37 protein-coding genes and 2 pseudogenes (1 of these 39 cut by a window edge) are annotated in these 47,063 nt (G+C 62.1%); 27 read left to right on the forward strand and 12 right to left on the reverse strand.

Features of this window, described 5'->3' with window-relative positions; translation table 11 throughout:
• From BFP93_RS06555 to BFP93_RS06570, 4 genes are all read right to left on the reverse strand, one after another.
• On the reverse strand, window positions 1-366 hold the beginning of the coding sequence (locus tag BFP93_RS06555) for a hypothetical protein (protein ID WP_065892494.1). Its footprint begins 525 nt before the window's first position; the window shows 366 of its 891 coding nt (coding positions 1-366); it begins with the start codon at window positions 364-366; its stop codon lies beyond the left edge, outside the window.
• A gap of 65 nt (window positions 367-431) precedes the next feature.
• A complete protein-coding gene (locus BFP93_RS06560; RefSeq protein ID WP_065892495.1) occupies window positions 432-2,090 on the reverse strand; it encodes a hydantoinase B/oxoprolinase family protein in 1,659 nt (552 codons plus the stop codon).
• A 13-nt stretch (window positions 2,091-2,103) separates the two neighbouring features.
• Entirely contained in the window at window positions 2,104-4,188 is a 2,085-nt protein-coding gene (locus BFP93_RS06565; protein ID WP_065892496.1) for a hydantoinase/oxoprolinase family protein, read from the reverse strand.
• Between the two features lie 175 nt (window positions 4,189-4,363).
• Complete coding sequence (locus tag BFP93_RS06570; protein ID WP_256095183.1) at window positions 4,364-6,919, reverse strand: LuxR C-terminal-related transcriptional regulator; 2,556 nt, start codon at window positions 6,917-6,919, stop codon at window positions 4,364-4,366.
• A 481-nt stretch (window positions 6,920-7,400) separates the two neighbouring features.
• Between BFP93_RS06570 and BFP93_RS06575 the strand changes: the two genes are divergently transcribed.
• From BFP93_RS06575 to BFP93_RS06590, 5 genes and pseudogenes are all read left to right on the forward strand, one after another.
• Entirely contained in the window at window positions 7,401-9,041 is a 1,641-nt protein-coding gene (locus BFP93_RS06575; protein WP_065892497.1) for a methyl-accepting chemotaxis protein, read from the forward strand.
• Window positions 9,042-9,287: 246 nt separating this feature from the next.
• Window positions 9,288-9,962: pseudogene (locus BFP93_RS29590) on the forward strand (PAS domain-containing protein); the annotation flags it as partial.
• A 105-nt stretch (window positions 9,963-10,067) separates the two neighbouring features.
• A pseudogene (locus BFP93_RS29595) lies at window positions 10,068-10,502 on the forward strand (methyl-accepting chemotaxis protein); the annotation flags it as partial.
• Between the two features lie 85 nt (window positions 10,503-10,587).
• Window positions 10,588-12,357, forward strand: coding sequence for a putative bifunctional diguanylate cyclase/phosphodiesterase (locus BFP93_RS06585; RefSeq protein WP_065892499.1), 1,770 nt, complete (start codon window positions 10,588-10,590; stop codon window positions 12,355-12,357).
• Window positions 12,358-12,433: 76 nt separating this feature from the next.
• Complete coding sequence (locus BFP93_RS06590) at window positions 12,434-14,839, forward strand: TonB-dependent receptor (RefSeq protein ID WP_065892500.1); 2,406 nt, start codon at window positions 12,434-12,436, stop codon at window positions 14,837-14,839.
• 118 nt (window positions 14,840-14,957) lie between these two features.
• Here the strand turns inward: BFP93_RS06590 and BFP93_RS06595 are convergent, their stop codons facing one another.
• Together BFP93_RS06595 and BFP93_RS06600 are read right to left on the reverse strand one after the other, a co-directional pair.
• Window positions 14,958-16,298, reverse strand: a complete 1,341-nt coding sequence (locus BFP93_RS06595) for an LLM class flavin-dependent oxidoreductase (protein ID WP_065892501.1) — start codon at window positions 16,296-16,298, stop codon at window positions 14,958-14,960.
• Between the two features lies 1 nt (window position 16,299).
• Window positions 16,300-18,492 (reverse strand): TonB-dependent receptor, encoded by a 2,193-nt coding sequence (locus BFP93_RS06600; protein WP_065892502.1) that lies wholly within the window; start codon window positions 18,490-18,492, stop codon window positions 16,300-16,302.
• A gap of 207 nt (window positions 18,493-18,699) precedes the next feature.
• Here BFP93_RS06600 and BFP93_RS06605 point away from each other — a divergent pair, with 207 nt between their 5' ends.
• Window positions 18,700-19,740, forward strand: coding sequence for a LacI family DNA-binding transcriptional regulator (locus BFP93_RS06605; RefSeq protein ID WP_065892503.1), 1,041 nt, complete (start codon window positions 18,700-18,702; stop codon window positions 19,738-19,740).
• Window positions 19,741-19,802: 62 nt separating this feature from the next.
• Window positions 19,803-20,417, forward strand: a complete 615-nt coding sequence (locus BFP93_RS06610; RefSeq protein ID WP_065887195.1) for a TetR/AcrR family transcriptional regulator — start codon at window positions 19,803-19,805, stop codon at window positions 20,415-20,417.
• 553 nt (window positions 20,418-20,970) lie between these two features.
• Here BFP93_RS06610 and BFP93_RS06615 read toward each other — a convergent pair.
• Entirely contained in the window at window positions 20,971-23,721 is a 2,751-nt protein-coding gene (locus BFP93_RS06615) for a beta-glucosidase (protein WP_065892504.1), read from the reverse strand.
• A 508-nt stretch (window positions 23,722-24,229) separates the two neighbouring features.
• Between BFP93_RS06615 and BFP93_RS06620 the strand changes: the two genes are divergently transcribed.
• From BFP93_RS06620 to BFP93_RS06685, 14 genes are all read left to right on the forward strand, one after another.
• Entirely contained in the window at window positions 24,230-24,445 is a 216-nt protein-coding gene (locus tag BFP93_RS06620) for a hypothetical protein (protein ID WP_065892505.1), read from the forward strand.
• Window positions 24,446-24,622: 177 nt separating this feature from the next.
• Complete coding sequence (gspE, locus tag BFP93_RS06625) at window positions 24,623-26,317, forward strand: type II secretion system ATPase GspE (protein WP_065892528.1); 1,695 nt, start codon at window positions 24,623-24,625, stop codon at window positions 26,315-26,317.
• On the forward strand, window positions 26,314-27,516 hold the full coding sequence (gspF, locus tag BFP93_RS06630) for a type II secretion system inner membrane protein GspF (RefSeq protein WP_065892506.1): 1,203 nt from the start codon (window positions 26,314-26,316) through the stop codon (window positions 27,514-27,516). The genes gspE and gspF overlap by 4 nt, the downstream gene beginning before the upstream one ends.
• A gap of 20 nt (window positions 27,517-27,536) precedes the next feature.
• The gene (gene gspG, locus BFP93_RS06635; RefSeq protein ID WP_017478966.1) at window positions 27,537-27,962 is read left to right on the forward strand and encodes a type II secretion system major pseudopilin GspG; all 426 of its coding nucleotides are present in this window, start codon (window positions 27,537-27,539) and stop codon (window positions 27,960-27,962) included.
• Between the two features lie 9 nt (window positions 27,963-27,971).
• A complete protein-coding gene (locus BFP93_RS06640; protein WP_065892508.1) occupies window positions 27,972-28,403 on the forward strand; it encodes a type II secretion system protein in 432 nt (143 codons plus the stop codon).
• Window positions 28,400-28,762 carry a type II secretion system protein gene (locus tag BFP93_RS06645; RefSeq protein WP_065892509.1) on the forward strand — a complete coding sequence of 121 codons (363 nt, stop codon included), beginning with the start codon at window positions 28,400-28,402 and terminating at the stop codon, window positions 28,760-28,762. Before BFP93_RS06640 ends, BFP93_RS06645 begins: the two co-directional genes overlap by 4 nt.
• Entirely contained in the window at window positions 28,759-29,388 is a 630-nt protein-coding gene (locus BFP93_RS06650; protein ID WP_065892510.1) for a prepilin-type N-terminal cleavage/methylation domain-containing protein, read from the forward strand. Before BFP93_RS06645 ends, BFP93_RS06650 begins: the two co-directional genes overlap by 4 nt.
• Window positions 29,385-30,110, forward strand: coding sequence for a general secretion pathway protein GspK (locus tag BFP93_RS06655; RefSeq protein ID WP_065892511.1), 726 nt, complete (start codon window positions 29,385-29,387; stop codon window positions 30,108-30,110). Before BFP93_RS06650 ends, BFP93_RS06655 begins: the two co-directional genes overlap by 4 nt.
• Entirely contained in the window at window positions 30,107-31,150 is a 1,044-nt protein-coding gene (locus BFP93_RS06660; RefSeq protein ID WP_065892512.1) for a PilN domain-containing protein, read from the forward strand. Before BFP93_RS06655 ends, BFP93_RS06660 begins: the two co-directional genes overlap by 4 nt.
• A complete protein-coding gene (gspM, locus tag BFP93_RS06665) occupies window positions 31,125-31,736 on the forward strand; it encodes a type II secretion system protein GspM (protein ID WP_065887267.1) in 612 nt (203 codons plus the stop codon). Before BFP93_RS06660 ends, gspM begins: the two co-directional genes overlap by 26 nt.
• Window positions 31,733-32,257: a general secretion pathway protein GspN gene (locus tag BFP93_RS06670; RefSeq protein ID WP_065887213.1), complete on the forward strand. Its 525-nt coding sequence runs from the start codon at window positions 31,733-31,735 to the stop codon at window positions 32,255-32,257. Before gspM ends, BFP93_RS06670 begins: the two co-directional genes overlap by 4 nt.
• Window positions 32,254-34,473, forward strand: a complete 2,220-nt coding sequence (gspD, locus tag BFP93_RS06675) for a type II secretion system secretin GspD (RefSeq protein WP_065892513.1) — start codon at window positions 32,254-32,256, stop codon at window positions 34,471-34,473. The genes BFP93_RS06670 and gspD overlap by 4 nt, the downstream gene beginning before the upstream one ends.
• Window positions 34,474-35,147: 674 nt before the next feature.
• A complete protein-coding gene (locus BFP93_RS06680) occupies window positions 35,148-35,540 on the forward strand; it encodes a DUF4398 domain-containing protein (RefSeq protein ID WP_065892514.1) in 393 nt (130 codons plus the stop codon).
• A gap of 12 nt (window positions 35,541-35,552) precedes the next feature.
• A complete protein-coding gene (locus BFP93_RS06685; protein WP_065892515.1) occupies window positions 35,553-36,326 on the forward strand; it encodes an OmpA family protein in 774 nt (257 codons plus the stop codon).
• Between the two features lie 24 nt (window positions 36,327-36,350).
• On the opposite strand, the gene BFP93_RS06690 is transcribed toward BFP93_RS06685, so the two are convergent.
• From BFP93_RS06690 to BFP93_RS06705, 4 genes are all read right to left on the reverse strand, one after another.
• A complete protein-coding gene (locus tag BFP93_RS06690; protein WP_065892516.1) occupies window positions 36,351-37,187 on the reverse strand; it encodes a 5'-nucleotidase, lipoprotein e(P4) family in 837 nt (278 codons plus the stop codon).
• A gap of 111 nt (window positions 37,188-37,298) precedes the next feature.
• Window positions 37,299-38,513, reverse strand: a complete 1,215-nt coding sequence (locus BFP93_RS06695; RefSeq protein ID WP_065892517.1) for a DUF1835 domain-containing protein — start codon at window positions 38,511-38,513, stop codon at window positions 37,299-37,301.
• 152 nt (window positions 38,514-38,665) lie between these two features.
• Window positions 38,666-38,908 carry a hypothetical protein gene (locus BFP93_RS06700; protein WP_083205616.1) on the reverse strand — a complete coding sequence of 81 codons (243 nt, stop codon included), beginning with the start codon at window positions 38,906-38,908 and terminating at the stop codon, window positions 38,666-38,668.
• A gap of 68 nt (window positions 38,909-38,976) precedes the next feature.
• Complete coding sequence (locus BFP93_RS06705; RefSeq protein WP_065892518.1) at window positions 38,977-40,053, reverse strand: aldo/keto reductase; 1,077 nt, start codon at window positions 40,051-40,053, stop codon at window positions 38,977-38,979.
• A 457-nt stretch (window positions 40,054-40,510) separates the two neighbouring features.
• Between BFP93_RS06705 and BFP93_RS06710 the strand changes: the two genes are divergently transcribed.
• The 6 genes from BFP93_RS06710 (at window position 40,511) to BFP93_RS06735 (ending at window position 46,275) form a co-directional block, all read left to right on the forward strand.
• The gene (locus BFP93_RS06710) at window positions 40,511-41,428 is read left to right on the forward strand and encodes a DMT family transporter (RefSeq protein ID WP_065892519.1); all 918 of its coding nucleotides are present in this window, start codon (window positions 40,511-40,513) and stop codon (window positions 41,426-41,428) included.
• On the forward strand, window positions 41,425-42,672 hold the full coding sequence (locus BFP93_RS06715; protein ID WP_065892520.1) for an ATP-grasp domain-containing protein: 1,248 nt from the start codon (window positions 41,425-41,427) through the stop codon (window positions 42,670-42,672). Before BFP93_RS06710 ends, BFP93_RS06715 begins: the two co-directional genes overlap by 4 nt.
• 142 nt (window positions 42,673-42,814) lie before the next feature.
• A complete protein-coding gene (locus tag BFP93_RS06720) occupies window positions 42,815-43,441 on the forward strand; it encodes a glutathione S-transferase family protein (RefSeq protein WP_065892521.1) in 627 nt (208 codons plus the stop codon).
• A gap of 17 nt (window positions 43,442-43,458) precedes the next feature.
• Complete coding sequence (locus BFP93_RS06725; protein ID WP_065892522.1) at window positions 43,459-44,379, forward strand: LysR family transcriptional regulator; 921 nt, start codon at window positions 43,459-43,461, stop codon at window positions 44,377-44,379.
• Window positions 44,379-45,263 (forward strand): LysR family transcriptional regulator, encoded by an 885-nt coding sequence (locus BFP93_RS06730; RefSeq protein WP_065892523.1) that lies wholly within the window; start codon window positions 44,379-44,381, stop codon window positions 45,261-45,263. Before BFP93_RS06725 ends, BFP93_RS06730 begins: the two co-directional genes overlap by 1 nt.
• A gap of 79 nt (window positions 45,264-45,342) precedes the next feature.
• The gene (locus BFP93_RS06735) at window positions 45,343-46,275 is read left to right on the forward strand and encodes a pyridoxamine 5'-phosphate oxidase family protein (RefSeq protein ID WP_065892524.1); all 933 of its coding nucleotides are present in this window, start codon (window positions 45,343-45,345) and stop codon (window positions 46,273-46,275) included.
• A gap of 73 nt (window positions 46,276-46,348) precedes the next feature.
• Here the strand turns inward: BFP93_RS06735 and BFP93_RS06740 are convergent, their stop codons facing one another.
• Window positions 46,349-46,624, reverse strand: a complete 276-nt coding sequence (locus BFP93_RS06740; protein WP_065892525.1) for a DUF6124 family protein — start codon at window positions 46,622-46,624, stop codon at window positions 46,349-46,351.
• Window positions 46,625-47,063: the final 439 nt, after the last annotated feature.

The raw sequence follows: 47,063 nt of genomic DNA on the forward strand, positions 1-47,063 counted from the left end.
GGGTTCAAGCACGTTGTAGTAGTAAGCGAGGCCGAGATTGGGGGAGGCAATTCCCCATGGGCTGGTGTTCTTCGCACCTTGGGTACTGGCGTAACCCGGGACGGCGCCCACCCAGAACTGCAATTGATCGCGGGTGGTGTCGGTAAAGCCGGTTTCGGAAAAGTACGCCAGCACCGTGTTGCCGCCAGCACGTACATTGCCTTCGGCGTCGCGGTTGAACACGGGAAAGGTTTCCAGGGCCCAGCGCCCGGGCAACCCGGGTTGTCCAAAGCCAATGAACTGTTCGGCGTGGGCCGAAGGGCTGTTGCCCAGCACCAGCGCCAGCGAAACCACAGCGCCGAAGCGCGTCAACGGATGTTGCAACATGACGATTCCCTCTTATTGTTGTAGGTGAGCGCATGGGAAGGCCGCCGCTTGGCGGCGGGTTGGGGTCAGGGCATGACGCCGTACACGGCGTAGGCCGTTTGTTCGTCGAGGTAGCCATTCTTCAGGTCGTTGCGCACGGCGGCGGGGTCGCGTGCGGCCGGCGGTCCGTAGCCCCCGCCGGCACCGGTGCGTACGCGTACCAGGTCGCCTGCATTGAGCGGCACTGCGCTGGCCATGGCGTAGCGTTGCGGCGGCTGGTCACCGCGCAGGACTTCGACGTAGTTGGGCGTGCCGTCCAGACCCTCTTGCAAGCCCCATGGTGGTACGACCGAGCGGGTGTAGCCGCAGGTCAGGAAGCTGCCGTCGGCCCGCACGCGGTAGTCGATGCAAATGCCGCGACCGCCCCGGAACTGCCCATGCCCGCCCGGTTCGTCGTTCAACGCCATGCGTTCCACGTACAGGCCGTAGCGGGCCTCGCACACCTCAACCGGACAGTTGTAGGTTTCGCCGTGCAGCCCGGAATAAACGGCGTTGTTGCCATCGCGTCCGGGCTCAGCGCCCCAACCACCAATCTCTGGCTCCACCAGGGTAAAAACGCGGCCGGTGTCCGGATGCCGACCGCCGATAATGGTGGCGCAGACCGAAGCGAAGTTGCCGGCGGGCAGCCGATTGGGGAACCGCTGGGCCAGACAGCGCAGGATCAGGTCATGCACGCGGATCAGGTTCTCGAAATAGAAGCCTTCAGCCGCCGGTGACTGGGCATCGAACAGCGAGCCCGGACGCGTCAGCACCGTCAGCGGACGGAAGGTGCCGCCGTTGGTGATGCCCTGCGGTGCCGTCAGCGCCTTGAAGACCATCTGCGCCGCCACCACGGCGCCGTCCCGGCTCAGGTTGGTTGGCCCTGCGCACTGGTCGGGGTTGTCGCGCAAGTCGATAGTCAAGGTGTGGTCATGAATGTGTACGGTGACCTTGAAGAGGCTGCCGTCGTCCTGCGGTTCCTCCAGAAACAGGCTGGCATTGGGCAGCTCCATCAGAGCCTTGCGCGAAACCTTTTCGCCCAAGTCCATGAAGTCCTGCATGGCCATCAGGAACAGGTCCGTGCCGTATTTGGCGGTCAGCTCACGCAGGCGCAAGGCTCCACTGCGCACCGCTGCCACGCCCGCCCACAGGTCGCCCTCCATGAAGTCCGGCATGCGCGTGTTGGCGCGCAGGATCTGCAACACGGAGCGAATCGGTTGGCCGCGGCTGATCAGCTTGACCGAGCACAGGCGCAAACCTTCCTGGAAGATATCGGTGGCCTGGGTCGACAGCGACCCAGGCACCATGCCGCCGACATCGTTCCAATGGGCAATGTTGGCGGTCCAGGCCACACGCCGCCCGTCGGCGAACACCGGCATGGCCAGCACCACATCATTGAGGTGGGTCACAGCGCCGCTGTGAGGGTCGTTGCAAATGAAGACATCGCCGTCCTGGATATCGTCGGGGCCGGTATGGTGCAGCAGGATCTGTTTGACCGCCTTGTCCAGCACGCCGACAAAGGCCGGGATCCCGGCCCCGGAACTGGCGATGTCACCGTGGGTGTCGGTGATGCCGGTGCCCATGTCCAGCACCTCGTAGATCACCGGGCTCATCGCCGCCTTGCGCATGGCGGCGAACATCTCGTCGGCAATGGCTTGCAGCGAGTTCTGGATAATGTCGCGGGTGAAGATGTCGAGTGTATGCATGGTGATATCCCCGTCAGCCGTTGAGCGTGATGTGCAGGTTGCCGAGGCGGTCCACGAGCACGTGGTTGTGCGGGTGAACCACGACGGTGGTGCCGGCGTCTTCAATCACGGCGGGGCCGTCAAAGCACATGTACGGCTCCAGCAGGGCGTAGTCATAAATGGCCGCTTCGTGAATGCCGTCCGTGGCGTAGTCGACTTGGCGTTGGCCCTTGCGGGCGGCGTCAATCGTGCGCCCGGTGACGGGGAGGGCCTGGGGGATCAACTTGTCGATTTGGGCGACAGCGACCAGATGGAAACCGACAATCTCCAGCGGCGCCTCGAGGCGATAGGTGTAGTGCTGTTCATAAAGCGTGTGGAAGCGCTGTGCGATGTGTTTCCAGTCACTGTCCAGGCGTTCATCAAGGCCCAGCGGTACTTCCACCGAATGCTCCTGGTTCTGGTAACGCAGCTTGCAATGCACCTGAAGTTCGACCCGCTCCGGGGGCACAGCCTCGGCCGTGAACTGCTCGCGGGCGCTGGCCACCAGTTCCTCCAGGAACGCTTGGGTGTGCTCCAGGGCCTGTGACTGCGTGGTGTCAACAAAGCGATTGATGAACAAGTCACGACGCAGATCCGAAAGCGTCATGCCCCATGCCGAGAACACCGAGGCCCCACGGGGGACGATGACCTTTTTAACCCCCAGTTCCTGGGCCAGGGCCACTGCATGCAGTGCACCTCCACCGCCAAAGGCCATCAAGGTCAGCTCGCGTGGGTCGTGGCCACGGCTCAATGACACCAGCTTCAAGGCGTTGACCATATTGTTGTTGGCCAGGCGTATTACGCCGCGTGCGATCTCATCGGCAGGCAGTTGCAGGCGCTCGCTCAGCGCGTTGAAACCCTGGGCGACGGCCTTGACGTCGGCGCTCACTTCGCCGCCGCAGAAGTACTGCGCATTGATGCGGCCCAGCGCCAGATTGGCGTCGGTGGTGGTGATCTCGGTGCCACCTTGGCCATAGGCGGCCGGGCCGGGCACGGCGCCGGCGGACTGTGGGCCGACATGCAGCTTGTCGAATGCGTCGACCCAGGCGATGGAACCTCCACCATTGCCGATTTCCACCAGGTCCACCACCGGCACCATGATCGGGTAGCCGGCATTGATTCGGTCGCGCTCGATCCAATAGTCCGTCTTGATCGCAACCTGACCGTTGCGGATCAGCGCGCATTTGGCCGTGGTGCCGCCGATGTCCAGCCCGAGCAGGTTGGGCTCATCGATCAACCGGCCCAATTCGGCCGCTGCCCAGAAGCCACTGGCCGGCCCGGACTCGACCATGGTGATAGGGATATCGCGGGCATGGGCCACGCTGTCCACACCGCAATTGGACTGCATGATGTACAGCGGCGCCTGATAGCCCTCGCTGCGCAGGCCAGCCTCCAGCTCATCCAGGTAGCGGGCGGCGATCGGTTGCACATAGGCCGAGAGGGCCGTCGTACTGGTGCGCTCGTATTCGCGCCACTCGCGGGTGATCTGGTGCGAGGCAACCACCGAGACCTCGGGCCACAAGCGTTTTACCTCGTTCAACACCGCCTGTTCGTGGCTGGGGTTGGCATAGGCATGCAGCAGGCAGATGGCGATCGCTTCAACGCCATCGGCACGCAAGCCCTCAATCATGGCCGGCAGTTCATCCAGCGCCAACGGCTCGCGTTCGCGCCCATCGGTGCACAGGCGTCCGGCAACTTCCAGGCGTAGGTAGCGCGGCACGAACGGGGCGGGCTTGACCCACTTCAGGTTGAAATAGTCGGGCCGGTTGGCGCGTGCGATTTCCAGGATGTCGCGAAAACCTCGTGTGGTAATCAGGGCGGTTTTGACCCCACGGCGTTCGGTCAAGGCGTTGATGACCACCGTGGTGCCATGGGCGAGAAAATCAACCTGCGACAGGGTGACCCGAGCCTTGCGGATCACATTGAGAATGCCCTGGGCAAAGTTCGGCGGGGTGGTATCGACCTTGGCGGTACGGATCGTCTGTTGACCGGTGACGGGATCGTTCTCGAAGTACACCAGATCGGTGAAGGTGCCCCCCACATCGGTCGCGACGCGCACAGTCTTGCGGTTTGATTGCACAGTGCATCTCCTGAGGTTTGTTGTTCTTGTCAGGCACAGGAGATGGCTGCCGTCGCGACCCTCCTCTGCGGATGGTCACGATGCTAGGCAGGGCCTCGGGCGGGTTGCTACGGGCGGGGCGGGTAAGGGGCGGGCAATCGCGCGTTGCCCCTACCCAGGTGGGTAGGTTTGCGGCTCAGAGCGAGGTGTCGAGATAGCCTTCGCGCAGTGCCGCGCTGATGGCGGCTGTGCGGTTGTCCACTCCCAGTTTGGCGAACAGGTGCTTGAGGTGAAATTTCACGGTGTTTTCGGAGATTTCCAATGCGAGCGCGATCGCTTTGTTGGATTGACCCTGAGACAGCAGGCTCAGCACCTGGCGTTCCTTTGCACTCAACACGCTGTGTGCGGGCATGGGATGTGCCCGCCAGCCGCGCAATCGCTTGATCACCGAGGTGAGCATCGGTGGTGGCGCCGGATAGTCCAATAACGCGGGCAGCAGGCTCGGCCCGACTTCCAGGAGCAATCCTGGCAGGCCATGCTGGATGATCGGGGCCAGGGTCTGTTCGGTGTCCTCGGCATGAAGCGTGCGCACCTTGCCGCTGGCGGCCAAGGCCATCAACCTCAAGCGCCACGCCGGCAGGAGCAACGCTTTTGTCTCCATCTGCGCGGCGACACGTTGCAGGCGGGTCAGCGCGGCAGCCGAGAGGCCGCTCTGCAACTGCAGACGGGCCAATGCCAGCGTGGCGGCTTCTTGACCACGCCAATCCTGGGCACAGTTGGCGATGCGCTCCAGGTCCATCTGTAAAAGCGCCTGGCGGGCGATAGGCAGTTGCCCTCCCTGCACCCACGCATCGATACGCCAGGCCTGCACCAACCTTGATAAACGTGGCCATTGGCGGGCATCAGCCAGTTGGTCGACATGGTTCAGTTCCAATAGAGCCGCGTGCAGGCCATGGCTACGCAACCGCGTGCGCCAGGTGAGTTCAGCCGTTACGGCGACAATATCCAGCCAACCGTCGGCATGCTCCAGCGCGGCCCAGCCGTCCTCGAGCCAAGGCCGGGTCTGCGCCCATTCACTTTGCCAATACAGATGCCTGGCCTTGAAACAGCCCACCAGCGCCCGCAATGAACTTTCCTGGCCGAATTGCCGGGTGGCAAACGTCAGGGCCTGCTCCAGCAGCACACTGGCTTCATCGATACGTCCAGCGAGTGCCAGGGCTTGCGCCTCGTGAATACGGCAATAGTTTTCGCCGCGTGGGCTGGCAATGACGCGCATTTTGACGTGTGCATCTCTGATGGTGCGCAAGCTCGATTCCAGTTCGCCGCGTGTCAGGGCGGCCAGGGCCAGCACGCACTCCAGGGTGGCTTGCGCGAGTGTCTGGTCGAGGGCGGAGGGGCCGGCATGGACGCTCAGGGTGTCGGCGTCAAGAGTGTCCAGGTGGTCGTGATAGGCCGCTGCGAGGGTCTGGATGACGTGAAAGTCGCGGGCCAGTCGCGCGTCTGCGGCGACCTTGCCGCTGGCGCGTTGCAGCAACTGCGTCGACAGCGCGTGATCGCCCAGCTTGGCGTGCAGATAGGCCTGGAGCAGCAGGAGATCGGGATGGCTGTTGCATGTGGCGGCATCGAACTGTTGCAGCAGACCTTGGGCGTAGCGGATGCCATGGTGCAATACCAGCTCCCACCCCCCGGCGCTGACCACCAGGCTCACCGCCAATGGGATGTCGTCAGCCTTGAGCGCATGGTGAACGGCCTGGCTCCAATCCTTCTGGCCCGCGAGCCAGTGTGCCGCAGCGCAATGAATAGACTGGCGCTGCCGGCTGTTGACGCGCAGTCGCAGGAAATCCCGCAAAAGGGTGTGGTAGCGAAACCATTGGCGCTCCGGATCCAGCGGAATCAGCAAGGTGTCCAGGTGGGCAAGTTGTTGCAGCCGTTCGGCACTGTCATGACGACCACCCACCGCATCTGCCAGGTCGGCATTGAAGCGTTGCAGCAGGCTCGTCTGCAGCAGCAGTGACTGGCAGTCTTCGGACAGGCTAGTGAATATGTGCGTGGTGAGGTAGTTGGCGACATCCGCCACACCGCCGGAGAAGGCGGTCAGACCATAAATCGAACCGTCGTTACTCGTGCGCCATAAGCGGGCCAGTTGCACTGCCACGGCCCACCCTTCGGTGGCCTTGTGTACCTGGCACAAGGCAGCGGCGTCCAGATCAGCGCCGAGAATGCCACGGGTTTCTTCAAGGGACAGGGTCAACGCCTGTGCACAGACTTCGTGTACCCAACCCTTGGCTTTCCAACGTGACAATGGCCAGTCCGGTTGTGCGCGGCTGGCCACCACCCAGTGCAGCCAAGGCGCCGCATGCTCCAGCAAATGGCTCAAAATGGCGCTGACCTCGGCACTGGCAGCGAGATGGTAATCATCCAGAAACAGGGTGACTACCCGGTTTTCCCGGGCAAGTGCCTGCAACAAGGCATTGAGTGTGCGTCGTGGCTGCACGTCCATCGCCTGTGAGGCCGCCAGAGAGGGCAAGTGCGCCAGTTCAACCCCAGCCTGGTCCAGGGACAGGATCAGGTAGGCCAGAAAACGGTTGGGTTCGACATCAGCCTCATCCAGCGACAGCCAGGCCGATACCGTATCGGGCGCTTGTTGCCGCACAGCTGCATGCCATTGCATCAGCAAGGTGGTTTTGCCATAGCCCGCCGGAGCCGTCAGCAACGTCAGCGGGACAGGCGCGTTCTGCTTCAGGGAAGCCAACAGCGTTTCTCGCGCAACAGATGTCGGCAACACCTGCGGCGGCGTCAGCTTGCCCACCCAGTACCCTGCGTTTGTTGAATGGGAGGAGGGAGTTTGATTCATCGTGAGCGTCACTGGTGAAGAGGTTTTGGCATTGTTGTAACAGCAAAGTCGCGGAGGCATGGGTTAACTGTGTTACAGCTTTTGCATTCAAGGGGGTATAACCGGAGTGACTCCAGACCCCGCTGCCCTCGCGGCCGACGCCTTTGATCCCAGGGGCCATACCGAAAATAAATTCATTTGTTTTCTGCAAGCTCGCTCTTTTCCAACCTGACCCATGCCCGCGTGATAGCACTGAGCTATCAATGCAGTGCGTAATACTCAATGGATTGGTTATCCGGCATCGACGTATCTTCAACCCACCCAGCGTGATTGGCTCACCGCGCCCCTCGCGTCATCCGCATCAATCCAGTCCCATGACGGGCATATTTCAGAGTAAGCCATGAAGAAAACGCTTTCGTTGGCCACACGCATAGGGCTGAGTTTCGCAGCCATCCTGGCGCTTCTGACGATGATCACCGCCATCGGCATTCAGCGTGTTGGCTTCATCGATGCCACGTTGGGCGATGTCGGTGAAAACGCGGCAAAGGTGCAGCGCTACGCCATCAACTTCCGTGGCAGCGTGCATAACCGCGCCATTGCTATCCGGGATGCGGTGCTCGTGACCAGCGACCATGATCTGGACACATACTTGTCGCAGATCAAAGCCCTGGAGCAAGCCTACGCCGACTCGGCGGCGCCGATGGATCAGTTGTTCACACGCGCAAGCGTGACGGGCGAAGAGCTTCGACTGCTGACCGCAATCAAAGAGATTGAACAACAAACCCTCACATCCACCCAGGCGGTCATTTCACTGCGCCGAGCGGGGGACATTCCCGCAGCCCAGGCGCTGCTGATGCGTCAAACGTCTTTGGATTACAGCGAGTGGTTAAAACGCGTGAATGCGCTGATTGACTATGAAGAGGCATCCATCAAGGCCAAGCTCGGCGCGGTGCAGGAAACGGCCAGCCAGTTCAGTACCCTGATGTTGATCGCGACCGGCATTGCCCTGCTGCTGAGCGTCACGTTATCGGCGGTGATTATTCGCTTCGTTAAATCGACATTGGGCGCGGAGCCCACTGAGGTGGCGTTGGCCATTGAGCGTCTGGCGGCGGGTGATCTGAACCAGACGATTTCCACTGATTACCCCAAGAGCGTGATGGGGGTGCTCAAAGACGCGCTAGTGCACTTGGCGCAGACTATTCAACAAGTGCGCGGGGCAGCCCAGGAGGTCAATCATTCCTCCATCCAATTGTCGGCCACCTCGTCGACCAACAATGACCAGATCAACCTGCAAACCCATGAAGCCGAGCAGGTGGCTACGGCCATCACGCAAATGGCCGCGACGGTCAGCGAAGTATCCGGCTATGCCGCGCAGGCGGCTGATGCTTCCCGCCTGGCCGACATCGAAGTGGAAAACGGTAATCGATTGGTTGCCAGCACTGCCGTTGCTATTGAGCAACTGGCAATAATGCTGGATCAAACCACGGGTACCGTAAATCAGGTATCCAAATACAGTGAAAATATCGGGTCAGTGATCGATGTCATCAACTCCATCGCTTCTCAAACCAATCTGCTGGCGCTGAACGCTGCTATTGAAGCAGCGAGGGCAGGAGAACATGGGCGCGGATTTGCGGTGGTCGCTGATGAAGTGCGCTCGCTGGCCAACCGTACCCAGCAGTCCACCGAGGAAATTCGGGAGATGATCAGCACGCTGCAAGTGGGGACAGAAGCCGCTTCGCAAACCATGCGCAACAGTTGCGAGCTGGCAAGCCAAACCGTCACACAAACCCGCAGCGCGCAGAGTGCGCTGGCCAGGATCAGCGAGCAGGTTGGCGCCATCAGTCATATGAACGCCCAGATTGCCAGCGCTTCCGTACAGCAGAGTGGCGTGGCCGATGATGTCGCTCAAAACATCAACCGTATTCACGGCTCCACCGTGCAATCAGCCACCGGTTCGCATCAGGTTGCAACCGCTAGCATGGAACTCTCGCAGCTGGCGGATCGCCTTACGGCGAAAGTGGCGTTCTTCACGGCCGCTTAGGGCGCCAGGTTGGCGCAGGACGGCGTCGTTGACACGTCGGGGGCGCAGGTCGGTACTTTAACCTCCCATCATTTATCTGCGTCGAACGGCCTCAATATCATGCAGGCGGTGCCGATAGACTTGTTATGACCCTATAGGCGGTTTTCCATGTTCAATACCAAACTCAAGAACCAGCTTCACGCTCAAACGGCAGAGCTGTTGGAGCTGCGCCAACTGCGCGATGGCCTGAACCGCGAAATGCTGACGATGAGTATCGACCCGGCATTCAAAATTATCGCCTGCAACGAACATTTCGCAGGCGCCTTGGGCTACGACCAGGATCGGCTCCTGGGTCGCGCCATGGCTGATGTTGTTCCGCAGTACGTATCCAAGCTCCCATGCTTCCACAACTTTCGAGCAGCGGTAGCGGCGGGTAAGTCCATCTCTGATGAATACCGATACCTGCACGCCGATGGTTCCCTGGTGTGGCTTCACGCACATTGGCAACCTGTAAAGGATGAAAATGGCAAGTTGAGCCATGTGACCTGCCATGCCACAAACATCACTTCGCGCGTGGAACAAGCGTCGGAAAACACATCCTTCATCGATGCATTACTTCGTTCGACGGCCGTGATCGAGTTCGATCTTTCCGGGCATGTACTCATGGCCAATGAGCAGTTCTTGAAAGCGATGGGCTACAACCTGAACCAGGCAAAGGGCAGTCACCACCGTATTTTCTGCAGGCCGGATGAAGCGTCGTCGCAGAAATACAAGGAGTTCTGGTCTACCTTGAATAAGGGTGAGTTTGTCGCCGGGCGATTTGAGCGTGTTGACAGCAGCGGTAGGACGGTATGGCTGGAAGCGACGTATAACCCGGTTTATGACACCGAAGGAACGCTCTGCAAAGTCGTCAAGTTTGCGACGGTTATCACCGACCAGGTCGCGCGTGAACAGGACGTCAGTGAAGCAGCCCAAACGGCATTTGAGATCTCCCAGCAGACGGATGTAACTGCTCAGCGCGGAGCCGTCGTAGTCAACGATACGATGCACACCATGCGTAAAGTCGCGGGTGATATGCAGGCGGCCTCCGGCGGGGTAGAGGCGCTCGGCAAGCAGTCGTTGTTGATCAGCTCGATCATTCAGACGATCAGCAGCATTGCGCAGCAAACCAACTTGCTGGCATTGAATGCGGCGATTGAAGCTGCTCGCGCAGGTGAGCAGGGGCGAGGCTTCGCTGTGGTAGCCGATGAAGTTCGACAACTGGCCGGCCGCACCAGTACCGCGACTGAAGAAATCGCATCGGTTGTGTTGCAGAACCAGAAGCTGGTGGAACAAACCGTCGCTGAGATGGCAAACAGTAAGTCCCAGGCGGAGCAAGGCCTTGAACTTGCCACGCAGGCCGGCCAGGTCATTGTTGAAATTCAGGATGGCGCCAAGAGAGTCGTCGAGGCGGTGGGCAGGTTCGCGACTCAAGTGGCTTAGGTCGCGCAGGAATCGTCGGTCGCACTGCGTATGCATTGGACGTCGAACAATCGTCCTCTATCTCATTACCTTCGTTGAGAGTCTGATGGAACACGCTGAAGATCTGTCAACCCTTGAGCAACGTCGTCTTCTGCGTATTCGAGAGCTATGTCTGCTCGACGATCAGCGCGATGGTACGTTTGATCAAATCGTTGCGCTCTGTGCTGAATACTTCCGGGCACCCATCGTGCTCATTTCAATTGTGGATGAACACAAACAGTGGTTCCGCGCCAAGGTCGGCGTGTGCATCAATGAAACGCCCCGCAGCGAATCTTTCTGTGCTTATACCTTGTACTCGCACGAGCTTCTCGAGGTGCTGGACGCGACGCTCGATCTGCGTTTCCAGGACAATCCCCTGGTCACCGGGCTTCCAGGCATCCGCTATTACGCGGGCGCGCCCCTGACCACTGACGACGGTTTGGGTCTTGGCGCTCTGTGCGTGATCGACACCGTCACTAGGCCAATGATGAGCGAGCAAGATGCCTCAATGCTCAGGCATCTGGCTGGACTGGTGATGAGTCGAATCATTGCGCTCAGATCGGAAAACTATGTTGACCCGGCCACAGGCCTGTACAACCGCGCTCGGCTTGAGAGCGACATCGGCAATGCTCAGAATCGCGCAGAAGTCTGCAGTATCGTCGTGATTGATGTGATCTCTCCCGACTTTTTGAACGAGATAGTCAAGACGTTGGGCTATGAGTTTTCCCTGGAATTGATGCTGGCTATCAAGGAGCGCCTGTTAGGGATTGTCCCATCCGAATCGCGGCTTTACAAAATCAGCCCTACACGGTTCGGCCTTATTTTGCCGTACCCCATTGCAGAAGCTGTCAGCAAAGCCATTATCAATGACTACATCACGCCAGTACTGTGCCACGACATTCCTTTGCAGATGACCGTCGGCGTGGGCTTGTTGAAACTTGAGGGGGCAGGCAAGTCGCCGCATGAGTGTCTGCGTCTGGCCATCAGCGCCGCCGATGATGCCCGGGATCGAATGGTTGGCTGGGGTTACTACGAAGATAAATTGGACGCCGCGCAGCAGCGCACTTTTATTATCCTGAGCTCGCTGGCAACGGCTATAGCCAGTGATGAACAATTTCGAATGGTCTACCAGCCTCGTATTGATATAGGCACCGGAACATGCACGTCGGTTGAGGCGCTACTGCGCTGGGAGCACCCGCTTCTGGGGGCAATCGGACCTTCCGAGTTCATCCCGCTGGCTGAAAAAACAGCGTTGATGGGGCAGATCAGTCTGTGGGTCTTGCGCAACACGATCGACCAGGCGGCTCAGTGGCAGCGTGAGGGCTTGAATTTCAAAGTGTCGATCAATGTCACGGTGCAGGATATTGAGTCTTCAGTATTCATAAGCGCGCTGGTCCATAGGGTTCGACAGGCTGATTTCGATCCTCGGTTACTGGAAGTGGAGTTGACTGAAAGCGCCCGCATAGGTGATTTCGACAGCGTGCTGCTCCATCTCAATCAGCTGCGTGCGTTGGGTATCGAGATTGCCATTGATGACTTCGGAACCGGCTACAGTAACTGGTCCCACCTGCAACGGCTGCCCGCCAGTGTCGTAAAGTTGGATCGTTCACTGATTGAAAACCTGGTTCAGCAGTCCAGGAGTCAGCGTCTGGTACGCACAATTATCAAACTTGCCCATTCGTTGGGGTACCGCGTGGTGGCTGAGGGTGTTGAGACCCTTCAAACGTATGAGCTTGTCAGCGGGTGGGGCTGTCATGAGGTCCAGGGATATTTGATCGCAAGGCCGATGGAGGCGGCGGCGATACCTGGATGGTTATCTCATCGCGCCCAGGAATAATTATTCAACTGCAGGCTGTCCCTTTTTTTTACCTCGCCTGTCATTCCAGGCAGTGAATAAAATCGAGAGCCTTCCCATGCCCGCAGTCCCCAACCTGTCCTTGCGTCCCTTACTGAAACTGAGCCTGATGCTCAGCCTCAGCACCAGCCCGCTGTTCGTCCCGTTCAGTTACGCCGAAGACACCGCCGCCCGTCGCAGCTACCAGGTACCCGCCGGCAGCTTGAGCGCGGCGCTGACGCGTTTCGCCGGGCTGGCGGGGGTCAACCTGTCGGTCGATCCGGCGTTGGTCAGCGGCCGCAGCAGCAGTGGCCTGTCTGGCGATTACGCCGTGGAGGAAGGCTTCGCGCGGTTGCTGCAAGGCTCCGGCCTGCAATTGCAACCGATGGGGGAGCAGGCGTATGTGCTGGTGGCGGTGCCGGAGGGCGCGAGCCTGCAATTGGCGCCGACGTCGATCGTGGGCACCACGGGGCTGGCCGACGGCGACACCTATGCCGGTGGTCAGGTGGCGCGTCGTGGTTCGCAAGGGCTGCTGGGCGCGCGGGACTTCATGGAGACGCCGTTCAGCATGACCACCTACACCGCCGATGCGGTGAAGAACCAGCAGGCGCGCACCCTCGGCGATCTGATCGCCAGCGATCCTTCGGTACGCGCCACCAACCCGGCCGGTGGGCGTTATGAGCAGTTCACCATCCGTGGGTTCAGCCTGTTCAACAGCGATGTGGCCTACAACGGCCTGTACGGTGTGTTGCCGACTTACACCATCGACATGGAAATGGCCGACCGCGTCGATATCCTCAAGGGCCCGACGCAGTTGATCAATGGCATCTCCCCACGCGGCAGTGTCGGCGGCGGGATCAACGTGGTGCCCAAGCGGGCTACCGACAAGGACATCAATTCGTTCACCGGCAGTTGGGCTTCCGACAGCCAGGCCGGTGGCGCAGTGGATATCGGGCGTCGGTTTGGCGAGGACAACAAATTCGGCATCCGTTTCAACGGGGTGAAGCAGGCCGGGGACACAGAGTGGGACCATCAGTCGGTCGATCGCGAAATGGCGGTGCTCGGCCTGGACTTTCGCGGCGAGCGCCTGCGCCTATCCACCGATATCGGCCGTACCGAACGTGACACCGACGCGCCCCAGGAGCGTGTGCAGGTCGGCGCCAATGCCAGGGTGCCGAGCGCCAGTGACGTGCGACGCAACTACGCGCAGTCCTGGAGCAAGGCCAGTACCAACGACACCTTTGGCACGGTCAACGGCGAGTTCGACCTCAGCGACAGTGTGATGCTGTACGGCGGGGTAGGCGCACGCAAGAGCAACCATGACTTCCTGCGCCACGCAGTGTCGGTCACCAATAACGCCGGGGATTTCAGCGTGCTGCCGCGTGATTTTACCCGCGATGAGAACGTGCGCACCGCCACTGCCGGCGTGCGCAGCTGGTTCCACACCGGGCCGGTCAGTCATGAAATCAACCTGGCGGCCAGCTACTTCTACATGGACTTTGAAAACGGCGGCGCGCGGTATGCCGCGGCGCCGAGCAACCTCTACAACCCGGTCCAGACCCGGGTGCCCTCGCGGCCGACGCGCTTTGATTCCAAGGTCTATACCGAAAACACCTTCAGCGGCGTGGCCTTGTCCGACACCCTGGGCTTTTTCGACGACCGCTTGCTGTTGACCCTTGGCGCGCGCTGGCAGCGGGTGCAGGTGGATGACTGGACCGACAACGTCAAAGGCGCCACCGCCTACGATGAAGAAAAAATCTCGCCCTCGGGCGGCGTGCTGTTCAAGGCCACCGACAAGCTGTCGTTGTACGCCAACTATATGGAAGGTCTGAGCCAGGGCAAGGTCGCACCGTCCACCTCGATCAACGAGGACGAAATCTTCCCGCCCTTCATCAGCCGCCAGATCGAAGCAGGCGCCAAGTACGACGCCGGTGCCTTTGCCGTGACCGCCGCGGTGTTCCGTATCAGGCAACCGGCGTATGAGACCAACGCCACCTCGCGGGTGTTCGGCCCCAACGGCAAGCGCCAGAACAATGGGATGGAATTGAGCGTGTTCGGCGAACCACTGAAGGGGTTCCGCCTGCTCGGCGGGGTGATGGTCATCGACAGCGAATTGACCCACACCACCAACGGTACGTTCGACGGCAATCGCGCGCCCGCCACGCCCAAATACAACGTCAACCTGGGCGCCGAGTGGGACGTGCCGACGCTGGAAGGCCTGACCCTGACCAGTCGCGGCATTTACTCCAGCTCACAGTACCTGGACCAGTCCAACGTCAAGCAGATCGACGCCTGGAACCGCATCGACGTGGGCGCGCGCTACGCGTTCAAGGTCGATGACAAGCACATCACCCTGCGCGCCAATGTGGAGAACGTCGCCGACAAGCGCTACTGGAGTTCGGCCGGCGCCTCGGATGACAGCGAGCCGGGATTGACCCTGTCGACACCGCGTACCTACCTGTTGTCGGCCACCGTCGATTTCTGAGGGATGTAAACACATATCAACCTGTGGGAGGGGGCTTGCCCCCGATGGCTTTCTGTCAGGTATGAATTATGTGGCTGACACACCGCCATCGGGGGCAAGCCCCCTCCCACATTTGATCTCATAGCGCCCGGGATCGAGTAGTGCCAAGACGATTTGCGGGCCGTGCCAAACCAAGGTTTTCCCGCAGTGTGGTGCCGCTGTATTCGCGACGAAACACGCCGCGCCGTTGCAGTTCCGGCACCACCCAGCGGGCCACGTCCTCCAGCCCGCCCGGCAGGTGCGGCACCAGGATATTGAAACCATCCGCCGCGCCGTTTTCGAACCAGTGCTGCAGTTCATCGGCAATCTGCTCCGGCGTGCCGATCAGGCTGTAGTGACCGCGTCCGCCGGCAATCCGCCGCCCCAGTTGCGCCAGTGTCAGTTGTTCACGATGGGCCAGCTCGCTCAACAGTTGCTGGCGGCTGCGTTGCCCGCTGTCGGTCAAGGGCAGCGCCGGCAACGGTCCATCCAGCGGGTAGCCGGACAGGTCGAAATTACCCAGCATGCGTCCCAGCAACGCCACGCCCACCTGGGGCTCGACCAGTTCCTGAAACGTGTCGAATTTCGCCCGGGCCTCGGCTTCGGTCTGCCCGACCACCACCAACACGCCCGGCATGATTTTCAGCGAGTCCGTCTCGCGCCCATAGCGGCCCATACGTCCCTTGAGGTCGCGGTAAAACGCCTGGGCATTGGCCAATGAGGTCTGCGCGGTAAACACCACCTCGGCGGTCTGCGCCGCCAGTTCACGGCCGGTTTCCGAAGAGCCGGCCTGCACGATCACCGGCTGGCCCTGGGGGGAGCGCGCCACGTTCAGCGGGCCTTTGACCTGGAAATGCTCGCCCACATGGTCCAGTACATGGCATTTGAGCGGGTCGTAATAGCGCCCGCTGGCCTTGTCGCGCACGAAGGCGTCGTCGTCCCAGCTGTCCCACAACCCCGTCACCACTTGATGAAACTCGCGCGCGCGGCGGTAGCGTTCGGCATGGCCCAGATGCTCATCGCGGCCAAAGTTCAGCGCTTCGGCGGCGTTGTCCGAGGTCACCAGGTTCCAGCCTGCGCGGCCGCCGGACAGGTGATCCAGCGAGGCGAATTTGCGCGCCACGTGGTAGGGCTCGTTGTAGCTGGTGGTGGCGGTGGCGATCAGGCCGATATGCTCGGTCACGGCGCTGAGCGCCGAGAGCAGGGTGAGCGGTTCGAAATGATCCGACCGCGCCATCCGGCTGGCGACCTCACCGGTGGCGGCGGCAATGCTGTCGGCCACGAACAGGGCGTCGAACTTCGCCGCTTCCGCTACCTGTGCCAGGTGCTTGTAGTGGGCGAAATCCAGCCCGGCATTGGCCGGCACATCCGGGTGGCGCCACGCGGCCACATGGTGCCCGGTGGCCATCAGGAACGCGCCGAGTTTGAGTTGACGGCTCATGCTAGAAATCCTTGCGCAGTTGCACGCCGACGTAACGTTCATCGTCACGGGGCACGGCGCGGTAGATGTAGTTGCCGCCGCTGGCCAGCAGCGGTGAGTAAGACTTGTCGGCCAGGTTCTTCGCCAGCAGCGCCACGCGCCAGCCATGGGTGTAGTCGGCCAGGGCCACGCTGGCGTTCCAGATGCCATACGCGCCTTGCTGGGTGTCCAGGTTCTGGCTGATGTCGTACTGCACTTCGCTCTGCCAGCTGTAGTCGGTGCCCAGTTCGATATCCAGGCCGTTATCCAGGGGGATGCTGTAGTCGGCGCGCACGTAGCTTTTCCAGTCCGGGCTGTACGGCAGGGGTTTGCCATTCACGTTGCAGGTGGCCGCCGCGCCCGGCGGGCAGGCGAATTGGTCGATGCGTGCACGGGTATAGGCCAGGGCGCCGGAGAGCTTGAGTTGCTGGGTGGCCTGCAGCGCGTAATCGAGCTCGACCCCTTCGGTGCTGACGCTGCCGGCGTTGATCAGGCGCGTCACCACCTGGCCGGCGACGGTGTCGAAAAAGTTGGCCTGGTAATTGTCGTAGGCGCTGTGGAACACCGCCAGGTTGGTGGTCAGGCGGTTGTTCCACGCGCTGGCCTTGATCCCGGCTTCCCAGGTGTTGGAGGTTTCCGGTTTTAACGCCTCGGTGTCACGCGGCTGCATGTTGAAGAACACGTTGTACGCCGGGCCTTTGTAGCCACGCGAGTAAGTCAGGTAGCTGGTGACGCTGTCGCTCAGGTCGTACTGTACACCGAGGCGGCCCGACCACCCGTCCTCGTCCACCGAGCCGGAACTTGCGGTGGCCGGTTGAATGCCGCTGACGGTGGTGGACGAGGTGGACACGCGACGGTGGTCGTACTTCAAGTCGTCATGGGTATAGCGCAACCCGGCGATACCGCGAAAGCGCGAGGTGAAGTTGAGGGTGGTCTCGCCGAACGCCGCGTAGCTGTCGCTGGTGGTGCTGTAGTCGGCGATGCCCCGGTCGGTGCGCGTAGTGGTGGTGAGGGTGCGCCGGTAGGTTTCCTCGTCCTTGCCATGCATGTAGAACAGGCCACCGACGTACTCGAGGAACTCGCCCTTGGGGGAGGCCAGGCGCAGTTCCTGGGAGTATTGGTCGAACGCCAGGTCGCCCTTGTCGGCGGTGCCGGGGAAGGCGGCGCTGACCGTGCCGAGGCGGTCGCCGTCCTGATACTGGGTGTTGTCCCAGCCGCGCCAGGCGGTGATCGAGGTCAGGGTGTAGTCGCCCAGGTTCCAGTCCAGTTGGGCCGACAAGCCCTTGTTGGTGTCTTGCACATGGCTGCGGGTATCGGTGTTGATGTCGCGGTTGTCACTGGAGGCGCGAGCCGGGCTCAACGCGTTGCCGAACGCCGGGCTCAGGGACTGGTTGACCACACCATTGGGTGCGTCATCGTGGGACTGCATGTAGTCGGCGATCAGGGTCAGCTTCACGTCGTCATCGGGCGTGAATTCCAGCTTGCCGCGAATGCCCTTGTGGTTGTAACCGTTGACCTCCTGGCCATTGTGGCGGTTGTCGACGTTGCCGTCGTAGCTGCCGAACAAGGTACTGATCGAACCCTTGAGCACCTCCGGCACCAGGCTGCCGCCGATACTGAAGCGGGTGCGGCTTTCGTTGCCGCTGTAGAACGACTGATCGATAAAGCCATGGGTCTGCTCAGTCGGCGCCTTGCTGGTGATATTCAGTACTCCGGCCGAGGCATTCTTGCCGAACAACGTACCTTGCGGGCCGCGCAACACTTCGATGCGCTCCAGGTCCAGCAGGTCGAGGGTGGCCTGGCCGGGGCGGGCGTACACCACGCCGTCGATGACCGTGGCCACCGTCGGTTCGACGCCGGGGGAGGTGGAAATGGTGCCCACACCGCGTACGAACAATGAGGTGTCCTTGTTCGAGGCGCCGGTGCGGAAATTCAGCGACGGCACTTGCTGCGCGATGCTCGCCACGCCATTGCGGTTGTCGCGTTCCAGTTGTTCGCCGTCGAGCACCGAGACCGCCACCGGGACTTTCTGCAGCGACGCTTCGCGCCGGGTCGCGGTGACGGTAACGGCTTTGAGCGTGAGTTCCGGTTCGTCGCTTGCAAAAGCGCCGGGGACGGGAAGGGCGCTCAGGCCAGCCAGAAGCAGTAAATGGGTGTGCCGTGGAAAAGTGTGCATGCGATGCCCGCTCGAAAAGTGCCCTGGTCCGCTGCGGTTCTGCGACCGCCAGCGCCTGTGTGGATGTCTTGGGCATTCGCTCGAGCGAGTAGCAGACAATGCGCGTTGTTAGCGCTAACATCGATATTATTGAAGGCTCGCGTTTAGAGCGTCAAATACTAAAAAATTAGTTTTATATTCTTTTTGGTTTTTTACTGGACGCCCTCCGTGACTGAAGCAAAACCGCGCAAACGCCGTGGCGCCGGCCGCGTCACCCTGAGCACCGTCGCGCACCAGGCCGGGGTGTCGGCGATTACCGTGTCGCGGTATTTCAATCAGCCGGAGCAAGTCTCGCCCGAGCGCCGCGAACGTATTGCCGAGGTGGTCGCCGAACTGGGCTATGTGCCGAATCTGGTGGCCGGTGGCCTGGCTTCCGCACGGGGCCGCATCGTGGCGATGGTGATCCCGAACATCTCGGGGCCGATCTTCGCCAATACCCTCCAGGGTTTCAGCGATACCCTCAGCCGGCATGGCTACCAGCTGTTGCTGGCGTCCAGTTATTTCAGCGCCGAGCAGGAAGAAAGTGCGGTGCGCGCCTTTCTCGGCTGGTCGCCGGCTGCGCTGGTGCTGACCAGCCGTTTTCACAGTGCGGGCACCGAAAAGATGATCGCCGATGCCGACATCCCCGTGGTCGAAACCTGGGACTACGTACCCGAGCGCAAGCCGTTGCAGATCGGGTTTTCCCACTATGAAGTCGGCGTGACGGCCGCGCGTTACTTGCACGCCAAGGGCTACCGACGCATTGCTTTCGTGCACAACAGCGCCGCGGGGGACCTGAGCGCCCGCGAGCGGGGCGAGGGGTTTGCTGCGACCCTGATCGAACTGGGCGTGCAGCCCTGGGTCTTCGCTCCCGACGCCGACCGCGCGCCCTTTGAGGCGGGCAAGCAGGCGATGGAAAGCCTGATGAGCCATGCCACACCGCCCGACGCGATCTTCTTCGCCAATGACAACCTGGCCGCCGGCGGCTTGCTGGCAGGGCAGCGTGCCGGGTTGAAAATCCCCCAGGACTGCGCGGTACTCGGTTTCGGCGATTACCCGTTTGCCGAAATGCTGTTGCCGAGCCTGAGCACCATCAAGCCGCCGGCGTTGGACATCGGTGTGCTGGCGGCCACGCGGATACTGGAAAGCCTTGGCGTACTGCCGGTGGTGGATGAGGTACAGCGCTTGAACCTGTTGGACTGCCGCCTGATCGAACGCGAAAGCGCCTGAGCTTTATTTGCGGCCCAGGGGCAATTTGGATAGGGTGCAAGCCTGCCCACAAGGACGTTCCCATGACTGAACCTGCCCCTAAAACCCGCCGCGCACCCAAGGGTGAAAAACGCCGCGAAGAGCTGCTGGACGCGGCCTTGCAGGTGTTCTCCCTGGAGGGCTACAGCGGCGCCTCCGTGGCCCAGGTGGCGGCGATTGTCGGTATTTCCGTGGCGGGCCTGCTGCATCACTTTCCCAGCAAGATCTCGTTGTTGATGGGCGTGCTGCAACGCCGCGACGAAGTCAACCAACGGATTGCCGATGAAGTACGCGCCGAGAAGTCGTTGAGCGGGTTGCTTGGCAGCCTGCGCGCGATCAACCGCTCGAATGCCACCGCGCCTGGTGTGGTGCGCGCATTTACCATTTTGAATGCGGAAAGTCTGCTTGATACGCAACCGGCGTGGGGCTGGTTTCAGGAGCGCTATGCGGGGATCCAGCGACGACTGCAGGGGCAGTTTGCCGACCTGGTGGCGGCGGGGGAGGTACGCAGTGACGTGGACATTGCCGGGCTGGTGGAAGAAATTTTGGCCATGATGGATGGCCTGCAGATCCAGTGGCTGCGCTTTCCGGAGCAGGTGGACCTGGTGGCGCGGTTCGATGCCTACATTGCGCGGGTCGAAGCGGCCATTAGAGCCTGAGTCGATCCCGGTCCAAATGTGGGAGGGGGCTTGCCCCCGATGGCGGCCTCTGGGCCGACCAGGATGCTGGATCAGACCGAGTACATATCCGGTTCTGCGGTCACGGCTGCTTAGGGTTCCGCCCTTACGGCGGCTCACTTTTGAAAAGCGCAAAAGTAAGCAAAACGCTCTTGCCCCACCACTCGGCACCTCGCTTAGGCTCGGTGTGCCCGAACGCAGGCTTGAATCCGTGGGCCGCCGCCACGCGCCATCCATGGCGCGGGGCGGCTAACCCGGCGTCCTGCCGGGTTACCCACGGATTCAAGCCTGCGTTCGGCCAGCGTGGTTTAACGGGGCGCCTGAGATCAAAAGCAGATCAAGATCAAGAGCGGCTCGCTTCGCATCGTGGTTACGGTTGAGCGCTGCAGTGTCATTGATCGTTCCCACGCTCCGCGTGGTAATGCATCCCGTGACGCTCTGCGTCACCTGTACGCATTGAGTTGTCGGCGGAACGCGGAGCGTCCCAGGCGGCATTCCCACGCAGAGCGTGGGAACGATCATGTGGGGGAGAGAATCAGTTGCCCGCAGCACTGCCCTGGCTGCTGTCATCGCTCATGTCATAGCCATCACCGTCGCTGGTGCCGCTGTCCCCTTCATTTTGATGCAGTACGCCGCCGGTCTTCACCGTCGATTCACGCAACGTCGAGTTCAGCGCCGAACGCGGCAGCGGGTTGCTGGTGGTGGTCGACAGTTCCTGGCGGAACGGGTTGACCAGCTTGGCGTTCAGGCGGATGTCCTGGGACGAAGCGCCCACCGACAGGTTGAAGCTGTCGGCATCCACCACCCACTGCTTGCTGGCCACATCGTAGTAGGCCAGCGAGCGGTCGTTGAGCTCGATGGTCACGCGCTTGCTCTGGCCAGGCTTGAGGAACACTTTCTTGTAGCCCTTGAGTTCCTTGATCGCGCGTTCGACTTTCGGGTTGTTCTGGCCCACGTACAGCTCGGCCACTTCGGCGCCGGCGACCTTGCCGGTGTTGGCCAGATCGAACGACACCTTGATCGGCGCACCGGCCACGGCGACGCCGGGGCTGACGCTGATGTTGCTGTAGCCGAAGGTGGTGTACGACAAGCCATAACCGAACGGATACAGCGGCTTGATGCCCTTCTTCTCGTAGCCGCGATAGCCCAGGAACAGGTCGTCCTTGTAGCTCATCTCGCTCAGGGTTTCCTGATTGTCGAACGTGGGGAAAGTCGCGTAGATCGGGTTGTCTTCGATGTTGCGTTCGATACTGATCGGCAGCTTGGCCGACGGGTTGACCTTGCCCAGCAGGATCTCTGCCAGGGCCTGGCCGCCGTTCTGCCCAGGGTAGAAGGCGTGCAGTGCGGCCGGCACCTGGTCGATCCAGTCGCTCATCTTCAAGCCGGTGCCGCCATGCAGGGTGACCACGGTGTTCGGGTTGACCTTGGCGATGCTCTGGATCAGCAGGTTCTGGTATTCCGGCAGGTCGAAGCTGTGGTCGAAGCCTTCGCCCTCGTATTCATTGCTGTTGCCGGCTGCTACCAGTACGGCGTCGTACTGCGCCAGGTCCTGTGGCGCAACCAGCGATGCCCAGCTCATCTGCACGCCAACCAGGCCGCCCATGGTGGAGAGGTAGCCGTTGCGGCGCGAGTATTCGAGCTTGATGTCGACCGGTTTGCCGGCTTCAAGATTGACCTTGGCGAACACCGGGATGGTCGGCGGAATGCTGTTGTTCGGCAGCGGCTTGCCGTCGCCGTTGTCGAGGACTTTCTTGCCGTTGACGTAGAGGCGTACCGCACCGTCGGCGCGGACCTTGAACACCTGTTCGCCGCCGACGGTCGGGGTGATCTGGCCGCTGTAGCGAATCGACGTGGCGGCAGTGTCGCCATTGACTGGCAGGCTGTCGGTGGACCAGTCGAGGTTGACGTGCGCGTCGGTGCGGGTGGCAGCCGGGTCACCGGACCAGTTGGTGTTGCTGAAGAACTCGGTCTTCAGGCCTTTGACGCTATTGCCGTTGCTGTCGGCATGGGTCCAGCTGGAGGCGGCCGGGTCCAGCGACAGCCCGTCGATGAACTCGACCTTGGCGCCTGGGGCCAGTTGCTGCAAGCCGCTCAGCTCACTGATGTAGTTGGCGGCCATCACGTTGGCGCTGCCGAAACCGGTAGGCGGCGCGTACTTGGCCAGGGTGCCGACCACCGCGATGCGCTTGACCTTCTTCGCGTCCAGCGGCAGCAGGCTGTTCTGGTTTTTCAGCAGCACGATGCCTTCGCGCGCGGCATTGAGCGCCGTGCGGTTGCTGGTGGCGCTGTTCATGTTGTGGCTGGTCAGCGGGGCTTTGCTGTCGAACTTGTACAGGTAGATCTGCTTGAGGATGCGGCGCACCTTGTCATCGATGGTCGCGCTGCTCAGCTCGCCACTGTCCAGGTACGGCTTGAGGACGGTGCTGTTCATCTGGTAGCCCATCATGTCCAGGTCAGTACCGGCCTGTGCCGCCGGCAAGCCGTCGACCACGGCGTTGTAGTCACTCTGGACGAAGCCCGGATAGCCCCATTCGGTTTTCAGGATGTCGCGCATCAGGTGCTTGTTCTGGCACGCGAACTCGCCGTTCACTTTCTGGAATGCACACATCATCATCGCGACTTTGCTGTTCTTCGAGGCGGACTCGAAAGGCGGCAGGGTCATCTCGCGCAGCACGCGCTCGCTGATGGTTTCGTTGAGATGGAAGCGGTTGCTTTCCTGGTCATTGGCGGCGAAATGCTTGGCGTTGGCCCACACGCCGCGCGACTGGATCCCGTTGATCACGGCCGGCCCCAGGCTGGCGCCGAGGAAGGGGTCTTCACCCGACAGATACTCGAACGCACGGCCGCTGTACGGCATGCGGTACAGGTTGACGCCGGGGCCGGTGACGAACTGATAACCGCCGCTGGCGGTGTCGTAGCCCAGGGCACGGCCCAGGTCGATGGCGCGACGCGGGTTCCAGCTGGCTGCCAGGTTCGGCCCGGACGGGTACACCACGCCCTGGGCGTTGCCTTCACTGGTGTAGCGCACGCCGACACCGCCGTCGGCACCGTGGATCTGCGGGATGCTGTATTGGGTCAACGGCTTGACGTCCCAACCGCCAGTGCCGCCGATGTAGGCGAGTTTCTCTTCCATGGTCATCTTCGCCAGGGTTTTATCCGCGGCCTTTTCTGCGCGGCTCACCCGGCCCTCATCCAGGGCCGGGCTGGTGGCCGCATGCACCTGAGACACGGCCAGTGCCAGCAGGGCAAAGGCCGACTGCGCACCGATCATCTTGCGTTTGTTCATGGAATTCTCCGACAACTGTTGATTGAAATAGGGCGCCAAAACACGCGTTTTACACAGCGCGCTCGTCACTTTTTTACGGGCAATAGTCCGCCTTGAGCGCAATGTTTAACCGATGGCTAATTGCGACTACTTGGCAGGTTCCGCAGTATTAAAAGTTTAATAATTGTATGAGTTGTTATTATGGGTAGTGTCTAAGTGGTATCACGCGATGGCGTTTTGAACCGCTAAAACGGCATAATTAAGGCAATTATTGCGGTTATAAGTCAAACAAAAGCTAATTTTTGCGTGAAATAAGAAATATTTCCTTACCTTTCGGAACTAAGACTAAACCTACTAGTCGATTGGTTTAAGAAAATATATGGCGGCATGGCGAACTAGTGGCGTTGCCCGGTAGTTCTAAAAGGCCATGTTTTATACAAGCTGTCATACACAACGCTTTAGTGTAGGGTCTTGATCGAATTCAAGGCGCCACTTGAGCTGTCCGCTGTTTTTGAACTGGAGAATGTTTATGAAAATGTCCCTGTTGGGTGCTGGCCTCGTGCTGGGCGTTGCACTGAGTGGCGCGGCCATGGCCGCTGAATCAACCGACGCCGATGCGACGTCGGGTGCTACCGACTCCACCGTGCTGACCCAGACCCACGACGCCAAGGCGGCGAAAAAGCAGAAAGCCGAAACCACCAAGGGTGGCCGCCCGTTGAATACAACGGCCACCCCCACCAAGTAAGCCTGACCCTTTAGGAGCGAGCTTGCTCGCGAAGAACGTCAACGATGACGCGGACATTCTGGATGAGCGCGGTGTCCTTGAGTCCTTCGCGAGCAAGCTCGCTCCTACAGGAGGTTTTTACAGCCCTTCAGATTTTTACCCATGCTCAGTCCCTCAACGCCCATCGATGCCTGCCAGATGCACGTCCCGGATACCGAACAGGTCTGCGCGTGGCTGATGCAACAGGCCGGGTTGAAAACCGTGGACCTGGAGCGCGCCCGGCGCCTGTCCCAAGAAGGCGGCGACTCCGAATTACTTGGCCTGCTGACCCGCCTGGGGCTGGTCTCCGAAGTCGAACTGGCCCGCGCCTGGGCCGACTTGCTCGGCGCGCCGCTGCTGCTGGCCGACGCCGCGCCACCCTTGCTTGACCCGTTACCGAGCCTGACCGAGCGCTTTATGCGCCACTACCAGGTGGTGCCCGTGGGCTGGAGCCAGGGTGGCCTGCGCGTGCTGGCGGCCAACCCGTCGCTGGTCTACCCGTTCCAGGCCCTGGCCTATGCCTGCGGCGTGCCGGTGTGGCTGGCGGTCGGCCCGCGCAACGAGGTCGAAACCCTGATCGAGCGCTACTACGGCCAGGGCCGCTCGGCCATGGGCACGCTGATCGAAAATCTCGACGAGCACAGCGGCGCGCTGGAAGACATTGAACACCTCAAGGACATGGCCTCCGAGGCGCCGGTGATTCGCCTGGTCAACCTGATCCTGCAGCGCGCGGTGGAACATCGCGCCTCGGACATCCATATCGAACCCTTCGAAAACCAGCTCAAGGTGCGCTACCGCATCGACGGCGTGCTGCACGAGGCCGAGGCGCCACCGTCGAGCTCATCCGCCGCCGTGATTTCGCGGGTTAAAATCATGGCGCGCCTGGACATCGCCGAGCGGCGTCTGCCCCAGGACGGCCGGATCATGCTGCGCATCCAGGGCAAGGAACTCGACCTGCGGGTGTCCACGGTGCCTACCAGTTTTGGCGAGTCGGTGGTGATGCGTCTGCTTGATCGGCAGACCGTGCAGTTCGATTTCCAGAGCCTGGGTTTTGATGGCCAGCGCCTGGAAACCTTCCTTGAAGTGCTGGAGCGTCCCCACGGCATCCTGCTGGTCACCGGCCCGACCGGCTCGGGCAAGACCACCACGCTGTACACCGCGCTGTCACGGCTCAACACCGCCGAGCGCAAGATCATCACGGTTGAAGACCCGGTCGAATATCAACTGGAAGGCATCAACCAGATTCAGGTCAAGCCGGCCATCGGCCTGGACTTTGCCGGCGCGCTGCGCTCCATCGTGCGTCAGGACCCGGACGTGATTATGATCGGCGAAATCCGCGACCTGGAAACCTGCCGCATCGCTATTCAATCGTCGCTGACCGGGCATTTGGTGCTGTCCACGTTGCACACCAACAGTGCGGCGGCGAGTATCACGCGGCTGCTCGACATGGGCGTCGAAAGCTACCTGATTGCCTCGACCGTCAACGGCATCCTGGCCCAGCGCCTGGTGCGCCGCCTCGACCCGGCCACCCGGGAAGCCTTCGAAGCACCGCCCGAGCTGATCGCCGAGCATGGCCTGGACCGCTTTACCGATGAGCGCCCGATCATGCTTTATCGGCCCCGCGCCGACACGCCGGGCGGTGGTTACCACGGCCGCAGTGCAATCACCGAGCTGCTGGTGATGAATGAAGAACTGCGCAGCCTGCTGATGCGCCAGGCCGATGCCGCCACCCTGGAAGCCGCCGCCCGCCGTGGCGGCCTGCGCACCTTGCATGAAGAGGGCCTGCGCCAGGCCGTCGCCGGCGTGACGTCGTTGGAAGAAGTATTGCGTGTGACCCGAGGGGAGGGCACGTGAGCCTGTTCAAATACCGCGCCCTCGACAGCCAGGGCGCCGCGCAACACGGCACGCTCGAGGCCAAGGACCACGACGCCGCCGTCGCCCTGTTGCACAAGCGCGGGCTGCTGGTGTTGCAGGTTGACGTCGCCGGTGCCCAGGGGCTGCGCAATGCCCTTGGCCGTGGTCAGTTGAGCGGCGCGGCGCTGGTCAGTTTCACCCAGCAACTGGCCACCTTGCTGGGCGCCGGCCAGCCGCTGGAGCGCTCGCTGGGCATCCTGCTCAAGCAACCTGGCCAGCCGCAGACCCGCGCACTCATCGAGCGTATCCGCGAACAGGTCAAGGCCGGCCAGCCGTTATCCAAAGCGCTGGAGGAAGAGGGCCGCCAGTTCTCGCCGCTGTACCTGAGCATGGTGCGCGCGGGCGAGGCGGGCGGCGCCCTGGAAAACACCCTGCGCCAGCTCAGTGACTACCTGGAGCGCAGCCAATTACTGCGCGGCGAGGTGATCAATGCGCTGATCTACCCGGCCTTTCTGGTGGTCGGCGTACTCGGCTCGCTGGCGCTGCTGCTGGCCTACGTGGTGCCGCAGTTTGTGCCGATCTTCAAGGATCTGGGCGTGCCCATTCCGTTGATCACCGAAGTGATCCTCGGGCTCGGCCAGTTTCTCGGGGCCTATGGCCTGGCGGTTTTCGCCGGGTTGATCGTCACGATCTGGGCGCTGGCCGCACGCCTGCGCGACCCGCAGCGTCGTGAACGCTATGACCGGCGCGTGCTCGGCATTCGCGTGATCGGCCCGCTGCTGCAACGGGTCGAAGCGGCGCGGTTGACCCGCACCCTCGGTACCTTGCTCAGCAACGGCGTGGCGCTGCTGCAGGCGCTGGTGATCGCCCGGCAGGTCTGCACCAACCGCGCGCTGCAAGCGCAAGTCGCCCAGGCCGCCGAATCCGTCAAGGGCGGCGGCACCCTGGCCAGTGCCTTCGGCGCGCAGCCGCTGCTGCCCGACCTGGCGCTGCAAATGATTGAAGTCGGCGAACAGGCCGGTGAACTGGACAGCATGCTGCTCAAGGTCGCCGATGTGTTCGACGTTGAAGCCAAGCGCGGCATCGACCGCCTGCTCGCCGCGCTGGTGCCGTCGCTGACCCTGGTCATGGCGGTGCTGGTGGCGGTGATCATGCTCGCGATCATGCTGCCGCTGATGAGCCTGACCAGCAATATATGAACCCTCAAGGATCCACACCTATGCGCCATACCCGATTCAAGCCCGCCCGCCGCCAGGGCGGTTTTACCCTGCTGGAAATGCTCGCCGTGATCGTGCTGCTGGGCATCGTCGCGACCATCGTGGTGCGCCAGGTCGGCGGTAACGTCGACAAGGGCAAGTACGGCGCGGGCAAGGCGCAGCTGGCCAGCCTGAGCATGAAAATCGAAAGCTACGGCCTGGACGTCGGCTCGCCGCCCAAGTCCCTGCAGCAACTGGTCGACAAGCCAGGCAACACCGCCGGTTGGGCCGGGCCGTATGCCAAGCCGTCAGACCTCAAGGACCCGTTCGGCCATGCCTTCGGCTATCGCTTCCCCGGTGAGCACGGCGCGTTCGACCTGATTTTCTACGGTCAGGACGGCCAGCCCGGCGGCGAAGGCTACAGCGCCGACCTGGGCAACTGGGAATAACGGCTGAACATGGCCAACGCCCAACGTGGTTTTACCTTGCTGGAGATGCTGGTGGTGATCGTCTTGATCAGCATCGCGGCCGGCTTGGTGGGTTTTGGCCTGCAACAAGGCCTGCGCGCCGCCAAGGAGCGCCAGGCGGTCGGGCAGATGGTCGAGGCGTTGCGCAGCACGCGGGCGCGGGCGATTGTCAGCGGCACCCCGCAAAGCACGTCGTTCGACTTGCGCAGCCTCAGCTTCCAGGCCCCGGGCCGCCCGAAAAAACACTGGCCGGCCGACCTGCAAGTCACCTTGCACACCGCCGAACATGTAGGCTCGGCGGTGGAGTTCTACCCCGATGGCAGTTCCACCGGCGGCAACCTGTTGTTGGCCAATGGCAGCCGGCGCTGGCGCATCGATATTGGTTGGCTGACCGGCAGCGTGCAGTCCAGGGCGCTGCCATGAAGCGGCAAGCCGGGTTCACCCTGCTGGAAATGCTCGCCGCGCTGACGCTCATGGCGATCTGCAGCACGGTGCTGCTGGTCGCCTTCGGCCAGAGCGCGCGCTCGTTGTTGCACGTCGCCCACAGCGATCGCCTGAGCCATGCTGCCGTCAGCGTGATGGACCAGGAAGCAGCAGGTCCCCTGGCCAATGGCGTGCGCCAGGGCGATCTGGACGGCATCGCCTGGCAACTGCGCATCGCCCAACAGCCAACCCGGATCGGCCAGCCGCAGTTGTTTCGCCTCGACCTGACGGTCAGCGAGGGGCCGCGCCACGCCAGTTTCAGCACCTTGAAACTGCGTGCGGCAGGGGCCGGTTTGTGAAGCGCCGTCAGCAGGGCTTCACCCTGCTCGAAATCATGATCGTGCTGAGCCTGCTCGGTGTATTACTGACCCTGGTCGGTGGCGCGCTGCTGGGGGCCAATCGCGCGGTGCTCAAGGCGCAGCGCTACACGGTCAGCCTGGATGAAATGCGGGCGGCGCAGCAGTTTTTGCGCACGGCGATCAGCGAGGCGCTGCCCCTGGACGTGACCGAGGACGACAGCCAGACCGACGGGTTTTTCGCCGGCAGTCCACAGCGCATGCAGTTTGTCGCGACCCTGCCGGGCGTGCTCGGTGGCGGGATTCAGCGCTTCACCCTGCAGTTGACCGGCGCCGAGGCGCAGCGCGATTTGCAGGTGGCGTTCGCGCGGTTTGAGTCTCAAGCGCAGGTCAGCGTACCGGCGTCGCGCAGTGAGCCACAGGTGTTATTGAAAGGGGTCGAAGATCTGCAGTTCAGCTATCGCGGCGTGTCGCCCAAGGGCAACGCCACCGGCTGGATCAGCGAGTGGCCGTGGACCCGGCGTTTGCCCTCGGCGGTGCGGATTGCGGCGCGCGTCAACGGGCCGGTGCCCTGGGTCACCCAGGTGATCGCGCTGCGCTTGAACCTGTCGAGTGGGGGCCCCGAATGATCCGGCATCAGCGCGGTGTCGCGCTGCTGCTGGTGCTGTGGGTGCTGGCGTTGCTCAGCCTGCTGCTCGGCGGCCTGGCCGGCTGGGTGCAACTGGAAATCCGCCAGGCGGCGTGGCACCGCCAGCACACCCAGGCGGTGTTGGCCGCCGAGGCGGGCGTGGCGCTGGCGCTGCAGGGCCTGGCCGACCCGTTGCAGCGCAAACAGTGGATCGCCGATGGGCGTGAAATCCCGTTGGTGTTCGATGATGCGCAGTTGCACGTCAGCCTGCGCAGCGAGCGCGGCAAGTTGTACTTGAACAGCGCCGCGGTCGGCGATTTCGCGCGGCTGGCCCTGGCCTGCGGTGCAACCCAGGCCCAGGCCGGCCAACTCGCCAAGGACCTCGAGGTACGACGCAACCAGGGCCTGGCGCCGTTCAGGGTCATAGAAGAAGTGCGGCAATTGCCGGGCATGACCCAGGCGCTGTACAGCGCGCTGGTTCCCGAGATCAGCCTGTGGAGTGGCCTGGACCGGCCCGATCCGGCCTTCGCCAGCACGCTGATGCGCCGCGCCTTGAACCTGCCGCACCTGAGTGCGGTGGGCGCCGACCCCGGTGAGGTGCTGGTGATCGACAGCCGCGCGCAACGCCCCGGCGGCTACCACGCCCAGTTGCAAGCCACCGTGTTATTGAGCCCCGCGCAAGGCAGCGCACAACCTTATCGAGTCTTACGTTGGCAAGAATGAACGAACCCTTATCCGCACGGCTGCACCTGCTGACGGAGCCCATCACCCAGCGCTGGCGCGGCAGCCTGTTGCAAATGGGCTGGCGGCTGTGGCTCAAGGAGCTGCGTGGCTGCCTGCCGGCCTGGCTGTCGCTGCAGGACATCCCCGAGCATGTGTACCCATGGCCGCTGACCGCGCCCGTGTCGCCCGTGGCCGGCGAGGCGCGCCAGGTGCTGTTGTTGGCGCCCTCGGCGGTGCTGGTGCAAGCCTTGCAGTTGCCCCCGGCGGCGGCGCGCAACCTGGCGACGGTGGTGGGGTATGAACTGGACCGTTTTACCCCGTTCGATGCGGCGCAGTTGTACTTCGTCGCGCGCCAGGAGCGGCGCACTCCGACCCACGTGCACGTGACGCTGGTGGCGATCCTGCGCGAGCGCCTCGACCAGATCCTCACGGAGTGCGCCGCCCTCGGCTTGCAGCCACACGCGGTGGATGTGGTGGACGCGGCGGGCGTCCCGATGGGCATCGACCTGCTGCCGGTACCGCTGCGTCCACGCCAGCGCCCGGCGGGCAAAGGCCTGCAACGCAGCCTGCCGTGGCTGTGCGGCGCCTTGCTGATTGCCGCCATGCTGCTGTGGCTCAACGACCGCCAGCGCGTGCTCGACAGCATGCAGCAAAGCGTGCGCGCGCAAAAAGCCCAGGTCGCCCAGATCCAGGCCCTGCGCCAGCAACTGCTCAATACCCGTGGCGCCGCGCAGTACCTGATTCGCCGCAAGACCGCCCAGCCGCCGCTGGCCGGGCTGCTCAACGAACTGACCGCCTGCCTGCCGTCCGACACCTGGATCGACCAGTTGGAAGTCAACGACGGCGCCGACGTTTCATTCTCCGGGCAAAGCGCCAAGGCCAGCGCCCTGATCACCCGCATCAAGGGCTGCCACAGCCTGGAAAATGCCCAGTTCGAAGGGGTGATCCAACCCGATGCGCAAACCGGCAAGGATCAATTTTCCTTGCGCGCCCACCTGCACCAGGAGGCCGCCGATGCGCCGACCACTGACACCCCGTGAGCGCCGTGGCGCAGCCCTGATCGGCCTGGCCCTGGTGCTCGGCGCCGCGTATTGGCTATTGGTCGACAGCTGGTTCGCCGGCCCCTTGCGCGAGATGGGCGAGCAGGCCGAGCAGCTGCGCGAACAGCAGCAACGCTACGCCGGCATATTGCGCCAGGGTGATTCCCTGCGTCAGCAACTCGAGGAGGCCCGCCAGGACCCGGCCAGCAGCACCAGCCTGCTGCCCGGCGATGACCCCAGCGCCGTGGCGGCGGACCTGATGCAACGCATCGCCGACCTGATCAACAGCCGCGCCGGCCTCGGTGGCGGCTGCAGCCTCACGCAGCGCATGCCGATCACCCCCGAGCAGGACGACAGCGAACCCTACCGCCAAGTCAAAGTCAGCCTGACCCTGAACTGCGCCATCGAACCCTTGACCGCGATCCTGCATGAGCTGGAGTACCAGCGCCCGTTTCTGTTTGTCGATGAGATGAGCATCCGCCGTGGGCCGAACGCGCCCGCCAGCGGTGGTGCCGGTCAACTGGTGGTGCACCTGCTCGTGCGTGGCTACCTGCAACCGGCTTCCGCCGCGCAGGTGCGCCGATGATCAACGCACTGCGTCCCCTGGAGTGGCTGTTGCTCGGCGTGGCCGGGCTGTTGGGCCTGTTGATGGTCGGCATCCTCAGCAGCATCGGCGATGCGCCTGAGTGGTTGCCGGCGCCCGAACCCGATGCGCGCGCCAACGCCACGGCCAAGGTACTGGTGGCCCCGAGCGCAACCCTGGAAAGCCTCGCCGGCACCTGGCAGGCGCCGCTGTTCAGCCCTGACCGCAGCCCTGACCGCGCGGTTGGCCAAGCCGCCGTTTCCAGCCTGTCGAGCCTGACGCTGACCGGCATCGTACTGGACGGCGACCTGCGCGTCGCACTGCTCAAACGCGCGGACGGCCCGCCCTTGAAAGTCCACCAGGACCAGACCCTGCCCAACGGCTGGCGCCTGGAACACCTGACACCCCGCGAAGCCCGCTTTGTCCTCGACGGCCGCACGCAGACCCTGAGCCTGCGAGGCCTGCGTCTGCCGCCGCCGTCGACCACACCCCCGATTACCCTTCCTCACGAGTCCGCCCCTTGATCGATACATTCCCCGGCGCTTTGCGCACCACCGTGTTTTGCCTGGCCACCGCCGTTTCCCTCGGTGGCTGCGGCACATTCCCTGAGCATCTGGACCCGGACGAGGCCTTGCTGCATGAGGCGATGCAGGGCACCGGCGCGCAACGCCCGCCCGTGGACCCGGCCAGCGAACAGGCCCCGGTCGACAGCAGCCAGCCCCAGGCCAAGACGCCGCCCCAGCGCCAATTGATTCGCGGCAACCAGCAGTTCGTGCGCCAACCCACAGCGGCGCCGTCCGGCAAGGCGCAGGCGGGCGGCGACATCGTGTTCAACTTCGCCGACCAGCCAATCGAGGCGGTGATCAACAGCGTGATGGGTGACCTGCTGCATGAGAACTACAGCATTGCCCAGGGGGTGAAGGGTAACGTCAGCTTTTCCACCTCCAAGCCGGTGAACAAGGAGCAGGCGCTGTCGATTCTCGAAACCCTGTTGTCGTGGACCGACAACGCCATGATCAAGCAGGGCAACCGCTATGTGATTTTGCCGGCCAACCAGGCGGTGGCGGGCAAGCTGGTGCCGCAGATGCGCGTGGCGCAACCGTCCAACGGCCTGTCGGCGCGACTGTTTCCACTGCGTTATATCTCGGCCACCGAGATGCAGAAATTGCTCAAGCCGTTTGCCCGCGAGAATGCCTTTCTGCTGGTTGACCCGGCGCGCAATGTGCTGAGCCTGGCCGGTACCCCGGAGGAGTTGGCCAACTATCAGGACACCATCGACACCTTTGACGTGGACTGGCTCAAGGGCATGTCGGTGGGTGTGTTCGGCCTGCAACGCGCCTCCGTCGCCGAACTGATGCCCGAGCTGCAAAAAATGTTCGGGCCCGACAGTGGCATGCCGTTGGCGGGCATGGTGCGGTTCTTGCCGATCGAGCGCACCAACTCGGTGGTCGCGATCTCGTCGCAGCCGCAGTACCTCAGCGAAGTCGGTGACTGGATTCACACCATCGACGAAGGCGGCGGCAACGAGCCGCAGATGTATGTGTACGACGTGCGCAACATGAAGGCCACGGACCTGGCCAAGTACCTGCGGCAGATCTACGGCAGCGGCGCGATCAAGGACGACGCCCCGGCCAAGGTCGCGCCCGGTTTGCGCACCGCGACCCTGTCATCGCCCGGCACCAACAGCACGTCCGGCAGCACGCCTGGCGGCTTGAGCAATAACTTGAATAACAACCAGCCTGCCGCCGAGGATGAGGAGCAGGAGCCACAAGCCGAGGACACTGTCGAGCAAGACACCACCGAAGGCGCGCCGGCCAAAAGCCTCGACGCCGGTACGCGCATCACCGCGCAAAAAAGCAGTAACCAACTGCTGGTGCGCACGCGCCCGGTGCAGTGGAAAGAGATCGAATCGGCGATCAAACGCCTCGACAATCCGCCGCTGCAAGTGCAGATCGAGACGCGCATCCTTGAGGTCAAACTCACCGGTGAACTGGACCTGGGCGTGCAGTGGTACCTCGGCCGCCTGGCCGGCAATTCCACCAGCACCACGGTGGCGAACGCCTCCGGCAGCCAGGGCGCGTTGGGCGGTGGCGGGGCCGGGCTGGGGGCGGCGGACTCTTTGTTCTATTCCTTCGTCAGCTCCAACCTGCAAGTGGCCCTGCACGCCCTGGAAACCAACGGCCGCACCCAGGTGCTGTCGGCGCCGTCGCTGGTGGTGATGAACAACCAGCCGGCGCAGATTCAGGTGGGCGATAACATTCCTATCAGCCAGACCACGGTGAACACGGGGGCTTCCGACACTACCTTGAGCAGTGTGGAGTATGTGCAGACGGGTGTGATTCTGGATGTGGTGCCACGGATTAATCCGGGTGGCCTGGTGTATATGGACATTCAGCAACAGGTCAGTGATGCGCAGGATCAGGCGTCGTCGAATAATGACACGCCGAATAATCCGCGTATTTCCACACGGTCGGTGTCGACTCAGGTCGCCGTGCAGAGCGGGCAGACCGTGTTGTTGGGCGGATTGATCAAACAGGACAATGCGGACTCCGTCAGTGCCGTGCCGTACCTGGGCAAGATCCCCGGCCTGCGCTGGTTGTTCGGCAACACCAGTAAATCCAAAGACCGCACCGAATTGATCGTGTTGATCACGCCCAGGGTGATTACCAGCAGCAGCCAGGCACGGCAGGTGACGGATGACTATCGCCAGCAGATGCAGCTGTTGCGGCCTGCGCAGTAAATTTGCCCGCACCCGGCGCCGACCGGGATCTCGTGTCTATCCCGACAAAATGTGCGAGGGGGCTTGCCCCCGATGGTGGTGTGTCAGTCACTGATGCACTCACTGACCGGGCCTCATCGGGGGCAAGCCCCCTCCCACATAAAAGCGGTTAGCCACGGATTCAAGCCTGCATTCGGCCGCGGCCTTGGAGCTGACCGATTTCTTGTGTCGAGCCCGATCCAAATGTGGGAGGGGGCTTGCCCCCGATGGCAGTGTGTCAGTCACTGATGTCCCCACTGACCGGGCCTCATCGGGGGCAAGCCCCTCCCACATAAAAGCGGTTAGCCACGGATTCAAGCCTGCGTTCGGCCGCGGCCTTGGAGCTGACCGATTTCTTGTGTCGAGCCCGATCCAAATGTGGGAGGGGGCTTGCCCCCGATGGCAGTGTGTCAGTCACTGATGCACTCACTGACTGCCCGTGCAGGTGGTGGCATTGCCATTGCCCGGAGCGGTGTGAGCGCAGGGCAGACTGCCACCCTTTCTCTGAGAAAACCCCTACAGGTATCTGGGAGTTTTCATTCTTCTCGCCCGTGTTTTTCCTCCTAGGATGGCGCCATCGCTTGACCACAAGCGAGACGGCAACGGGCCTGGCTATCAGGCCCTGCAGCCATACGAATAGGCTTAGGAGTCAAAACATGAGGATCACCCGTGTGAGCAAACGCCTGCGCCGCTCGGCCTGGGCGGTGATCGTTGCGGCAACATTGGCAGGCTGCGCCACGCCGCTGCCACCGACGGAAAAAATCTCCCTGGCCCGCGACTCGGTGGGACGTGCGCTGGCGGCACAAGCCACGCAGTTCGCACCGCTGGAGATGAAGACCGCTCAGGACAAACTGGCCCGTATGGAGCAAGCCATCGGCGAAAAACGCTACGTGGAGGTGGACGCGCTGGCCGAGCAGATCGAGGTGGACGCCAACCTGGCCGAAACCAAGGCCAACACGGTGCGCAAACAGCAGGTCTTGCAGCAGGCACGCGAGGGCATCCAGGTGCTCAAGCAGGAAATGCTCAACGCCCCCGCGACTACCCACTGAGGATTTTCCCCCATGCGTGCCACTTACTTCATTCCCGTTCTGTCCGCCCTGGCGCTGGCCGTGGCCGGCTGCGCCACGCCGCCGGAAAACGCGCAACTGCTGCAAGCGCGCAGCCAGTTTTCCAGCTTGCAGCAAAAGCCTGAGTCCAACACCCTGGCTGCGGTCGAGACGCGCATCGCCTCCAATGCGCTGGACCGCGCCAACCAGGTCTCGCTGCATGACCGCACCGACCCGCAGATCGACCAGTTGGCGTACCTGGCGTCGCAGCGAATCGCGGTGGCCGAACAGACCATCGCCGGTCGCAAAATCGATGCCCGGCTCGACAACATCGCGGTCGACCGCACCCAGGTGCAGCTCGACGTCAGGACCGCGCAGCTCAAGGCCTTGCAGGCCATGAAGGCGCAGCCGTCGGAGCGCGGCCAGGTGATTACCTTTGGCGATGTGCTGTTCGATACCGCCAAGGCCGACCTGAAGCCGGGCAGCCAGCGCGACCTCCAGGGCCTGGCGAATTTTCTGTTGCAGAACCCTGAGCGCCAGCTTCGCGTAGAAGGCTTTACCGACAGCACCGGTGGCGACGCTTTCAACCAGACCTTGTCCGAGCGTCGCGCCCAAGCCGTGGCGCGCGGCCTGGAGCGGTTCGGCGTGGGCCGCGAGCGCATCACCGTGGTGGGCTACGGCAAGCAGTACCCGGTGGCCGATAACTTCAGCGCGTCGTCGCGCCAGTTGAACCGCCGTGTGGAAGTGATCGTGTCCAACGACGGCGCAGCGGTCAGCGCACGCCGCTGAGCCGGACGGGAGTAGCGCGCGCCGTTACTCCTGCAGCTGCAACGCCTGCTGCTTGAGCCTGCGCTTTTGCTCGAACGGCAGCTTCTCATTATCCCCATAGGGCGCGCTGTACCAGTTGCCATAGGAAGGGTTGGGCAGCAGGAACCAGCGCTGCCCCAGCCAGTTCACATAGGGTTGGACCGCTTTGCGCTGGGCCGCCAGCGTGTTGTGCTCGGCCTGCACGAAGTCGCCCAGGGAATCACCGGCCATCAACAGCACCCGCGCATGGCTGGCCACCCATTGGCGACGACAGTTCTTGCCATAGCCGGCGCTTTCGCAGTGGCCGGTAGGCGTGCCGGCCGCCAGGATCTGGTCATCGCTCTCAATCGGAAAACCGCGCAGGAGCAGGTTTCTGGCCGTGGCCGCAACCTGGCTGTGTTCGCGGTTGGTGAGGTAATAGACCTTGATGCCTTTTTGCCGTGCCGCCTGCAGGAACGCCACCGAACCGGGCAGCGCCTGGGCCTTGGCCTGGTCGACCCAGGTGTTCCAGCGGTCATAGGAATAGACCTGGTTGTTCAGAATGTCGCGGGCATTGAGCGGCACATTGTCCAACAGGGTTTCGTCGATATCCACCACCACGGCCGGCGGCAGGCCGGTCAGATCTCGCGCAGGAAAGGGCAGCGCGTCCCAGCCGGGATCGGCCAGGGCGACATCCAGTTGACGGGTGGCGCTGGCGAAGAGCTGACGGTAGATCAGCTCGTGCTCGATGGAGGTCTGGGTCCAGAGCACGGCGTCCAGTTGGTCGTTGGCCGGTGGGGTGTGCTGGCAGCCGGTCAAGGTGATGGATAACAGGCAGGCGCCGGCAACAATCAGGTTACGCATGATGGGTTCTCGCAAGTGGAAGCGGTCGCAGGCGGCCCTTGCAATCGAAGGGCTTCAACGCCTGCATGTGTACAGGATCATCGCCTGATCAGCAAAGGAACGGGCGCAAGCCTATTCCCTTGCGCTTCGCCAAACAGGCTGAGCCTCCCCGTCTACCGTCCAATGAGCCCGACCCGGTTCAATACAGACCCCGCCTACCCAGCGCGCATGTGAACTGTGGTCAGGCCAATAGGCGTTTGCGTCGAGCACTTCAAGGCCGAGCGGCGTCAGCGCCAATTCCCGGCGAGGCCACTCCAGATGCGTCTCGGTTTCCACCAGCAGCGGCTGGTCGCCATCGATCAACGGTCGCAACAGCGCATGAAACATCATGTCGCCCAAGAACGGCAGCGGTTCGCGCCTGGCCATCAGTTCGGCAAATACCCGGCCAAATTGCACCGGCCCGGCTTCGGCGATATAGCCCAGGGCCAGGCGTTCGGTCAGGGACAAGCCATCCCGGGTGCCGGGTAATTCCTGCAGTTGGCGCAGCAGCGCCGGCGCGAGCAAGGGCAGGGCACAGTGCTTGCCGTGAGCCAGTTCGGCCCAGCGCACGGGTGAGGGGTCGCAATATGCCCCCCACGCCTGTTTGGCCAGTTGCATCGCTGCCTCATCCACCAGGCGCCGCTGGGGCCACAGCCAGGCGAGTACATCGGGCGCCAATTGGCCGATGCCGATAAACCGCTCCACACCGGGAATGCGGTCGACTTCGATCAGTTCAAGTTTGGGCGGTAGGCGCTCCAGACCCGCCAGTGCGCGTATCAGAAACAGCTGGTCATAGGCATCCGCTTCGCACCACAACACGCTGTGCTGCGCCGTTGCCAGGTGTTCAAGCCGGGCATATTCGTCGGCCAGTCGCCGCGCCACCTCGGTTTCATTCAAACCGAACGCGTGGCTGATGAACGCGCCACGCAGGGGTTGGTAGTCATCGCCGGGCAGGTCGCGCACCGGGCCCATGCATAACGGGTCGGTGAGCATCTGGAATTGCCCTGTGAACCCCGCCACCTGCAGGCTGTGAGCGATGTCGTTGCCACAGCGCCAATGGGTGGTGCGAGCTTCGTCGCTGGCGATAAAGTCGGGGTGGCGTGTGGCGAAGTCCAGGGCGTCGACATGGGCCTTGAGCTTGGGCCAACTGCTGAAGCCCAATCCTCTGGCTATCTGCCATTGGGCCTGGGACAAGGTAGCGTTGGGGTCCTCGCGCTTGAGGTGCGGCAACAGTTCCTTGGCGCGCTTGCGCTGCTGCTCAAGGTTGAGGCGGCCGTTGGTAGTGGAAGCAACAGGGCGTTGTGACATACGAGCTCCTTGTACAAACCTTTTCCGCTTTAAGGTTGGGAGTCGTAGAAATGAGGTCGAGCTAAGATGTCTTGGGCGCAGCCCTTTCCGCGGAAGGTGGCGTAGAGAGCGCCAGGCGGGAAATATAGGCAGTGTGGCGGCCGATTGCAAACTCAGACCGGTTCTTCGGGCCTGCGATCAATCCAGTGAGTCTTGATGCCCTTGGCCCAGGCCACCGTGTAGAAACAGCTCAGCAGCACAATGCCCCATTGCTCGGCATTGATCGACGACCAGAACCAGAACGGCTGCCCGGCCATGCCGAACAGGCAGGCGTAGCGGCGCACCTTGAGGCGTTTTCTTTGGCTGAACCAGATAGCGACGACGCCGAGGGCGGCGATCATGAGCTGCGCGATCAAAGCGATTTCCCTTACCAAAGGTGAGAGGGCGCAAGCCTCTCCCACCGGTTGAGCTGTTGCGTGCAGGGCTATTTGTCCTTGCGCGCATCCATGGTTTTTTGATGCTCGGCAAGGAATGGCTGTTCCGCCGGATCGAAGCGATCGATCCCCGCAGTAAAGCGATGCCAGTACGGGTACAGCGGCTGCCGACGCGTCACGGCCTCGATGCGTGAGGATTGTTCCTCGGTCAGTTTCAACTCGGTCGCCGCAAGGTTGTCGCGCAGATGCTCTTCGGTGCGGGCGCCGACAATCAGCGAGGTGATCCCCGGGCGATCCTTGAGCCACGCCAGGCAGGTGCGCGCCACCGACACACCGTGCTCGTCGCCCACGGCGGCCAGGGTTTCGATGATATCCAGCGCCCGCTCCTGGTCATGCACGTAGGGTTCCGGCCAGCCGCTGCCCTGGCGGGTATTGGCCGGTGGTTTATGCCCGCGCCGGGTCGAGCCGGTCAGCAGGCCTTCACCCATCGGTCCCCACACCAGCGTGCCGATATTCTGGTCCAACGCCATAGGCAGCAGCTCGTACTCGGCCTCGCGGGATTCGGGGGTGTAGTAGATCTGCTGGGTGATCGGCTTGAGCATGCCGTGCAACTCGGCCTTGCCCAAGGCCTTCATCATTTGCCAGGCGGTGAAATTGCTGGTGCCGAAGTAGCGGATCTTGCCCGAGCCCACCAACAGGCGCAGCGCTTCAAGGGTTTCTTCGATGGGCGTCAGACCGTCCCAGTTGTGCAGTTGGTACAAGTCGATATGGTCGGTGCCCAGGCGCTTCAAACTGGCTTCACAGGCGCGAATCAGGTGGTAGCGCGACGAGCCGGAATTGTTCGGGTTCTCGTCCACCGGGCTGCGGCCCTTGGTCGCCAGCAAGATGTCGTTGCGCTTGTCGCCCAGGGCTTTGCCGACCACTTCCTCGGCCAGGCCATGGGAGTACAGGTCGGCGGTGTCGATCATATTCACCCCGGCGTCGAACGCGATATCGAACATGCGCCTGGCCTGGGGCACGTCCACCGCGCCGCATTTCTCGAACTCGGCACGACCGCCAAACGGCACGGTACCCAGGATGATTTCCGAGACCAGCAGGCCGGAATGGCCCAGTTGTCGGTATTGCATGTTGCCTCCTACATTGCGTTGCACGTGAAGGTGTGAACGATGGGAGGGGCGATAGTTTGAATTTTTTTATCCAGCCTTCCTGTGCCTGCCGCGCCATTGCCGTCACAGAGGCACCTCATCCGCCAGCGCACGGGCAGAAATTCGCGCGTTTATGTGCTTGGACGAACTCACCTGAATTGGCTGAAATTGCTCCTGTAAGTTAAAGGCTTGTAGGAAAGTTCTTGTTTTTATGTGTTAGTTATTTAACTTCCACGTAGTTCCAGTGAGTGTTGACGGAAAGTTCCTACGTATATTTCCTGGATTGATAAGTTGGCGTTTTGGCTGTTGCTACCTATCCGTTTTGCTAGCTATTATTTTTTCACATGATTTGCTAGCGTCTAAGACTACGGCGAACGGTGCAGAGGCTTGAGTATGAAAGATATTGAATGAGGACAATCGACAACGCGTGGGTGGCTAAATGTTAATACAGCGGACAGGAATAATCATCGGCTTGGTATTTTGCTTGATTAGCGCAGCGTTCGACGTTTACGTTGCGTTGATCACACAGTCGATCAGTACGCTGAACGTTGTCTTCTATTGTTTCATGACGTCGGCCTGTTTTTTTGGTGCCTGGGCGCTCTATCGAAATAGGCGCTCACTGTTTTCGAAACTAAGCGCTCAATGGCGATTAGTCGTTATCGTCAATCTGGCGGTACTGCTCAATTGGGGCGGGTTGTTCTACGCACTGCGCTATCTGGAACCTGCGGTAGTCGGCGTAGCGTCGGTAGCCTGTGGGCCCGCGCTGACGTTGATTATTTCGTTGTTCAACAAACGTGGCGTCAAGGTCGCTCTTGCGGACGCGCTGGTTTCATGGCTCGTGCTCGTCTCGGTGGCGGTCATGTTGTTCAATTCCTTTGTGGGGGACAGCGGCGTCGTGACTACCACCGATGGCCAGCGAGTGCTGGGTATCGCCAGCGTGTTGGCGTGCGCATTGGGCACGGTCATGTACACGGTTTTTTCCAAGGAGATGTTCGCTCGTCAATGGACCGTATACGAAATTCTGGGTATCAGAAACATCGCGATGGTTGGCGTTTGTGCCGTTGCAATTCCTGCCACGGGAGGCAGTTTCATACTCGAACGTGAGTGGGTTCCGCCTTTGGTGGTGCTGGTGGTGTTAGGGCATTTGCTGCCCATTTACCTGATCCAGAAAACTATCTATTACCTCACGCCTATTCACGTTTCGCTGGTATTGCTGACGCTTCCTGTATTCGTTCTGTTGCTCCAGTACTTGGATGCGAGGGTTGAATTCTCCGTCGCCAGCGTCGCCGCGGTGATTGTGATTGTTTTGCTGCTGCTGGGTAGATCGCTGCATGCCTTGAAAAGGGAGGCGTTATGAGAGTGGTGATGGTCGATGGGTTTTCATCCGGGAAATTCCTGGCCAAGCAATTAAAAGATGAAGGTTGTGTACTGGTGCATGTGGCCTCATCCGATACGTTGGACAGCTACTATTACAAAGGTTTTGACTGTGCGCTCTATGAGCGGATGATCGTCAATCGCGACGTTGAAATGACCTTGGCGCAACTCCAGCGTTTCAAACCGCAGTTCATTCTTGCAGGTGCAGAAACGGGTGTGTTGCTGGCTGACCGGTTGAACGAGCAATTGCAACTGCCTTATCGCAATCGCTTCGATAAAACCAACGCACGTCGAAACAAGTACGAAATGATTCAGTGCATAACCCAGGCGCAACTGCCTGCGGCGCGGCAGTTCATTGCTGACGGCTGGGAGCCTGTTCAACACTGGATCGATGAGCACGGACGCTTCCCTGTGGTCATCAAGCCGCTTGAAAGCGCAGGCGCCGATGGTGTGTTCATCTGTGAAGATATGTACGCCTGCAAGGCTGCTGTCGAGCGTTTGCTGGGGACGACCAACAAGTTGAATATTCCCAACACGCAGGTGCTGATTCAGGAGTACCTGGCGGGGAGGGAGTATGTGGTCAATATGGTCTCACTCAACGGCCGACAGCTTGTCACCGAGGTCGTACGTTACCGAAAACAGCGAACGGCGAGCGGCGGCATTCTCTACGATATTGACGAACTGATTGGGCCTGACACGCCGGTTTATTCAATTCTTGTCGACTACACGCGAGCCGTGGTGCGGTGCCTGGGCATTCGAAACGGTCCCAGCCATGCAGAGGTCATGCTCACCGAAGACGGACCGAAACTGGTGGAAATCGCTGCTCGCACTGACGGCATTCTTCGACCCGGGGTTTCAAAGCTGACCACTGGCCTGGGTCAGATCGATGCTGTGGTTCTATCCCTTATGCAACCTGCGGCATTTGAGCAGCGTTCAGCGGGTGAAGTGGGTTACCAGCGTCTGCAACATACCTACAATGTCTGCTTGATCAACCGCTCGGAAGGCTATTTCGAAAAGGACGTATTTTTGAGGGAACTGCTCAAACTTGAGTCGTTCTTCGAGGCTGTGTTTTACGTTGAGAACGGCCAGCGCATAGACGTGACTCAGGATGTGTTCAGCCAACCCGGCACGGTGTATCTGGTACACCCCGACCCGGCAGTGATCGAGGCGGATTACCGCAGCATTCGCACACTTGAGTTGCAGGGCGCTTATCTGGCTGCCAGGTAGCGGCATAGAGTGGGGAGTGAGTTACTGTTTCATTTTATGAAATGCTGGATTGTGAAATCTGGCCATTCCATTGACGGTTGGCACATAAGAACATTGCAGCCATCGACACGAATACTCGGTCGACCACGCCCTGGAGTTCGTCATGCCTGCGATCAAACTGTACGGTTTCCCCCTGTCCGGCCACTCCCACCGGGTCGAACTGATGCTGTCCCTGCTGGGCCTGCCCATGGAATTTATCCTGGTGGACCTCAAGCAGGGCGCCCACAAAACACCCGAATTCCTCGCCTCCTTCAACCGCTTCGGCCAGGTGCCGGTGATTGACGACGGCGGCACGGTGCTGGCCGACTCCAACGCGATCCTGATGTACCTCGCCAACACCTATGGCAACGGCCAGTGGCTGCCCGCTGATCCGGTCGGGCAGGCACGTGTGCAGCGTTGGCTCTCGGCGGCGGCCGGTCAATTGTATGCCGGGCCTGCCACGGCGCGCCTGGCTACGGTGTTTGGCGCCCAGGTGGACACGGCCGTTGCGATCAACCACGCTCACGCCCTATTGAACGTGGTGGAGCAGCAATTGGGCGAGAGCCGCTTTCTGGCCGGTGACTTGCCGAGCGTTGCCGATATCGCCTTCTACACCTACGTGGCCCATGCACCGGAGGGCAACGTGTCGCTGGCCGACTATCCTCAGGTGCGCGCCTGGCTCGCCAGCATCGAAGCATTGCCGGGTTTCGTCGCTATGCCGCGCACGGTGGTGGGGCTGCAATCAGCGTAATACTCAAAGGGGTGTCGATGGACCGTTTTCATGAAATACAGGTGTTCGTCGCGGTGGCCGAAGAGGCAGGTTTTGCCGCCGCCGCGCGGCGTCTGAACACCTCGCCACCCAGCGTGACCCGGGCGATTGCCGCCATGGAACAACGCATCGGCACCCAGTTGCTGGCGCGCACCACCCGCAGCCTGCACCTGACCGAAGCCGGCCAGCGTTACCTGGAAGACTGCCGGCGTATCCTTGCCGAGCTGAGCGAGGCGGAGGAAGCGGCAGCGGGCAGTTATTCGATCCCCTGCGGGCAACTGAACCTGACCGCCCCGGTGCTGTTCGGCGAGCTGTTCGTGGCGCCCGCGCTGGGGGAGTATCTGGACCGTTTTCCCCAGGTGAACATCAATGCGCTGCTGGTCGACCGCGTCGTCAATATGAATGACGAAGGTGTCGACGTGGCCGTGCGCATCGGTCATCTGCCCGAGCCGGGGCAGCAGGCGATCGAAGTGGGCGAAGTGCGCCGGGTCGTGTGCGCGTCGCCCGCTTACCTGGCGCGGCATGGGCGACCCCTGCGGCCCGAACAGTTGCACGAAGCGAAGATCGTCGCCTCATCCGCCAGCCAGCGCGTGCATGAATGGGCCTTCGTCGACGACGGCCTGCCGCTGACGGTGCCGATCGAACCGCGCCTGGCGGTCACTGCAAACAATGCCGCAGTCGCCCTGGCGCGGCTGGGGTGGGGCATGACCCGGGTGCTGTCCTATCAGGTCGCGGCAGCGGTGGCGGCGGGTGAGCTGGAGATTGTCCTGCAGGATTTCGAGCCGGCCGCGCTGCCGATCCGGGTGGTGTTCCAGAACAACGGGCGGGTGCCGGCCAAGGTCAGCACATTCGTTGATTTTCTGGCCGAGCGCCTGGGGCATGACATGGCCCTGAAACCGATGAAAAAGCCGCGCGGCTGATGGAGCGCTATCGCGATATGCAGTTGTTCGCGGCGCTGGCCGGGCAACCGAGCCTGGCGGCGGCGGCGCGCTTGGCGCACGTCTCGGGCCCGACCCTGGTGCGCGCGCTTGCGCGTCTGGAAGCGCGTTTGCGGGTGAGGTTGTTACAGCGCAGCACCCGTGGGGTCAGCCTCACCGACGCCGGCACTGCCTACATGGCCGACTGCGTGCGCTTGCTCGCGGCGGTGGAGGTGGCCGAAGCGTCGGCCAAGGGCTTGCATAGCCAGGCCCAGGGCAATCTGCGCGTATTCATGCCGTTGCTGTTCAGCCGCTATGTGATGGCGCCGGTACTGGCCGCGTACATGGAGCGCTACCCGCTGGTGCGCCTGGTCGCCCACTACCACGACTACTACCCGAACCTGCATGAGGAAGGGCTGGACGTGGCGGTGCTGGTGGGCGAGTTGCCCAGCTCGTCGTTGATCGCGCGACCGGTGGGGCATGTGCGGCATGTCCTCTGCGCCAGTCCCGGCTACCTGGCCGCCCACGGCGAACCGCTGCACCCCGACGCACTCAGGCAGCACCATCTGATCGCCGATGCCGACCCGGTGCAGTGGGACTTCGCGCACTCTCAGCTCAAGGCCCGCGCACGCCTGCGCTGCGCCACGGTGCAAGGTGCGATCAATGCGGCCGTGCAGGGCGCGGGGCTGGTGCGGTGCTTGAACTATCCGGTGCACGAGCACCTGGCAAGTGGCCGGCTGCGTCGCGTATTGCCAGGCTTTGAGCCGCCTGCGGTGCCGGTGCAGGTGGTCTATCGCGAAGGTCGCCATGCATCGATGCGCGTGCGCAGTTTTGTCGATGAGTGTGTAACGGCATTGCGCGGCCACCCGGCATTTCAGCTGGCGTAATAGTGGATTGCCTGGGCTGGTCATTCTCTCGGCGTAAGCCTAGGCGCAGCATCCAGCTATCCAACGAGAGGCGGCCGTCATGAACTCAATCGAGCAATCCCCCTGGCATGCCGGCGAACGGCAACTGCAAGCCAGTGCCGGCGCGGCCGAGCGCATGGCCGTGATCGGCCCGAAGGTGATACGCGATCATCTGCCCGAGCAGCATCGCGATTTCTATCCCTTGCTGCCGTACCTGGTGCTGGGCGCGGTGGATGAACAGGGCACCCCGTGGGCGACGATGCTCGAAGGCGCGCCCGGGTTCGCGCATTCACCTGACCCTTACCGGTTGCAGATCGACAGCCTGCCCTGCAACAGCGATCCGGCGCGCGCGGGAATCACGGCGGGCGCAGCCGTTGGCGTGCTTGGTATCGACCTGAACACCCGCCGGCGCAATCGCATGAATGGTCGCATTGGCGCAGTGGATCACGAAGGCTTCGCGGTCGACGTGGTGCACAGTTTCGGTAACTGCCCCAAATATATCCAGCTGCGCCCGGTCGACACGATTGCGCGCAAACCCGCCAACGTGGCCGAGCGCAGCGACAGCCTGGATGGCGCCGATCAGCACATGATCCGCAACGCCGACACCTTCTTCGTCGCCAGCTATGTCGACCTGCACGGCGAGCGTTCGGTGGACGTCTCTCATCGGGGCGGGAACACTGGATTCGTGCGGGTGCAGGGCAATGTGCTGACCATCCCCGATTTTGCCGGCAACCTGTTCTTCAACACACTGGGCAACCTGCAAGCCAATCCGGTGGCGGGGTTGTTGTTCATCGATTTCGAGTCGGGGGATGTGCTGCACGTGGCGGGGCGTACCTCGCTGATCCTCAGCGGGCCGCAGGTGGCCGAGTTCGAGGGGGCGCAGCGGTTGTGGACGGTGACCGTGGAACAGGTGATCCGGCGTCCGGCGGCCTTGGCATTGCGTTGGCAGTTCGCGGAGTTTTCACCCTATAGCCTGGCGATGGGAATCGGGTAGCCAGGCGCGGTCGCAGATCCGATGTGGGAGCTGTCACAGCCTCGCTGAAGCTCGGCAGCTCCCACGTTCCGGATCAGGCGACCGGGCATTCCCGATTCAGCGCATCGTCCACCAGCAGTTTCGCTATTTCGATCATCTGCACCACGGCCAATACATGATTGCGACTGGCGCCATCCACGTGTTCGGCGCAGTCATATGCGCAGACAGTCGCTGACTCCAGCATTTCGCTGGCATTGCTCAAGGCGGCTTCAGTGCTGAGGCCGGGCCGGATGGAGAAGATGACATCGGGGGGTAATTGCAGGTTGTCATCCGAGGGGGATGGCGGGGGGTTGGGCGTGACTTTTTTCATACGTTTGCTCCTGGAGTTTAAAGGAGCCGCCACAATCACTTCCACATGATGGGTGGCGACTGTACGCAGGTGTGGAAGACCGGACTCCAGGACCCCGGCGCACCCGAAGGTGCCCCGCGCACAGCCGCCATAACATTTTATAGCGGGCATGAAAAAAGCGCCCGCTAAGGCTATGGGCGCTTATACGCCTGGAGAGTTCGGGCTTCCACACCCGTTCGCTGATTTTGCAGCGACTCGCGAAGGTTAGCGGCGGGGTTCATCGGACGCAACCCGAAAGTTGCGTAAGAGCGGTCCGACAAGCGTGATGCGTCTCCCGCTTGCTGAATACCCTTGGCGGCGGAGCACGCTGTTCAGTTAAGCGTACATCGCCCTCTGTAGGAGCGAGCTTGCTCGCGAAAAACGTCAACGATAACGCGTGTTTCCTGATTGAACGCGGCGC

This window comes from Pseudomonas sp. 44 R 15, from assembly GCF_900004965.1.
Classification (GTDB): domain Bacteria; phylum Pseudomonadota; class Gammaproteobacteria; order Pseudomonadales; family Pseudomonadaceae; genus Aquipseudomonas; species Aquipseudomonas orientalis_A.

Coding starts and splice junctions, on each gene's coding strand:
- BFP93_RS06575 (WP_065892497.1), top strand. CDS start 7,401: ATGAAGAAAACGCTTTCGTTGGCCACACGCATAGGGCTGAGTTTCGCA.
- BFP93_RS06620 (WP_065892505.1), top strand. CDS start 24,230: ATGAAAATGTCCCTGTTGGGTGCTGGCCTCGTGCTGGGCGTTGCACTG.
- BFP93_RS06735 (WP_065892524.1), top strand. CDS start 45,343: ATGAACTCAATCGAGCAATCCCCCTGGCATGCCGGCGAACGGCAACTG.
- gspG (WP_017478966.1), top strand. CDS start 27,537: ATGCGCCATACCCGATTCAAGCCCGCCCGCCGCCAGGGCGGTTTTACC.
- BFP93_RS06725 (WP_065892522.1), top strand. CDS start 43,459: ATGGACCGTTTTCATGAAATACAGGTGTTCGTCGCGGTGGCCGAAGAG.
- BFP93_RS06670 (WP_065887213.1), top strand. CDS start 31,733: ATGATCAACGCACTGCGTCCCCTGGAGTGGCTGTTGCTCGGCGTGGCC.
- BFP93_RS06730 (WP_065892523.1), top strand. CDS start 44,379: ATGGAGCGCTATCGCGATATGCAGTTGTTCGCGGCGCTGGCCGGGCAA.
- BFP93_RS06685 (WP_065892515.1), top strand. CDS start 35,553: ATGCGTGCCACTTACTTCATTCCCGTTCTGTCCGCCCTGGCGCTGGCC.
- BFP93_RS06585 (WP_065892499.1), top strand. CDS start 10,588: ATGGAACACGCTGAAGATCTGTCAACCCTTGAGCAACGTCGTCTTCTG.
- BFP93_RS06655 (WP_065892511.1), top strand. CDS start 29,385: ATGATCCGGCATCAGCGCGGTGTCGCGCTGCTGCTGGTGCTGTGGGTG.
- BFP93_RS06690 (WP_065892516.1), bottom strand. CDS start 37,187: ATGCGTAACCTGATTGTTGCCGGCGCCTGCCTGTTATCCATCACCTTG.
- BFP93_RS06560 (WP_065892495.1), bottom strand. CDS start 2,090: ATGCATACACTCGACATCTTCACCCGCGACATTATCCAGAACTCGCTG.
- BFP93_RS06705 (WP_065892518.1), bottom strand. CDS start 40,053: ATGCAATACCGACAACTGGGCCATTCCGGCCTGCTGGTCTCGGAAATC.
- BFP93_RS06640 (WP_065892508.1), top strand. CDS start 27,972: ATGGCCAACGCCCAACGTGGTTTTACCTTGCTGGAGATGCTGGTGGTG.
- BFP93_RS06610 (WP_065887195.1), top strand. CDS start 19,803: ATGACTGAACCTGCCCCTAAAACCCGCCGCGCACCCAAGGGTGAAAAA.
- BFP93_RS06600 (WP_065892502.1), bottom strand. CDS start 18,492: ATGCACACTTTTCCACGGCACACCCATTTACTGCTTCTGGCTGGCCTG.
- BFP93_RS06715 (WP_065892520.1), top strand. CDS start 41,425: ATGAGAGTGGTGATGGTCGATGGGTTTTCATCCGGGAAATTCCTGGCC.
- BFP93_RS06680 (WP_065892514.1), top strand. CDS start 35,148: ATGAGGATCACCCGTGTGAGCAAACGCCTGCGCCGCTCGGCCTGGGCG.
- gspM (WP_065887267.1), top strand. CDS start 31,125: ATGCGCCGACCACTGACACCCCGTGAGCGCCGTGGCGCAGCCCTGATC.
- BFP93_RS06660 (WP_065892512.1), top strand. CDS start 30,107: ATGAACGAACCCTTATCCGCACGGCTGCACCTGCTGACGGAGCCCATC.
- BFP93_RS06740 (WP_065892525.1), bottom strand. CDS start 46,624: ATGAAAAAAGTCACGCCCAACCCCCCGCCATCCCCCTCGGATGACAAC.
- BFP93_RS06615 (WP_065892504.1), bottom strand. CDS start 23,721: ATGAACAAACGCAAGATGATCGGTGCGCAGTCGGCCTTTGCCCTGCTG.
- BFP93_RS06645 (WP_065892509.1), top strand. CDS start 28,400: ATGAAGCGGCAAGCCGGGTTCACCCTGCTGGAAATGCTCGCCGCGCTG.
- BFP93_RS06710 (WP_065892519.1), top strand. CDS start 40,511: ATGTTAATACAGCGGACAGGAATAATCATCGGCTTGGTATTTTGCTTG.
- gspE (WP_065892528.1), top strand. CDS start 24,623: ATGCACGTCCCGGATACCGAACAGGTCTGCGCGTGGCTGATGCAACAG.
- BFP93_RS06595 (WP_065892501.1), bottom strand. CDS start 16,298: ATGAGCCGTCAACTCAAACTCGGCGCGTTCCTGATGGCCACCGGGCAC.
- BFP93_RS06720 (WP_065892521.1), top strand. CDS start 42,815: ATGCCTGCGATCAAACTGTACGGTTTCCCCCTGTCCGGCCACTCCCAC.
- BFP93_RS06695 (WP_065892517.1), bottom strand. CDS start 38,513: ATGTCACAACGCCCTGTTGCTTCCACTACCAACGGCCGCCTCAACCTT.
- BFP93_RS06590 (WP_065892500.1), top strand. CDS start 12,434: ATGCCCGCAGTCCCCAACCTGTCCTTGCGTCCCTTACTGAAACTGAGC.